This window comes from Streptomyces cucumeris, assembly GCF_024295805.1.
GTDB lineage: Bacteria > Actinomycetota > Actinomycetes > Streptomycetales > Streptomycetaceae > Streptomyces > Streptomyces cucumeris.
Genome location: NZ_JANCLX010000004.1, coordinates 366,883 through 423,159 on the forward strand (window position 1 = coordinate 366,883; position 56,277 = coordinate 423,159).

A 56,277-nucleotide genomic window follows, 5' to 3' on the forward strand; every position below is an offset into this window, starting at 1 on the left:
GTGGTGGGTGGTTGTGGGGGGGGGGGGGGGGGGGGGGCCGGGCCCCCCCCCCCCCCCCCCCCCCCCCAACTCTTGCTCCTGGTCTCAGCCGGAGTGATCATCTCCGCAGTACGCCCTGCAAGGGGGATCGAGCCGAACCGCTCCCGGTCCTTCATGCCAGCAGGGCCTCGCGCAGCTCGTCGTCCCGGAGCAGAGCGAGCACATCCGGGTCCGTCTCGGCGAAAATGTTCTGGGCGTCGCCGGCGTCCACGTGGTGCAAGGCCGCGTAGTAGACGTCAGCGAACGGCTGGTTACGTATGCAGTACACGGCAAACCGCATGTCCTTCTCGTTCCGCTCGCTGCGGGCCCGGTCCCAGGCGCGAAGATGGCCGCTGATCTTCACCCACGCCTCGGCCCTGACCCTCGAACGCTTGCCCTCGTTGAGGCCGCACACCTTGATGGTCCACTCCCCCTTCCTGGATCCCTCGACCGGGCGATAGACGCCGCTGTCGAGCCAGAGGGTGAGGTGGTCGAACGGGTCCTCCCTCGTTGGGTCGACGAGCAGTGAGCCGAGGAGTCCGTCGCTCTCGTGCTGTTCGCCCTTGTAGCGCGAGTTGCAGGGGGAACAGGCGAGGAGCAGGTTGGGCCAGTAGAAGGTCCGCAAGGCACAGAGAGCCTTGGGGACCAAGTGGTCGATGGTGTCCGCGAGGTGATCGCCACAGTACATACAGCAGTCGATCCCGGGAGCCATGCCCTCCAGGGCTCCCCGCACCGGCAGGTACACGTCTCGGCGGAAGGTCTCCCGCTTCCACATGCGGTGAACGTGCTGGCGCCGTTCAGGGACCGGAGTGCCTGCGAGTTCCTCGGTCAGCTTGAGAAGCGCGGTTTCCAGTTCGGAGGGCAGGCGGGGCCGCGTAATCCTGATCACGACCCGCCGGCCTCCCCCCTCCTCGCCCCCAGGTCCAGCTCTTCCAGGCGGGTGGCCTGGGAGCTCGCCAGTTCTCTGCGCAGTTTGCGGAACCGACGTGTCATCTCCTCGTCCGCCTGGCCTGTCGCGACCTCGTACTCCAGATCAGCGAGTTCCTCCCGCATCTCCTCTGCGCGGCGAGAGAATGGAGACTCCAGGCCGAAGAAGTCCGACAGGACCGCATCGTCACCGGTGCCGTAGACGACCCTGCCGTAGAGCTTGTCGTCCACCACCTCGGGCGGGACCTGCTCATTCGGCCCGGGAAGACTGATCAGTCCGCCGGGGTCGGCGGCCTGGCAGATGTAGGGGCTGTGTGTGGTGACGATGAACTGCACGGCAGGGAAGTGGACCTTGAACCACTCCCCGATGCGCTGCTGCCAGGACACATGAAGATGGGCGTCGACTTCGTCGATGAGGACGACCCCCGGGTGAGGCAGATACGGTCGGCCGTCATCCCGGCGCAGCTCCAACGTCCCGTACGCCGCGTACATCTGCCGTACGACGTCCAGAACCAGCGCGGTGACCGTACGCAGGCCATCGCTCATACGCCGTAGTGCGATGAGAGGCCCCTCGCCATCGACGCGTCGCAGCCACAATCCGCGTGAGGTGACTTCCTCAACACGGAAGTCCCCCGGCAACAATCCATGGTTGAGAAGGGCGAGTACCGATTCGAGCAGTCGGTCGACTCCGGCTTCGCCTTCCATCTGGCGCATACGCACAGATACGAGCCACTCGACCGACTCCGTGAGCGCCGACTCTTCCTGGAAGAGAGTGCGCAGGGCCTCGGCTCGATCAGAAGTCTGCGGGTCGCGTTCGCGCATCCCGGTGCCGCTCAGCCTTCTGAAGGGGCCGTAGGCCGCGTGGAACCAGCCAGCAGGAGGCGACGGTGACCACAAGAGGCGCGTGGCCTTCGTATGAGAGACGAAGCGCGCCCGCGTGGGCGGCTCATCGTCCTCAGTGAGCGGCTCCCTGTCCGGGCCCCATTCGACCGCTGTCCTCAGCCTGTCGGATGGCCGGGGAGCGCCGAGATCGACATCCGGATCGGCACGGAGAGTGAGTTCCAGTAGACCGCGCGCCAGCCCGTACGAGAGATGATCCTCGATCTCATTGTCCAGCCGACTGGCCCGCTCGGGCCCTGCCAGCGCCAAGGCGATCGTCCTCAGCAGGGTCGTCTTCCCCGAGCCGTTTCGCCCTGCCAGTACCGTCCAGCCCGCACAGCTTCCATCCGGGCGCGTGAAGTCGAGGTCGCAGGCACGAGCGCCGCGGAACCCACGCACGCCGTCGAGCCGGAGCCTCGTCACATACACCGGACTGCCCTTCGCTGTACCGTCCGGGCCCACGTGGCCCGCCGCAATCTATCGCCCACTGTACGGACGCGCACTGACAGCGACTCGTCGCGGTTCGTGGCCGGATCCGGACGGTCGGCGTCCGTGATGCCGCGCGCGTACCGCACGCGCGTACGCCGGTTGATGTAATGAGTGGGACTGGCAAGCCGAATCGGGACGCGTCCGAAGCACGAAGCAGTGAAGTACGGGGAGGGGTCGTGAACGTTGCCGGCACGCAGGCGGACGACAGGGCCGATAGAGCTCTGCGTGAGGCCGGATGGCGCGTGTGCGCCCCGCATGAGCGTGATCTTAGGCCGGATGCGACGGCTGTCCGGACCATTCACCCGCACGACCCCGGCCTTCGGGTCTATCTCCTCTACGTCGACCAGGACCTGAGCGGCCTCGTCGTGGCCGGAGCGGACAAGGCCGATCCTCGCGACCTGATCGCCGAAGCCGACCGACTCGCCGCCCCGCTCACCGAACAGCACCCCAAGCGCGCCTGGCAGGGACGCTCCTTGCCCTTCCGCTACGGAACCAACGGCCACGTCTGGCGCTTCAGCAACGCCCTCGACGCCGAACGCCTTGATGGCACGCCCGCTCCCGACGCCCCCGAGGGCGGAGCGCGCAGTCGCTACGTTTTCGCCCCGGCCCGCCCGGCCGCCGTCGCCCGCTGGAAGCGTGAGGCCGTGCGCAATCCCGAAGCGCCGACCCTGCGGGCCCGGCTGCGCCGCCTGCCTGGCGTCCTACTCGACCCACAACGGCAGTTGTACGAAGCCCAGCGCCGCTCGATCGAGGGCCTGGAGAAGTCCCTCGCGGCGGATCAGCCACGGGCCTTGATCCAGATGGCGACTGGTTCCGGCAAGACGTACACCGTCGTACAAGCGAGCCACCGGCTCCTTGATCACGCAGACGCCCACCGGATCCTCTTCCTTGTGGATCGCAACAACCTAGGTGACCAGGCACGCGACGAGTATCGCGACTTCATCCCGGCGGGTTCGAAGAAGGCACTGCACGAGGAGTTCCCCCTAAAACACCTCTCGGGCGGGAAGTCGGGCTTGGCCGACTCCGACAAGATCGTGATCACCACAATCCAGAGGCTGTGGTGCAAGCTGTCCGGTCAGCCGCTGCCGGAACCGGGCAGCGAGGGCGAGGAGGGATTCGAGGCGGGTGGCACGGCGGGGCTCACGGCCGGGCATCCCGAAGTCCTATACTCGGCCGACCTCCCGCCCGATTATTTCGACTTCATCGTCATCGACGAGTGTCACCGCTCGATCTACGGGACCTGGCGGCCCGTCCTTGAGTACTTCGACGCGCACATCGTGGGCTTGACCGCGACCCCGATCGGGCCGACGTTCGCCTTCTTCAACGAGAACCTCGTCAGCACGTACTCGTTCGAGGAAGCCGTCGCCGATGAGGTCAACGTCGACTACGACGTCTACAAGATCTCGACACGGATCAGCCGTGAGGGCTCGCTGATCCGGGCGACGACGCCAACGGTCGCCCCCGATGGCACGATCGAGCAGCTGAACACGGTCCTCGCCCACGTGGATCGCGTGACGCGAACACAGCACTGGCGCCAACAGGACGAGGACGACGTGTACGCACCGTCCGACCTCAACACGCGCGTGGAGTCCACCGGCCAGATCCGCACGATCATCAAGACCTTCAAGGACAACCTCTTCACCGAGATCTTCCCGCCGCAGGTGGACCTCGGCACCGGCGAGGTCGTCCACGAGCGGAAAGTCGTGCCCAAGACGCTGATCTTCGCGGCCAGCGACAGACATGCAGACGCGATCGTGGACGAGGTGCTTCGCGCGTGGGACGGCGCCGGAGATGGCTTCTGCAAGAAGATCACCAGTGCGGCGTCCCGCCCGGACAAGGCCATCCGCGACTTCCGCAACAAGCCCGAGATCCGGATCGCCGTCACCGTCGACATGATCGCCACTGGTACCGACATCCCGGCTCTGGAGTGCCTCGTCTTCATGCGGGACATCCGGACCTGGTCGTACTTCGAGCAGATGAAAGGCCGCGGTGCTCGGATCATCAAGCCTGAGGTCCTGAAACGGGTCACCGAGGACGCGCTGTGCAAGGACCGCTTCGTCATCGTCGACACGGTCGGAGTGACCGAGCACGCCATGGTCGACGCGAGACCCCTCGTACGAGACGGGATGGCAGAGACCCCCAGCCTTGAGAGGCTTCTCAAGGAGTGCGAGGACGGACGTCCGCTGTCGGCTGACGACGCCGCCACGCTGGCCGGACGCCTCAGCCGTCTCGGTCAGCGCCTGGACGACGAGCAGCTCGCCCGGATCGAAGGCAGCGCGGGTGGCAGGAAGCTGACCGAGCTGGTGACGGGCCTGGTCCTGGCGACCGACCCCGACAGGCTGGCAGGGGAAGGAGTGAGGGCCGCTGTGAAGGACGCAGTGTCGGGCCTTCCGCAAGCCGACAACCTGGGGAACGCAGAATCGGACCCGGAATCGGCTGAGGACCCGGTCGACGCCATGCTGATCGAGGCGCTGCGTCCCTTCGTGGAGCGGGAGGCGCTGCGCGAGGCGCTGCTGGAGGCCGCCAGAGAGCGTCGCTGGATCAAGATCGACCACCTCAGCCGGGACGGCGGCGTGATCGCTGAGGGGGTGACGGATCTGATGCGCGCCGAGCGCACGGTCCAGGACTGGCGTGCTTACATGGAACAGCAGCGGGACCGCTTCGCCGACCTGCGGATCGCCTTCGAGGAACGGCGCCCGCTGAGCGAGGTCCGGGCCCGGGTTGAGGAGGTCCTCGCCCTAGTCCAGCCGCCGCAGCAGCGCTGGTCCAAGCAACAGCTCTGGAAGGCGTACGTCGACTTCGGCATCGCCCGCGACGGACGGCGCAGGGGCGCGGGGTGGCCCGAATTCCTGTCGGTGTTGCGGTTCGAGCTGGAGCTGGACGGAGACGAGTTCCGGCCCTATAGGGATACGGTGGAGCTCCGCTTCCAGACGTGGCTCGCGCGTCAGGAGACGGCGGGTGTGACGTTCACAAAGGAGCAGCAGGTTTGGCTGCGGCTCGTGGTGGGCGTGGTCTCGACGTCGGCGACGGTGTCGTTGGAGGCGCTGGACCAGCATGCGCTGTGTCGTGACGCAGGCGGATGGAGCGGGTTCAGGGAGGTGTTCGCGGGTTGCGAGCGGATGCCAGACGAGCTGATTGACGAGCTGGATCGGGAATTGGGTGCGTGAGCGTAGACAGCGGCATTGATGAGGGCATGGGAGCGCCGGGACTGCCGGAAGGATGGGCTTGGGCGACCGTCGGTGATCTGCTCGTAGGGTCCGATGCCGGCAAGTCGCTCAAGTGTGATCCTCGACCTGCTGCCCCGGATGAATGGGGCATCGTCAAAGTGAGCGCCATGACCTGGGGCGAGTTCCGCCCCGGCGAGAACAAGGCACTGCTCGACGAGGGGCTCGTCAATCCGGCCTACGAGATTCATGCCGGCGACATCTTGGTGAGCCGCGCGAATACGGTCGAGCACGTAGGAGCGCCGGTACTGGTCGGAGAGGTGAGGCCGCGTCTACTGCTGAGCGACAAGAGCCTGCGCTTCAAGCCCGGTTCCGGAGTCGACCGCGACTGGTTCACGTACTGGTTGCGCGCTCCGGCCGTACGTAAGGCGGTCGCGGCGAAGGCGTCGGGTACCTCGGACTCGATGCGGAACATCTCTCAACCGGACCTCAAGGCGATCGCCATCCCCGTTCCGCCCACGGGCGAGCAACGACGCATGGCTGCGGCCATAGACGACCAGCTCACGCGTCTGGACGCAATCGAGACGCGACTGAAGGTTACGCAGCGGTACCTGGAGAAGCTCCAGGACATCGTCATGACGGCCGCCGCGACGGGTGTCCTGGCCTGGGACGCAGATCCGCAGGACATGTCCGTCGCTGACGATTCCTCTGTCAACGATCGCACGCTGCCGCCGCTCGCCTCGGGGTGGCGCTGGGCCCGGCTTCAGGACATTGCCGAGGTGGTCGGTGGGGTCACCAAGGATTCCAAGAATCAGCACGATCCTGAACTACCGGAGGTGCCGTACCTGCGAGTGGCCAATGCTCAGCGTGCTCGACTGGATCTTTCACAGGTGACCAAGATCCGCGTCCCGCCGAAGGTGCTCGAAAAGCTCCGTCTCCGTGACGGAGACCTACTGATGGCCGAGGGCGGCGACCGGGACAAGCTCGGACGTGGCTGGATCTGGGAGAACCAGATCGACGACTGCATTCACCAGAACCACCTGTTCCGTGCCCGTATCCGGGATGAGGCGACACATCCCAAGCTCCTGGGCTGGTACGTCAATTCAGCAGCGCGCAAATGGTTTGAGGCCCATGGCAAGCAAAGCGTGAACCTGGCCTCCATCAGCATGTCGAAGGTCAAGCTGTTGCCGGTCCCGGTGCCTCCGGCGGACACTCAGGAACAGACGGACTATGTGCAGCTTGGCGAGCGAGTCCTCGCACGCTTCGGCCGTCTGGCTGCCGCGTGTGGGAATGGGCTCGCCCACGTCACCGCCCTCCGCCGCGCCCTCCTCGCCGAAGCCTTCGCTGGCCGTCTCGTCCCTCAAGACCCGGAAGATGAACCCGCCGAGGACCTTCTCAAGCGCATCCGGGCCGAGCGCGAGGCCGCTGAGGCTGATCACAAGGCATCCAGGCGGGCAGCTTCCCAAGCCAAGCGCCGGAGCCGCGTCAAGCCGAAGGCATCCGCCGCGGACGAAGCGCCGCCACCACCCGCCCGCTCCACCACCGCCCCCCTCCCTGAGGGCGAACAGACAACCCTCCCCATGGAGTTCACCGCGTGAAGCTGGATCTGCATGCCCGCCGGCTCGTCGACCGGCTCTGGAACTACTGCAACGTCCTGCGTGACGACGGCGTGTCGAGCCTTGAGTACTTGGAGCAGCTCAGCTTCCTGGTGTTCCTCAAGATGGCCGCCGAGATCGAAGAAGCCGACAGCCACATCGCCCAAGAGGGCAGGCGCCGACATGTGCTGCCCCACGCCAAGGAGTGGCAGGGCCGCGGCTGGCCGGAACTTCTCGACCTCACGGGCAGTGAGCTGGAAGAGGCGTACACGCAGCTACTTGCCGACCTCGGCCAGCGCGGAGAGAACGAGAACACCACCCTCGGCTTGATCTTCCACCGTGCGCGCAATCGTCTCCAGAACCCCGCCAACCTACGCCGCCTCATCGTTGACCTGATCGACAAGGAGGAGTGGCTCAGCGCTAGCAAAGACATCAAGGGCGATGCGTACGAGGCCCTCATCGCCCGCAGCGCCGAGGACACCAAGGCCGGCGCCGGGCAGTACTTCACACCTCGAGTGCTAATCGAGTCCATCGTGCGCTGCATGCGGCCCACCCCGGACGACATCATCACCGACCCGGCCTGCGGCACAGGCGGATTCCTGCTCGCTGCGCACGACTACGTCGTGCGCGAGTACGGCGGCGAAATGTCCACGGAAGACTTCGCCCGCTTCGACGAGGGCGCGATCTGGGGGACCGAACTCGTCTCAGCCACCGCCCGTCTCGCGGCGATGAACCTGCTGCTCCACAACATCGGCCGACCGGACGGCACACCCCTCATCCACGTCGAGGATGCTCTCGCCAGGCCGCCCGCGAAGCGCGCCTCAATGGTCCTGGCCAACCCGCCCTTTGGTAAGAAGTCGTCGATCGTAATCACCAACATCGACGGTTCGGTCAGCCGCGAGGACATGTCGTATCATCGCCGCGACTTCTGGGAGACCACCACCAACAAGCAGTTCAACTTCGTTCAGCACATCGCGAACCTGCTCACCGACAATGGCCGCGCCGCCGTGATCCTCCCGGACAACGTCCTCAACGAGGGTGGCCGAGGTGCGAGCATCCGCCGTGAGCTGCTCAAACGTTACAATCTCCACACCATGCTCCGCCTACCCAAAGGCATCTTCTACGCGGGCAGTGTCAAGGCCAACGTCCTGTTCTTCGACGCTGCCCCGCCCCGTCGCAGCGATGATGAGCCGCCGCGCACTCAGCAGTTGTGGGTGTACGACCTGCGCACCGGCAACCGCCTAACGCTGAAGCAGAATCCGCTGCTCCCCGGGCACCTCGAGGACTTCGAGAAGCGCGCCTTCGGCGTCGGCGAATCCGACCCAGACAGTGCCATTGCCCGCCGCGTACCTGAAGGCCGTCTCCAGGTCTTCGATGGCACCAAACTCGTCGCCACCAGGGATGTCAACCTCGACATCGGCCTGGTCGAACCGGACGACGCGGAGGCCAAATCTCTGACCGAGTTGACACTCGCACTGTCCTCCGAACTTCGCGACGCATTGTCCGAACTGGAAGACTTGGCACAGGACTTGGGCGTGGAGCTGCCGTTGCTCATCCAGGAGCAGTAGTAGGGAAATGGGCCCGGCCAATAGTGGTCAGGGCCCATTCCCTACATGTCCAGCTACGAGTCGTCGCTACTATCCCCGTACTTGCCGGGGTTCTTCGCGCGATCCACAGCCTGTGCACAAGCCTCGATGAACGCTGCGTCAACAGCCTCCTGGTCGGTACCGCGGACCTGAGCCTCGACCTCGCGGCCAGGGCGGCGCGCGGTGTGCCACCGAACTGTTAGGTCCGTGTAGCTCTCGCCCTCGAAATCCCAGGCCGTCGCCGACCACTGCTCAGGCACGCCGACGTTCAGACGCTCACCCCCAGCTACGAAGAGGGCGCGGGCGTGAAACACGACCTTGCATTCGGGCATCCAGTCGCGGATAGCCCGCAGACCGCCAGGCCCGTCCCTCTCCCATTTCTCCCGGTCCCACTCCTCGATCTCTGCGGTCTCGTCCGGGCGATCGGCCTGCCACTGCTCGACCAATGCCTGAGCGCTCTCGCGGCGACGGAAGGGCACGAAACGTTCGCCGAGGTGGGCGACGTACACCGTCGGCTCCGCCGGGCCAAGGCTCTGGCTCGGGCCAGACACCGAACCGCCGAGTGCGGATTGTGGTGTCGTTCCCCATAGCAGGCCGCCGACCTTCGCGGCGGTCTGCTGGAGCACAGGGCTGGTGAGGTGCTGGTACCGGCTGCGCATCCGGGCGGACTTGCCGGGCTCCCAGCCCATGATGCGGTCGACGACCGTATCAGGGACACCAAGGAGGAGTAGGACGGTCGCTGCGGTGTGACGGGCGTCGTGAAGGCGGCCGTCGCGTACGTTCGCCGCCTTCAGCAGGTCCTTCCACCTGTGGTGGTCGGTGTTGGGGTTAAGCGGCTCGCCGGTCGGCGAGGTGAACACGTACCCCTTCTCCACCCACAGGTCGCGTGCGAGTGCCCGCTCGCGTTCCTGCACCTCCTTGTGCCGTCGTAGCAGCTTCAGCAACTCCTCAGGCGCACCGATCGGGCGCTTTCCGGCGCGAGTCTTGGTGTCCTTCGTCTCGCGCCGGAGGCTGATCTTCTGCGGGCAATAGCCCGGCTTACGTCCGCACTTGTCTCCGCAGCCGTGCTTGTAGCGGGGCCGAAGGCGGCCTCGGCGTACGAGTATCACGCCCGCTTCGAAGTCGATGTCCTCCCACTTCAGGCCGAGTGCCTCGCCTTGGCGGAGGCCCAGGGCGAGCGCGATGACCCAGCGGGCGGTGTTGCGGTGCTTATCCGCTTCGAGGAGGAGTCGCTGGACCTCCTCGACCGAGTACGGCTCGACCTCCTCCTCTTCGACCTTGGGAGCCTTGGCGATGGAGGCTGGGTTGGTGGCGAGGTGACGCCGACGAACGGCCTCGTTCAGTGCCGTACGAACAGTGCGGTGCGCCTGGTGGGCGGTGCCGGCTGCACTGCCGTTTGCCTCCATTTTCCGGTAGAAGCGCTCCAAGTGCTCGGGCTCCAGCTTCTCCAGGCGGTGGGTGCCCAGACCAGGGATGAGGTGGTGGTAGACCGCGACGCGGTAGCCGTCGATAGTGTTCTCACCGACGCTGGGTGCGGCAATGTTCTCCGCCCAGTGGGTCAGCCAGGTCTCAACGGTCCAGGTCTGCCCGGCCTTGGGAACACCGGTGGAGTCTCGCCGCTTCTCCAGGTCGCGTACGGCCTTGGTGACCTCGGGGCGGGTCTTGCGACTGATGTGGCGACGGTCGGGGCGACCGTCGTCCTTGACTCCGACGGTTATATAGCCGTGCCAGCGGCCGTCCTTCCCGAAGAAGATCGAGGAAGCGCCGTTGGGCTGGCGGGACGTGCGGGGCTTCTTGGGCTGTGCCATGCGCGCCCGCCTCAGGCCGCGACGTCGAAGTCCGTGGCCCGGTAGCGGCGGGCTAGGAATTCTCCGACCGCCTCGGCGGGTATGCGGCGCAGGCTGCCGATCTTGACGGAAGGTATCTCCCCAGACGAGACGTACTCGTACATCTTCGTCCGCCCGATGCCGAGGCGGCGGGCAGCCTGCTCGACGGTGAGCCCGACGAGAGTGGGGTCGCCGGGTTCGTCACCCTCGGCCATCAAGGTCCGGAGGGCATTCTCGGGGATACCGAGCAGCTGGGCGATCTGGGTGACGGGCAGGGGGAACTCGGGCAAGAGGGCTCCTCACCCCGGTCACGTACGGAGCGCCAACTCCGGCCGGACCGGTCGTGGTGGTGTGGGTGTGGTTGGGCGGTTGCGCAGACGCGCGAAGGTGCCGCATTGGAAGGCCCTGGGTGTTCGCAGCACCGAGGGCCTGGCGGCAGGGATTACTCGTCGATACCGCTGTCGGCGGCCGAGGGATTGACGGCGTCGCCGAGCCAGCGGATCAGCCGGGAACGGGCGCCCTGGTGGCGGTGGAAGTCGCCGTCGGAGGCCGCGTCCAGTTCGTGGGCGAGCAAGTTGCGGACCATGGTCTCCTGGTCCGGGTTGGCCTTGGTGTACTCCCGGAGCTGGTCCTGGACGCGGTCCATGGATTTGCCGAGGGAGCGCCATTCCTTCCACAGCTCGACGTACTCGCCGACCAGGCGCCGGATGATCGGGTTGGCCATCTGGCCTGGCGGGCTGGCCAGCTCGTCGAGGGTCATGTCGAAGATCTTGCAGAAGCCGAGTGCCTCATCGGTGTTGACCCGGCGGCGCGGCTTGCCGCTCTCGATGCGCCAGACCGCGGACTGGCCGATGGGGTGGCCGATCTCGGCCATCTTCTCCGCCAGGGTGACCGTGCTCCATCCGCGCGCTTCGCGCTCCAGTTTCACGCGCTCGGCGATGTTGTCCTCGACCGGGGGTCGCGCGTTCGTAGAGCGCGCATCGTCGTCGCCCTTGCCCTCGGCCATGTTCACCTCCTCGTCGTGCGGGCCTGGCCGTACAGCTGCGGCCCAGGGTGAACCAGTAGAGCGCATTTGGAAGACGAATGCAAGTAGATGTTTCCCGAATGCCTAGGGTAGACTTATGGCGTCCGGCGGCGAACGCGGCTGGACAAGCAGAAACCCCCGGTGCTGCGAACACCGGGGGCGAAGCAGAAAACCTCGCAACCGCCCAACCATGACGATCTGGACCGGTGGCCGGAGTTGGCGCTCCATGTGGCCTGCCGGGAGAGGAGTCCTATGGCCCAGAGTACGGGCCTGCCACACCAATTTCCATCCCGCCAGCCCTCGGACGAGGGCCCTGGAGGCGGTCTCCGTGGCCCGGGCGAACCCCTGTATGCCCTGGCTGCCGAGCAGGCAGTGCTTGGCGCATGCATGCACCGCAGCGAGGCCGTGGACGTGGCCCGGGGCGTCCTGGACGCCACCGACTTCTACCGGCCCGCGCACGAGACGGTCTGGCGCACGCTCCTCGCGCTACGGGGCGAGGATCTGCCCACCGACCCCATCGTGCTGAGCGAGCGCCTCGACGCCGCCGGTGACCTGAGCCGCGTAGGCGGCGCGGCCTACCTGCACCAACTCGCCAGCGCCTCGCCCTCGGTCGGCGACGCCGAGCATCACGCTCACATCGTGCGCCGCCAGGCCGACCGGCGACGCCTGCACTCCATGAGTCTCCGGCTGCAGCAGCAGACCGAAGAACCAGGCGCCGATCCGGATGTGGTCCGCAGCACTTTCGAGGCGGACCTGCGCACCGAGCGCGAACGGGCTCTGGCCTCCGGCAGCGGGCGCCTCTCCCGCTACCTCGTCGACGGCTGGGACTTCGTCACCAAGACCGGCGCGGACACCGACCCCCTGTGGGGGACGCGCGACCAGACCGCCTGGTCGTCCGGCGAATGCCTGATGATCGTCGGCGCCCCCGGCGTCGGCAAGACGACGCTCGCCCACCAGGTCGTCCTTGCCCGCCTCGGCATGCAGGACACAGTCCTCGACCTGCCGGTCGCCGAGAGCGAGCGCGTGTTGTACCTGGCGATGGACCGGCCGAAGCAGATCGCCCGCGCGATGGCCCGCCGCGTCGGCCTCCGTGACGAGCAGCGGCTCCGCGAGCGGCTCTCCGTCTGGCAGGGCCCGCTGCCCGCCACCCTCGACAAGGAGCCGGACCTGCTGGCCGACCTGGCCGCAGCGCACGGCGCCGACACGATCGTGATCGACAGCCTCAAGGACGCCGTCAGCACGCTCGTCGACGACGCCCTCGCAGTGGCGTACCACAACGCCCGCATGCGTGCTCTGCGCAACGGCGTCGAGGTCATGGAGCTACACCACCAGCGCAAGGCCACGGCCGACGCCCCGCGCGGCCAGCGTCCCGCCCTGGACAGGGTCTACGGCTCCACCTGGCTCACCTCCGGTGCCGGAAGCGTGCTGTTCGTCGAAGGCAAGGCAGGTGACCCCGCCGTCACAATCCACCACCTCAAGACCGTGACCGGCGAGATCGGTCCGCTCAACGTCGTTCACGACCACCAGCACGGCACCACAACGGTCGAGCCGACCCTCGACCCAACGGTCCTCCTGCGGAGCGCACCCAACGGGCTGACCACCCGCGACCTGGCAACACGCCTCTCCGGCGACGCCAACCCCGAACGCGCCGACGTCGAGAAGGCCCGCCGCCACCTCGAACGCCTGGTCGCCACCAACCTCGCCGTCAAAGCCGACGGTATGGCCGGTGGAACGGGAGGCGGGCAGCAGGCCCGCTACTACGCATCCGCCCGCCACATCGGCGTCGTCGGCTGACACCACGCCCGCAGCCCCGGAAGCGATCACGCGACCGTACACGCGCCCCTGACGCGCGCACGCCCCGGAAAGCCGCCCACGGCGTCCACGCTCACCGCAAAACCGCAGGTAGAGCGACCACGCGAGCGTCCACGCCGTACACGCGACCGAGCGATCACGCGCGGGGCCCCCTTTAGAAGGGGCCCCGCGTGTACGCCCCCTCCGTGAACGCCGCCCCTCAAGCTCACCGCGCCACCCTGGAGAGACCTGACTTGCCCTCCCCCCGCCCGATAGCCCTCGCCGCCGTACGCGGCAGCCGCTCCATCCGCGTCGGCATCGTCCTGCTCGCCGCCTTCGGCTTCGCGCTCTCCTACGACGCCCTGCGCCAGATGGCCGTCGCAGGCCACGTCCGCGGGCCGCTCACCTACCTCTTCCCGCTCGTGATCGACGGCTTCATCGCCATCGGCATCGTCGCCCTGCTCATCCTGCGAGGCGCACCTCTTCACTCCCGCCTCTACGTGTGGACGCTCATCGGTGCAGCCACCGGCACCAGCATCGCGGCCAACGTCGTCCACGCCATCGGCCTCAACGAAGGAACCCGCCTCCACCTCAACAACACCACCGCCGGCGCCCTGTCCGCCATCGCCCCACTCGCCCTCGCCGGCGCCGTCCACCTCTACCTCGTCATGAACCGCCACCTCGCCGACGACGACGCCGTGGCGGAAGCGAGGCCCGCCACGGAGCCCGCAGTGTCCGCCAAGCCAGAGGGAGACCGTCAGATCTGCCAAGAGCTGGCGAGCGACGCCAACACCGTGGCGCCCGCCAAGACGAGCAGCCCACCGCCGACGCCCGAGGCGAAGTCCGACGCCATCAAGATCCCCTCCGCCAAGAAGGCGTCCAAATCCCGCCAACGCACCGTCCCCGAAGAGAAACTACTGGCCACGGCACGCGCCATCGGTGCCGAGAACGGCCAAGTCCCTCGCACCGCCTTGGAGAAGGCAGTCAGGGCCAAGGGCTACACCGTGAGCAAAGACGACGCCAAGAAGGCGGCCGACGCAGTCAGGGAAGAACTGACCGCCACCAAGAGCAGCGTCGTCACGTGAGCGCCATGGCGGAAAAGCAGGCGTTGGCAGTTCGCGTCCGCCACCACCTGGCACAGCCAGCTGAACCACGCCACCCACGAGGACATCAACGCCGAGCTCCGCCACTCGAGACCTCGCCTGCCCGACTCCGGCTCCGCGCCACGGCTGCAGCCGTGTCCCACACGACTCCATGGAGACCACCAATGCACGACGAGCACCACATGCACCTCACCCACCGTGATGCGTCAATCGACACCCCAGCCCCAGACGGAGCAAGTTATCCGCCGCGACACTCTTCCCCGTCGGGGAAGGCAGCCGGGCCAGAACCCGCCCCAGGAGTGGCGGGGGCGGACCAGCACCGGGGGGTGCTGGCCTGTGGGGCAACGACCGAGGGCGGATCGCAGCCGGAGGAGAAGCCGTCACCGCGCAAGCGCCGCGATGCGAAGAAGACCTCGCGCAAACGCTCGCCCAAGCCGCCTTCGCACAAGCGCGATTACGTGTGCAGCGTCCGCCTGAACGTCGACGAGAAGACCCTGCTCTCCGCTGCCGCCAGCACGACCCGTACGAGCCTGCCGGCCTTCCTCGCCCGCAGCGGGCTCGCCTCCGCACACGATCTCGACAACACCGCCGCCGCCATCGCAGGCCACCGCGAGCTGGTCGCCGAACTGTTCGCCGCCCGCCGACACCTCGGACAGGTCGGCAACAACCTCAACCAGATCGCCCGCGCCCTCAACTCCGGCGGTCAGCCAGCAGAGATGGACGCGGTGATCGCGGCGGTCCAGCGCGCCGTGACCCGCGTACAGGCAGCCACCGACCGGCTGCTGGACCAGCACTGACCTGGCTTACATACGACGCCACCCCGCGCCCACCACTCCCACCAATCACCTCGGACACAGCATGATCCCCCGGATACAGAAGCGCGGCCAGCGCACCATCGGGCTCCTGTACTACCTGTACGGGCCCGGGAAGCACGAGGAGCACATCGACCCGCATCTGGTCGCCTCCTGGGACCACAACGCTCCCGACCCCGGCCGGGACCGGTCTGCCACCCTTCGGCAGCTCCAGCAGCTTCTGGACCAGCCCGTCGAGAACATCGACCAATCGCAGCGGCCGAAGAAGCACGTGTGGCACCTGTCCGTCCGCAACAGTGCCGAGGACCGGATCCTGGCGGACGAGGAGTGGGGCGAGGTGGCCCGTCGGATGGTCGCCGCTGCCGGTATCGACGACCCCGAGCAAGGTGCTGGGTGCCGGTGGGTGGCCGTCCGGCACGCCGACGATCACATCCACATCGTCGCCACCCTCGTCCGCGAAGACGGCTACAAGCCCGAACTCAACCACGACGCTGCCCGCGTCCAAGCCCAGGCCCGCGCCCTCGAAGTGGAGTTGGGCCTGCGCCGCCTCAGCAAGGGCGATGGCACTGCCGCCCAGCGTTCGACCAACGCCGAGCGCCACAAGGCCCAACGCCAAGGCCGAGAGCGCACCGCGCGGGAAGAACTTCGGGAGACCGTGCGCCGCGCGGCGGCTGGCACAGCCAGCGAGGAGGAGTTCTTCGAGCGGCTGGCCGCCGCCGGTCTGCTGATCCGCAAGCGCCTCGCCCCCTCCGGGGACCTGCTCGGCTACAAGGTCGCCCTGCCCGATGACCGCAACAAGGACGACGAGCCGGTGTTCTACCCTGGCGCGCGCCTCGCGCCGGACCTGTCCCTGCCCCGGATCCGGGAACGCTGGTCCGGCGACACCCACGACCAGGACACCCCGCAAGATGCCCCCGTCCGTACGGCGCCGAGCACACCGGCCGCCGCCCGCCGGCGAACAGCAGCGGCGGCGTGGCAAGCGATGCTCCTCATCGAGCACGGCAACGACAAAGTGTCCGCCGCGTACATCGCGGCAGCCAGCGAGGTCCTGGACGCGCTCGCGGCCACCTCCGCCGCTCACACCCGACGCGAACTGCGCGACGCCGCCATCGCGTTCGAGCGCGCCTCCCGCTCCCATATCCGGGCCGAGCGCGGCCACGACCGGGCACTGCGACAGGCCGCCCGCGACCTCGTCCACAGCGGAACCGCCCTGGGCCGCGGAGAGGACGGCGCGACCACCGCGATGGCGATCGACATGATGTTCTTCCTCATCACCGCCGCCACCCACTGGCACGCGAAGAAGGGACACACCCAGCAGGCTGCCGCCGCCCGCCAGACCGCCGAACACCTGCGGACCGCCTACCAGGCCGCCGCGGCCCAGCCCCTCGGCGTCCTCTACCAGCGAGGCCGACGCCTGAGCCGCCCTCTCCTCCAGCGCCAGACGGCACTGCTACGCGAAGCCGTGCCTGAGCTGGCGGAGCAGGTCCTCGCCGAGCCCGGCTGGTACGCACTCGCCGCCACCCTCACCGACGCCGAGAACGCCGGCCACGACCCCACATCTCTCCTGACCGACGCTGCCCGGCATCGGGAACTCGCCACGGCGGAGTCCGTAAGCGACGTGCTGGTGTGGCGTCTGCGCCGAACCGCCGACCTACCGGCCGCCACCAGCCCCACGACGGCGGAAGCCCACACGGCCCAGCACGCGGCCCACGGTACGTGGCAGCAGGCACAGGGCCGATCTGCAGCTCGCCGCGGCCGGTCGTAGCTGCGGACCTTGTGCGCGACGAGCCCGGCTTCCTCGTTCGAGGAGGCCGGGCTCGTTGCGCCAGGTGAGAGTGCAGCGGGTCGTCAACCGGCTGGGGCTCGCAGCAGCCGGTCCTGAGTGCTCTCGGGCAGCACTCGACGCAGGACCGGTGCGGTGGAGCTGAGGGAGTCGGCGAACGCAGCGACGAGGTCGTACGGCACGCTGGCGCCGAACGACGCCGCCCACAGATAGCCCGCGCCGAACACCGGCTCGGCCCACGCCTGCCACCCGGCCAGTACTGCCTCGTCAGCCTCGGCCACGAGAGCGAGCGGGTCGGCATCCTGAATGAGAGGCGGCACCTCACCAAGGCGGACGTGGGAAGCGAAGGTCGGATCCACCGCCCTCATCCCGGGCTGGTCCACGTCGCGCAGCCAACCATGCGCCGCAACAGCGTCGACGACCAGCTCTGGGCCGCCAAGCGGTACGGCAGGCTGATCGCGCGCGTCGAGCGCGACGAGAAAGTCAGCGAGGACCTCGCCGGGGACATCGCGGGTGAAGTAGGCCGACCACTCCGCGAGCGGGCTGCTCGTGTCCGCACGAGCGGAGACCTGCCAGGCGATCGGCAAACTCCCCAGGTGGAAGGGCTCATCCGGCAGGACCCACTGGGCCCAGCGGAGAGTGTCGGGACTGATGTGAAGGACGGTGCTGCGCAGAACCTGACGGTCCTCCGGCACCTCGTCCAACTCCTGCCGTCCACGGACGATCGTCAAGCTGGTCCACCCTAGGTCAGCGAGCACGTCCGCGACGGCATCGTAGAGACGTCCGTCGTCACCTGCCAGGTACCGGGGACCGACCCAGTACGCGGACGGGGCGCTGGTCGAGGTGGATGGGTCGAACGGGAAGTCGGGATGCAGGAGCGCCTCCAGGGGGCTGGTGGGGAATCACGGGCCGCCCGGTTGGTCCGTAGCGTGGGCGACGTGCGCTAGGTGGGGCGGCATCGGGAAAGCGGCATCTCATGCCGCACTGGCATGCCCGGGTGCAGGCGGACAACGTCGAAGGGGTCGGCGACGGAAATCTCCGTGCGCCGCAGTCACAGTCCTTGCACGAGGCAAGGCGGGGCGGGATCACGGGTGTAAGGCCGCCGGTGGGCGGAGAGCAGTCTCCAGGTGAGGGCCCGCCGACTCGCAGCCTCGGCGTCACGCCTGCCGAGAGGTCTCCAGCACGCAGGCCACAGCGGCGGCGACGACATCGGCCGGTGTCTCGGTGTCGAAGGAAATCCGGTAACCGCGCACCTCGGCCGTACCGGTAACGGCGATCTTCCACCCCTCGCGATCGGTGCCAGGGCGCCCGGCCGGGAACCATCCAAGGTAGAAGCGGCCGTCCTTCGAGTTGACGTGTACGTCCGCACGGTCGTCCACGACCAGGCTGAAATCGTCGGCGGAGAACTGATCCATCACGAGCATGGGCTCACTCGGGCCTATCAGCCACTCACGCAACCGCAGAGCCTCGATGGTGGTGGAGAATCCGGGACTCCGGGGTGCCGCAGCCACAGGCAATCACCTCTTTGACCTGGGGATTTACGAGAAGGTCGTCCACGTTGACATGTCTTGCACGCGTTGGCCAGTCATTCGTGGCCCCTTGGCGTCTGCCCCCAGCGAACTGTCCTTGGACAGCGAAGTTAGTCGCCTGCTGCGCGCTGAACTGCGGCGACTAACTTGATTGTCAAGGAGGCAGCTCCAGACCACCTGTTGACCCCGTCGAGCGACTCCTAGTTGCTGCGGGTGCAACGAGTTGCATCCGCCACCTGAGCCTGAGGAGTAGTCGGCGGCAGTGCCCGCCATTGCCGCCGACTACCGCTCCGGGTTGGGGTTAGGCTGATGCCGATCCATGGCTGTGGTGAACGCGTCTCTTGCTGCCGCGGAAGAGGAACCCTCCCTGCCACGCACGCGGTCGATGTCGAGCCACTGAACCTGGGCTTCTGGCCGGTGAGCTGGCGGATCTGACAGGTAGGCATTCATGCGTGGCCAATCCCGTCGTGCCTCGTCCAGGTTCTCGTACCAGGCAACGCCGCGTGCGTTGCAGGGCATGCAGAGCAGTCCTCGAACGCACTTAGCGCATCCTGAGCAACAGGCGTGATCGTGGTCGATCTGCCAGTACGAGGGCCCTTCGATGGCGGCATCTCCGGGGCCCTCTCCGCAGATTGCACACGCGTCACCCTGTGCGCGGAGGATGGCGTTCACCCGCCAGATTGTCAGTCCGTACTTCTTGGCCTGCCGCTCGGCGGCGGCGCACAAGTAGCAGCGCAATCCAGCGGCGAAGCCCTCCTCCGGGTAGACCGGCCCTCTACAGAGGCGGCACTCATCCTCCATGCCAGGCCAAATGTCAGGCCACCCGTAGTCTTCCCAGCCCGGAGTGCGTCGCCTCTTCATGCGCGGAATCTAACCCGACGGACTGACATGCCCGCCCAGCCGGTACGGCCATACAACACCCCCAGCGTGCTCACCCCGCATGACTAGGTTCGCTGTCAAACGACTCGACTGGATGACAAGGGACACGAACCCAGACGTGGCGACGCGGCTGTCGGTGGCGTCCGCTGCGGGACTGGTCGACGACGGCCATACGCGGCAGGGAGGTTTGGTCACCGCAGGTCTACACTGCCGATCATGACGCGGAGTCCTGTCGATCTGGCGATCTTCGATTGTGATGGCGTGCTGGTGGACAGCGAGCGGATATGCGTCAAAGTGGACGCGATAATCACGGCTGACCTGGGATGCGCGTTCACCGAGGAAGAGATCATCGAGAAGTTCGTCGGCTCCTCCACCGAGGTCTACACAGCCGCCATAGAGGAACGACTTGGCCAGCGCCTAGAGAAGAACTGGCTGCAGCAATACGAGCATCTCTACCAAGCGGCCCTCGAAGCTGACCTGACCGCTGTCGATGGCGTCGCAGAAGCCCTGAATAGCCTTGTCATGCCCGTCTGCGTCGCATCGAACACTGGTCACGCCAGTCTCAGGAGAAACCTGGACATCGTCGGCCTGAGAGCCCACTTCGAGGGGCGCATCTTCAGCGCAGCCGATGTCGCCCGAGGCAAGCCTGCCCCCGACCTCTTCCTGCACGCTGCGCGATCCATGGGCGTAGAACCCGGGCGGTGCGTGGTAATCGAGGACAGCGCGTACGGAGTTCAGGCAGCCCGTGCCGCCGGTATGCGGACTTTCGGCTACTGCGGCGGTCTCACGCCAGCCTCACGGCTGGAAGGGCCAGGCACCACCCTGTTCGACGATATGCGCGACCTGCCCAAGCTGCTGGCCGCCACTACCCACTGAACTTCCGCAGCGTCCCTACCACTTGGCTCCGTGAGCCGGAGGCTCTCCCCCGGCTCACGGCTGAGCTTCCGCTCCCGGTCTGCGTCAGGCTCCGGTGACCTCGATGGCTGCCAGATTCTTCTTGCCCCTGCGCAGCATCAGCCAGCGTCCGTGAAGGAGCTCGTCGGCCGTGACCACAGCATCCTCGGCGGTCACCTTGACGTTGTTCACGTAGGCGCCGCCCTCCTTCACGGTGCGGCGGGCTGCTGACTTGCTCGGCACCAGGCCGACCTCAGCGAACAGGTCGGTGACCTGGCCGAGCTCGCTCACCTTGGCGTTCGGGAGTTCGGAGACCGCGGCGGCCAGCGTCGCCGCGTCGAGTTCGGCGAGCTCGCCCTGCCCGAACAGCGCCTTTGACGCTGCGATCACGGAGGCGCACTGGTCGGCGCCGTGCACCAGCGTGGTCAGCTCCTCGGCGAGCGCACGCTGCGCGGTACGGGCTTGCGGCCGCTCCTCGGTCACCTTTTCGAGCTCCTCCAGCTCGTCGCGGGACTTGAAGGAGAGGATGCGCATGTACCGCGAGATGTCCTGGTCATCCGTGTTCAGCCAGAACTGGTAGAACGCGTATGGCGTGGTCATCTCCGGGTCGAGCCAGAGCGTGCCCGTCTCCGTCTTGCCGAACTTGGTGCCGTCCGCCTTCGTCATCAGTGGCGTCGCGAGCGCGTGCACCTCGGCGTGCGGCTCCAGGCGGTGGATCAGATCCAGACCGGCCGTGAGGTTGCCCCACTGGTCGCTGCCGCCCGTCTGGAGGGCGCAGCCATACCGCCGGTACAGCTCCAGGAAGTCCATACCCTGAAGCAGTTGGTAGCTGAACTCCGTGAAGCTGATGCCCTCGTCGGACGCCAGGCGCCGGGCGACCGAGTCCTTGGTGAGCATCTTGTTCACGCGGAAGTGCTTGCCGACGTCCCGCAGGAACTCGATCACGGACAGGCCGCCGGTCCAGTCCAGGTTGTTGACCATGGTCGCCGCGTTGTCGCCCTCAAAGGTGAGGAACGGCTCGATCTGTGCACGCAACCGGGTCACCCACTCGGCGATGACCTCCGGGTCGTTCAGGGTGCGCTCGGCGGTCGGCCGAGGGTCGCCGATGTGGCCGGTCGCGCCGCCCACGAGCGCCAGCGGTCGGTGCCCGGCCTGCTGGAGTCGCCGCATGGTGAGCACCTGCACCAGGTGGCCGACGTGCAGGCTGGCCGCGGTGGGGTCGAAGCCGCAATAGAAGGTGACAGGGCCGTCCGCGAGAGCCTTGCGCAATGCGTCCTCGTCAGTGGCATGGGCGATCAGCCCGCGCCACGTGAGCTCGTCGACGATGGCCGTCACGGTCCCGTGTCTCCTTGAGTCGCGCGTACAGTGCGGCGGCCAGTCTAGTCGTCCAGTACGAGCTTCTGCGTTTGTGCTGGTCAGCAACAGCTTCTGGGGCAGAACAGTCAAGATCACCCCCACATCGGGGTGTCCTGAGTCACACAGCCCCGAACCATGCGTCGAGCAGGCGGTCGGCGACAGCTTCGCTGTGATCACGGTAGTCACGCACGAGCGCTCTCCCGTTGGTCACGAATCGGGCCCGGAGCGCCGGATCATGATCAAGTGCGTCGATCGCCTGCCCAAGATCTCGCGCGGCCCGCTTGACGTCACTCCCGGAAACCACGGGATACAGCACATTGCCATCGAGCTCGTAGTCGGCGATTGGTGGCGGGTCGACGAACATCGCGGCTTTCCCGAGTTCGGGCAGGCTGCCTATCCGGTGAGCCACGACGGGCACGCCTGACTCCATCGCTTCCAGCGTGACCCGGGCGAGACCTTCTGGACCCAGGGACGGCACCAGCAGAATCCTGGTGCGGTTGTAGATCGTGGTGGGATCCGGGGCGAAGGGGGCCACTTGGACGTTCGATGAGGGCGGCACATACGCCGGGGCATCGGGCCAGGTCTCCACGACCAGGTAATCGTCGCCGGGGCGCCGTCGAACGAGTGCGTCCCAGACACACCGGCCCTTGATCGGATGGTGATTGATCAAGGTCAGGAACCGCCCCTCTGTCCCCGAAGGCGCAGGGTCGGCTCGTCGCTCGGGTAGGAGGTTGGGGAGAACCTGCGCCGGCACACCGGTTTGGCCATGGAAAGCATCGGCGATGGTCTGGCTGACCGCGTACACGCTGGTCTGCCTCATCAGGTCGTAGTAGCTCCCCACCTCTTCGTCGGGGTGGTCACTGCTTGTGGGGTAGAGCTGGTCAGTCACCAGCATCGCTACCTGCCGACCGCTCGCAAGGCTTTCATCCAGCACGGCGTGATGCGCTTCATTGAGGCGAACCGCACACGAGTTGAGCAGGATTACGTCGGGATCCAGGTCGTTCAAAATATCTTGAAGAGCTTGCCGGTACGCGCTGGCCGCCCCCGGAGCACCGATGAAGGCTTCGTGGACAGTGCAACCCTGGACTGTTCGGGCTCTGCGTCCGATTCCGGGGTCCGTGCTTTGAGCGATACAGGCGAGGCTGGCCGGGTGCCCTCGGGCTACGACGCGTTTCAGTAGCTCGCGAACTTGCAGGAACAGGCCATTGGTGAAGCCCTCGCGGGTGAAGTCGTCGATACTCACAAAGAGGACACCGGTCATGACGTTACTCCTTGTGGGCCGCGGCGACGGCAAAGGCATCGAGCAAGCTCCAGAGCCGGGTGGCGATCTGACTGCCGACGGAGGGCGGGCCGGCGACGCTGAGAGGACTGGGGGCGAGCATTTTGAGGCATGCGATCGCGGAGTACAGTTCGAATACACGACGCCGACTCGGGCCAACGCACAGCGGCGCTGCAACCTGCTCAATGCAGTCGGCTTCCGGTCCACGGGCAAGAAGACCGGCGCGCGCGACTCCGAGCGGGTACAGGGCGTCACCGAATCCGACCTCGTCCAGGTCGACGATTGCCGTGACCTTCCCGCCTTCCACCAACACATTCTGGTGAGTGGCATCGATCAGATAGGGCAGCGGGTCGATCCCATCGAATTCGGGACCTAGCTCGCGGATGATCCTGCGGATTTGTTCAATGGCCGGGGCCTGTCGTTGCAGGGGCGCGAGCTGATCAACTGCACCGGTGAAGTACTCCCACAGCACGTCCGACCAGTGCGGATGACAACGAAGGTCGCCGTAACTGGCGATACCGCCGTACCCAGGGCCGGGTGGGAGCCCGCACGTGCGTTGTTGGATATCGAGCAGGTCGTCGGCGACACTGCGCTTCTCGGCCTCCGTAAGGTCGGCGTAGACGTTACAGAGATCAGTTCCTGGGGCTTGCTCAAGGAACATGATCGGCCAGGGCAGTACGGTCCCGCTCAGGTCCATGTGCAGTACGCGGGGAACGGGCACTCCCACCGTTGCGAGCTGGCGCCGCCAATACGCGAATCCGGCGAAGCACTCGGCACGGTCGTGGCGTGTGATCCGCGCGATCACGCGCCCACCGGACGCCAACTGCACCGTGAACACGAAGTGACTGCGGCCCATCGGGATTCGGTTCGCGGTTACGGCCTCTTGGTTCAGGCATCGACTGGCCGCCCGCAGGACTGCTTGCTCTGTCGGAGGCTTCATGGCAGGAGCACCTCTGCTGCCGCGAGCGGGATGACATTGAGGCTGGCGTAGCCTCGAAAGAATGACCAGGTCGTCTCGAAGTCGTCGGTACTGACGATCAGGCCAGGCACACCGAGGCAACCCGCGAGGTGGCCCAGGCCGCTGTCGCACCCCACGAAGAGACGGCATGACAGCAGGTGGGCGACCATTTCGGGGAGGTCGGCCCGGACGTAGGTCAGGTCCTCGCCGAGGTACGTCTGGGTGTCGGGGCCACCGAGAATCCGCACTTCACCGTGTGCTGAGACCTGATTCAGGAGCCGCCGGGCTGATTGTCGCGATGGCGCGGTGCTAGAACGCGCATCGAGCTGGCAATACACCACATTCTCTTGGCCACGAGGCGTCGGTGCCTGGCGGAGAGGCAGTGGCTGTACTCGGTGGCGGGCCCGCCCTCCAAAGGCGTCGGTGACGGCGTGGTTGAACCGGTCAAGCCAAGGGATGCTCCATGAGGATCGGGCGAAGATCGCGTCGCCGTTGATCGACTCGCTGGGTGAAGGGGCATAGCTCACCCGCTCGCACGCGAACACCTCCGCCACTTCGGCAAGGGCCGACGAACCAGTCACGGCAATCGACGCCACGGCGTTGTCGCGGCAGTAGTGCTCCAGGCCGGTCACGATGCCCAGCGCGTCGCCGAGGCGGTTATGGCGGGCAAACCGCATCACGGTTCCGTCGGTGAGCGTTGACAGCGGCGTGTCCTCGCGCGACACGGCTTTCGCTGCGTCGACGAGTTGGTCGCCCAAGCAGCGCAACCCTCGTTGGCCGCAGCGCCAAGTCCGGGGAACCGCAGCAATATCCACTGCGGGCTGCTGGTGGGCATCGACAAATCGCACCTCGTCGAAGCCGAACTCCTCGATGAGATCACGCATCGCCGGCGGCCCGCTCACCTCGACTTGGGTCAGTCCATGTGTCCGGGCGTAGGAGGCCAGGCCAGCGGCCAACTCGACGCAGTCACGGACGGGAAGGTCGGCGGCCGCGAAGCGTGTCGGGAGCTCTTCTCGGCCGCACAGCGACGGTCGGTTCATCGAGCCTCCTCGTACGCCTCTGCATGCATGTACGTAGCGTCGAACTGTCGCTTGCCCCTCAGCAGGCGCACGACCAGCTCTCTGGCGTGAGCATCGGAGAAATACGGGTTGAGGGAGTACACCCGTAGAGCGACGACCGGCTCGCCGGCGGGTGTGTAGAACGCCGCGGAGGTCTTGCTCACCGCGATCTGTTCAGCGTCCGGCACCCGCTGAGTCGACAGCCACGCGAACAGGTCAGAGGTGTACTGGTTTATCCGGCGAACGGAGCTGGTGTCGTCGAAGTCCTCCTCGGTGGTGGCGGGATCATCCGGCGGGTAACAGCGCACGAACACGTCCGGGCCGTACGAATGTCTGTTGATGACTGTCGCGTCGCGACCTGCCAAGGCATTGATGTGGCGCCGGAGCGCTTCGGCTGTTTCAAGCGCGTGGCCGAGCAGTTGCCGCATCCCCTGCTTACCCAGAGCCTGCAAGCCAACCCAGGTGGCGACCATGTTCGCTGCCGACCTGGAAGTCTCCAGCGTGAAGGTCCCGGGGTTGTAGGCGTCCTTGTCGTGGAACAACGGGGTCATTTCTCCGCCGTCGCGACGCAGCCGCGAGAAGTCCCGGCTGTCTCGCATGACGATCATGCTCGACGTATAGGGCGCGAAACCGGTCTTGTGGAAGTCCGTTCCGAACGAGTCGGCGTGCCGCACCGTCTTCAGACGCTCCACGAGACGTGACAGCTTGGCCACCACAGGGGGGCTGAAGCCGAGGGGATTCTGATGAAGGTCGTAGTCGATGAAGCAGAGGTATGCCCACCCGATGACCGTGTCTGCATGCACATGGGGGGTGTAATCCAACCCGTATTCGGCGGCCAGACGATCCCGCATCGCAGCGATCTCGCCGAAATCGTCGAAGGCCATGTTGGAAGTCGTTCCGCCTGCGCCGATGATGCACGCAAGCCGGTGGCCGCGTGCCAGCACGTCGCGGCAGGCCGATTCCATCGAGTCCAGGTCCGTGGTCTGGTCGGGTAGCGACGCAGCGGATATGTAGTTTCGGGTGCCGATCCCAAGCCACGCGCACGCGGATTTCTGCGAGTAGTGCGCCGGCCAGGACCCGACGACGGCCATCCCGGGCTCAATCCCACGCTCGGCGTGGTCGGGCTGTGCCTTGGAAATGCCGACGTTGATGGCGTACAGGTTGGTCGCCGTGCCTCCGAACGTGAACAGGCCGCCTGCCCGCTCTGGGTCGTACCCCGCCAGCCGCGCCAGCGCCTGGGCGGAAGACAACTCGGCGGAAAGGGTCTCCGCGGCGTCCTCCCCGGTGACGCCGTTCGGCATGAACAACGAGACCGCGCACAGCACTGCCAGGTTGACGAACGACGGTGGCGGAACGATGTTCTTGGCGAACATCTGGTGATGCACTTTGACCGACCCAGCGAGCCACCAGCGCAATTGGCTGAGAGCCGTCTCCGCCGTGACGGGGCTCTCCGGCAGGCGTCCGTCGCCCACAGGGGAACGCCCCTCCTCCTGGCCGGTGCGCGGATACACGGGCCCCTCGCCCTGGTGGCTCAGCGTCTCATCGAGGGCGCGGCGAAGGAGGTCGACAAGCGCATCGGCATTGGTCCCGTCGGGGTGCAGGAACAGACCGCTGCGCCAGCGCTCAAACTCATCTCCGGCGCCGTAGGAATCAGTCGTCATCGCAGATCGATCCCGGCACTTCGGAGGAGCAACGTGACCGTGCTCATCGCACGGACTTTCCGTAGAGCTTCATGCGCTCGGGGCGGGGCGTGCGCCGTCGACCGGCCACGAGATCCCCGCAAGCAACCGCGATGGACCACACCAGATCGTCGTACTGACAACGCAGAATCCCGACTCGCTCTGCCGCGGCGGCGTCACCCCCGACCAGTCGCTCCGTATGGACGATCCGAAGCTTCTGCACCGAGAGCCGGTCAAGCGCCGAGCCGATCGACTCCGTGATGGGAGGCACGTCCTCGTCCGCGCTCCACGCCGCATCCAAGATCCGGTCGATCTGCTCGATGAGTGCATGGCGAAGACCGTTGAGCTCGTCGATCTCCCGCTTGATGGCCGGAATCTCCCCGTCCCCAGCTTGCCGTACCCGGTCCTCGGCATCCCACTGGCGGCTGTTGACCGCATGCAGCTGGTCCAGAACCTGCAACAAGTCCGGCCGATAAGGAGATGGGATCCCGGCGAGAGCGTCCTCGCACCATTCACCTTGCCCACCTGCTACGTCGGGGCAGGATGTACTCGTCGTCATCGGAGCGTGCGGGCCTACCTCCGGCTCACCCGTGTCTGTACCCAGCCGTGCACGGGTCTTGGTCATGGGTGGTGATCCCCCTTCGGTCTCTCGTTAGGACGGTCTCTGCCGACCGTCGTTGAAGACAACCTTGAGCACGACCGGAGGGTGCCCTAGAGGGACGCGTTACTCCACGATGACTACTCCATGTTGCGCCTGGCTCAACGACCAGAGTGGTCGCCTGGCATCCATCCAGGTCCGCCCCTGCCCCTAAGTTGATCTCGTGGCACGCTAACAGCTCAGGGAGAACAGACGATCATGGGCCATCTCGCACCAGTTTCTCCGCCTGCTGAGGCGATGCCACCACTCCTCATCGCCGACCTCCCGTCCGACCCGCGATGCCTGGACAGCCTCAGCCCCGGGGCAGCAATCGGCACCTCCTCGACGGTGCCCAGCATCCGGCGCCTCTGCCCGCGCACAAGGCTGGCCATCCAGGTCGATGGAACCAGACGGCACAGTGCGGCGCTGGTCTGCTGAAGCAGCAGTGCACCGCTCATCGCAGCGCAGACATGCCTCGGTACCCAACCGGAATGCCGACCGGGTACGGACATTCGACAGCCATGGACGATGTCAAGGACTCAGCGGCCGTCGGTATGCGAGATGTTTTGTGCGAGTTGGCCCACGACGCTAAATATCCATTGCCCGAAGCTGGTTGGAGCGATCAGGACGCCGAAGACCAGAACGATGACCACGGTCATCTTCTCGTCGAACCGGCTCCGAGCGTGTGTGCGTCGACGCAGTCGCATAACGATGATCACCGCTAGCAGAACCGCGACGTTGATGGTCAAAATCATCCGGCCAGTCCTCCCCTCAACACCTGGCATTCCGCCTCTCTGCATGGCTCGAACCGGGTACTTCTCAACGGCCCCATCCGCAGTGATTGGCGACAGAGCACTTGTCCAGTGGCTGGTTTCATGGCGCTCTCGCGGCGTTACGCTGGCCGCCAGGACCCTCCCCTCGCACCCAGCGCCCCACTCGGCAGTTTCAGGACAGGGTTGTTGGACGACGTGGGGGCGGGATGCGGTCCAGCAGCTCCCACAAGGGCCGGTAGCTAGCAGCCCACTCGCCGAGCTTGCGGCGATCGACGAGATGTATCCGGTGCTCCTTTCCCCAAGGGATGGCCTTGGAGCTGAAGCGGCCATTGGTGAGGACGAGGGCAACATCCGCTCCATGGATCTGCCGCGCGGTGCCGTTGACCTGCTGTAGGACGCCGACGCCAACGGCAGAGCCACGATCTCCGTCCCGGCGGTGCTTGCACTGGATGGCCCACACACGCCCGGCGGGATCGACGGCCCGCACATCACAGGCGTTGTCGCCGGCGCCGCCCATCCGCTCGGCCTCGCAGCCGTCCCGCCGCATCAGGTCCCGTATCGCGAACTCGAACGCGCGGTGATCCAGCGCGTCCAATTCAGCGATCCGTATCCGCAGGGCACGGGCGCGCACACGTTCCCACTCGGCCCGCTGCCGTACCTGATGCAGCCAGAAGCCGCCGCCGACCGCAGCGACCACGACCGCGAGGAGGATGATCCACCAGTGCGCGAGCAGCCACTGCACGACGGTGACCACCACGACGATCGCCACAGCCCCGGTGGCCAGCAGAGCAACCTGCTCATCCTGCTTCTTGGTGCGGCGCACCGGCCTACGTCGGCCGGTACGCCGCGCCGGGCGTCGGCGGCTCATCGGGCCGTACCCGGGCGCGCCCATATCGGGACAGCGACCCGAACGTGAGCCTCCACCTTTACCCCCATGAAGTAAGTCCTCCTGTCCAGAGCCGTTGACGATCCCCGCGCAGGCAATGAGAGCACGCAGCTCTGACAACGTGTGGAGGTTTGATTACTTTAAGTGATCGATTTTCGGCCAGCGTCGACCGTGGTCCGATGTATCTGAACGGCGATGACCAGGGTTTTCCGGTGCTTGCTCGACCAACTTCGGCCGTTTCGTCGAACGAGTCGGATCTCCGGAGCCCTATCGACGAACTCCGTCCCTTCTGCCGACCCCCTGGCGATCCGAGCTGGAGTTGCGCGGGTGCGCAGGGTTGAGGAACCAAGCACGCGCCGAGGCGAGCCACCAGGTTCCGCAGAAGGCGAGGACGACGCCGACCGCGATGGGTGCGTAGTTGAAGGTCTCCGCGGTGACGGGCGAAGTCTGCGGCAGCATGAACAGCACGGTGATCACCAGCACCCACACGATGGCGATGGTGCCGACGGTCGTGGACCACGAGCCGAGGTGCCAGGGGCCGCGCTCGAAACGGTCGCCTTGCCGGATCCGGAGGAAGGTGGGGATCACGTAGGCGATGTAGAGGCCGATGGTCGCGATGGAGGTCACTGCCGCGTACGCGGTGGTGTTCCACAGGTAGGGCAGACCGAGTGCGAAGGCGCCGCCGGTGGCGAGCCAGACGGCGTTGGTGGGCGTTCGCGTCGCGGGGTTGAGCTTGTGCCACGTGCTGGAGAAGGGCAGGGCGCCATCACGTGAGAAGGCATAGATCATGCGGGAGTTGGCGGTCACCGACGCCATGCCGCAGAAGAGCTGCGCAACGATGATCACGAGCAGAAGCCATTTACCGACCGCCGCGCCGAGGGCGTTCATAAGGATCTCCGCCGGCGGCACTCCAGTCCCCGACGCGAGTGCGCCGGCGTAGGACTGGATGGCGTAGGTGAAGCCGAAGAGGAGGACGAACCCGGCCGCGAGGGAGACGAGGATCGAACGGACGATGCCCTTGGGCCCGGCGGTGGATGCGTCGATGGTCTCCTCGGTCATGTGGGCGGAGGCGTCGTAGCCGGTGAAGGTGTACTGCGCCATCAGCAGACCGATCAGCACCACGTAGCCGCTGGACGAAAAGCCGGTGTTGTTGACGAACTCACCGAACACGAACCCTGTCGACTGGTGGTGGTCGGGGACGAGCACCAGGGCGCCGCAGATGACGATGACACCGAGGATATGCCACCAGATGGAGACTTCGTTGAGGAGGGCGACGATGCGCACGCCGAAGGTGTTCAGGACACCGTGGAGGGCGAGGATGGCTCCGAACAGCGTGATGGTGTGGCCCGGCGTGGCGGCGTAGCCGAATTGGAGATCGAGCAGTGCGTTGAGGAAGTTGGCGGCGCCGAAGTCGATGCCGGCGGTGACCGCTATCTGGCCGAGTGTGTTGAACCAGCCGGTGAACCACGCCCAGGCTGCTGCGGAGCGCTTGGGGGCCATACGGTGCGCCCAGAAGTACAGGCCGGCGCTGGTCGGATACGAGGAGCAGACCTCGGCCATCGACAGGCCGACGAACAGCGTCATCAGGCCGACGAACAGCCAGCCCCACATGATCACCGCCGGGCCGCCGGTGTTCATGCCATACCCGTAGAGGGTCATGCAGCCGGACAGGATGGAGATGATCGTGAAGCTGACGCCGAAGTTGGCCCGACCGGACATCGAGCGGGAGAGCGTCTGCTGATAGCCGAGTTGTTTCAGGCGCTCCTCGTCGGAGATGCGGGAGACGTCAAGAGGCATGGAGATTCCGCCCTTTCGTGGATCGCGCGTGGGGTCGAGTGCTCAGTGGTGCCGGCGCCGCCGCGGGCTGTAGGCCCAGGCGCGGTGCCGCAGAAACAGTTGGTCGGCTTGGCCGCAGTAGGCCCATGGAACCTGGGTGGCGTAAGGGCCGATCGCGTCGAAGACCTCAGCCGCCTCGGTGTGGCGGTTGGCGAATGACAGTGCGTGCGCGAGGTAGTTGGCGTCATCGGCGAAGCAGGCGTGCTGGCGCGGCGCGCGGTATCGCCACCAACGGTCCAGCACGCGATCGATCTGCGGGCAGTCGATCCAGGGGTGGATCGTCAGCCCGTACGCCGTCTGGTCCTGCTCTTGACGCGATCGGTGCGCTTCGGCAACCACGACCAAGGGCAGGACCGCGATCGGCAGCCCCTTCGGGGCTATGGACGCCTGCTCCTCGGCCCACCACATCGCCTCCCCCGCCCGGCCGTGGTGCCGAAGGAAGAGGTAGGTGGCCACCTCGTGGTGCGCCTCGCGGTTCCAGGGGTCGCGCTGCTTGATCTCCGCCCAAATCCGGTGCAGCGTCGCCCGGTCCGGCGCGTGGGTCCGCAGCAATGCGAGCATCACCACCAGGGGCGCCACATCGTGCGGCCATACCTTCAATGTCAGGCGGCAGGTGGCCCACGCCTCTTCCATCAATGACCGGCCGGCGCGATGCCCAGCGATCATCGCTCGGAGGGCCTGCACATTTGCCAGGAGGGCCAGCGCGTGTGGCGAGCGAGGCTCCGCCTTCGCCCACGTGTCGGCGAACCTCAGCCGAGCCCCTGCTTCCGCGAGTACTTGGAGGCGGAAGACTCGACGGTCCCAGTCGGCACCGGTAGAGGCCAGCAACTCCTGCGGACCCTCCCAGCGCCCCATGGAGGCGTCTTCCAGGGCCCGCCGCAACGCCTCGTCATTTCTCGTCGGGTGCATGTCAAGGACGGCTCGGCCGCCGGTCGTAGTCATCGTGTTCACTCCGGTGGCCTCCTGCCTGGCAAGCAGGCAGGAGGGGCCTGGTTGTCAGACGGTCCGAATCTCGGTACCGAGCGCCACCGAAATGGCACGTTGGTGGACGAGACCCGTGCGAACGAGCCGGGCCTCCGGCATAAAGCAATCGACGATGGTCATGTGGTTCGCCGCCGGGCACACTCCACCGTCGACGATGACACTGACCTCCAGGCCGGAAGCGGCGATGAAGGCATGGACCTGCTCAATGGTGACGGCCGGACCGGGGTCGTTCGGGCCTGCGTCCCCGGAGATGTTCGCTGTGGTGGCCGCGAGGGGTACTTTCACCCGCGCGGCGAGGTCCCCGAGGATGCCGGGATCGACCGTGACCAGGGCCGGTGATCCGACTGCCGCGTGCCGGGCCGCGTCGTCCGGGCTCTTCCACGGCAGCAGCAGCGCGAGATCGCCAGGCCAGAAGGCCGCCGCGAGTCGACTTGCCTCCGGACTGAAGGTGAAGACGCCTTCGCAGGAGGCAGCAGAAGGGGCGACGTAGGCGAGGGGCTTGCCACTCGGGCGGCGCTTGCCCGTGATGATGCTGTCGCACGCCCGGGCGTTGCTGGCATCCGCGCAGACCATGTACCAGCGCTGGGTCGGGACGACGACGAGTTCTCCACCCTCGATCGCCTGAGCGGCGGCGTCGAGGTCTTGGGTTCCGATAATGCGCATGAGCTACTCCTTGTCGGCTGCGATCTGAGGGACGAAGGTCAGCGGCGGGTAGTCGAGCCACGGGTCGCGCAGTGCTTCGAGGCGGCGGCCCTTGTGGTCCGGGTGGGAGACGCGGAAGTAGGCCATCACCCTGGGGGACGGGGTGAGGTTCCGTCCCACCGAGTGCGGGACAAGGTGATGCATGAGCAGGACGTCGCCAGGCGCACCGAGCAACGGCACACCCTGCTCGTGATCGACCTCCGGCGGTACCTGCTCCGTCATACCGAGCGACCACTCGCTGCGGAACCAGTCCGCCATGGTTCGGTGGCCGCCCGGTTGGTAGCGCAGCGCGCCGTCTTGTGCGCTGGTGACGTCCGAGAGGACGACGCCGACGAGGAGCGAGAAGGTACGTAGTTCTCGCGGATCGAGATGCGGGCAGGAGACCCCGTCCACGTGCATCGGCTTCTCCGGCTGCACGCCAGGGAACTCCGATTCCGGCACCCGGATTTGGATCTGGGCGGTCGTGATGGGAGCGGTGTCGCCGAGGAGGTCGCCAGCTAGGTCGGCGGCATCCGTACCTCCATACAGGGCGAGGATGTCGGGGTGACTGCCCAACTCGGGCGCGAACGTTCGCTGGCTGTACGCGGGTACGTCATCAGCCTTCAGGCGGTCGCGGTACCAGGTATCGACCAGTGGTGCGGCGCGCCGGACCAGTTCGGGGGCGATCAGCCCGCGGCGTATGACCGCGCCGTCCCGTTTGAACGTGTGCTTCTCCTCAGGTGTGAGGGGCATGGCGTCTCCGTGAGGTCTCCGGCGTCCCTGGGGACGAGGCCGTGGCGATGCGGTCCAAGGCGTGCGTACTTGCGTCGAGTGCCGCTGCGAGGAGCTTCTGGCCGAGTTCTGTGGTTGCTTTGCGCGGGTCTCCGCCGATGACGCCGTGAGTGGCAAGGGTGGGGTTGTCGGAGGTCCATGGCCAGGTGATGCCGCGGTCGAGTACGAGGCGGCTGATCGCCTGGCGCTGGCCGGGGTCGGGGAGTGCCTCGCTCGGCAGGAGGTCCAGTCGGACCGAGTCAGGGTCGAGGGCGAGCATGAGGGCGGTCTCAAGGATCCCGGCATGCACCTCGGGGAGTTCGCTGTCGATCGGGACGCGACCGGCAGCGAGGGTGGCGGGATGGAGGCCCCAGGCGGTGATGCCGTGGTTGTGGCGGAGCTGCTGGACGAGCACCTCCAGCACGCCACGGTTGCCGCCGTGGCCATTGACGAGGAGCACGCAACGAGCCGACGTGGTGCGGACGTACTCCTCCACGAGTGCGCCGACCACCGCGGCGTACAGGCGAACGTCCAGGGTGACGGTCCCCGGCGTGCGTGCGTGTTCGGGCGAGAGTCCGTAGGGGACGGCCGGCCCAACCCAGAGGTCGTGCCGGTCCGCCACCTGTGCAGCCAGACTGTGGGCGAATCGCTCAGCGATGACGGTGTCGGTGTCCAACGGCAGGTGCGGACCGTGCTGCTCGACGGAACCGAGCGGCAGGCAGAGGACAGACCGCTCACTCAGCTCGACTGCCGCGAGCGGTGCGGTGAGCGCGGCGAACGCCCGTCTGGGGTGGTCGAGCGTCACCTCCTGCTCCGCCGCCCGAAGCGGATCAGGAACTCGTTCTCCTCCGGGAAGGTGTCGTCCTCGCTGAAGTCGGCGAGCCGCTCCATGACCGCGGTCTCGAATGCCTGTAGCCGGTCGCCGAAGAGGTGGGGGGCGGCGAAGGAGGTGGAGTACAGATAGCCGAGGATGCTCTCCCTGGTCCACGTGCGATGGACAGGGATCCGGGCCTCTTCGACCTGGTCGAAGAGTGATTCCTCCATGATCTCGCTGTACGGGCGGTTGTGGTGCTGGAAGGTACCGGAGCCGGCCCGGCGCTCCTCGCCGAGGAAGGTCTTGATGACGTCCCGGACGGCTTCCTTCCAAGGGCTCGTAGTGGTCCAGAAGCTGCTGTCGCCGAAGATGGCGACGACGCCGTCGGGGGCGACCTGGTCATCCAGTCGAGCCAGTACGGCGGCCTGGTCGAGCCAGTGGAACGCGCGACAGATCGTGACCAGGTCGGCTTTCCAACCGAGGGGCGGCACGAAGTCCTCGGCGGTGCTCTCGACGAGCGAGAGGCGTGAGCCTTCGGGGATCTTCGGGCGCAGCGCCGACTCTGCCGCGGTGAGCATGTCGGCATCGTTGTCGATGGCGATGATGTCGTCGAACCGGTCCAGCAGCGCCTCGGCGACCAGCCCGGTGCCGGTGCCGACGTCCAGCAGGCGGCGCGGGCCTTCGGTGCGGATCGGGACGGCCTGGTGCAGGACCACGGCGACGTCTTCGGGGATGCCGGGGCGGAACTGGCGGTAGTAGCTGGCGGTTCCGGTGAACAGGCTCATGTGGCGCTCCGTGCTGCGAGGTGCTGGATGTGGGTGGCGGCTGCCGCAAGGTCATCGGCGACGAGCACACCGTGGTCAACGAGCAGGGACTCGTCGGGGACCTGTCTTCCGCGCGAGATCCACACAGCGCTCGCCCCTGCTTCGGTGGCACCCACGATGTCGCACGCCCAGTCGTCTCCGATGTGGATCAGGCCACCGGGGTCTGTAGCGAAGTGGTCGGTGACGGCGTGGAAAGCGCGAGGGTCGGGCTTGGTGTGGCCGATGCGACAGGACGGGAAGAAGTCGCTCACCCACGGGGAGAGAAGTGTGCGCAGTCCGTCGGTGTCAGCGTCGACGCAGGATACGTTGGAGAGGGTGGCCACGGTCGCTACGGCGCTGATCCGGCGCAGGGCCTCAGTGACACCGGGGTAGAGGTTGAACGGGGCCGGCGGCACGTCTCGCGGGAACGTCTCCGTCGGCACCTGGACGGCTTCGCAGACCTCGCTCACCAGAGCGTCGGTCAGGGTCGGGTGGGTGTGAAGACTGGACCGCAGGATCGCCCGGGTGCGCGCGGGAGGCAGCGGAGAGGCTTCGACCAGCCGCATCGTCAGGCCGGGACCGTCGGCCATACCCAGCGTCCCTCCGACGTCCACGGAGACCAGGAGTCCGGGTCGTGACGTCACTGGTTCCTCCCCGAAGTGGCAGGCAGCGTGGAGACGACGGCTCCGATGCGGGCCTTCCGGATGTCCCCGGTGGTGGCCTCGGAGAGGAACGTCAGGACGTACCGCAGCTCCGCTTCGTCAAGGCCATTGAGGGATCGTCCCTCCCGGCCGGCGGCGGCGTTGAGGTCCGGTGGGACGCTGCGCGGGCGCAATCCGTGCGGCAGGTGGAGTCGGCCGTGCCAGTGCTCGCCGTCGCCCGGTGCAGGGAAGCTGTCCGTGGGGCGCAGGACAGTGACGTCGTCCAGGGTCAGGATGCGGACGCGGACGGACGTGTCCGCGATGTCGAGGCTCCCGGTGAGAAAGGTGTCGTGACCGTCGAGACGTTGCGACAGGCGGAGCATGGGCCCTTCCGGGCTGTGGGTGACCGTGCCCTCGACGGGGACGTTCAGCAGAGCGTTGGGCATGCTGTGCTCCTTGGCGTGGCGCCGAGACCAGTGGTGTCCGGCAGGCGGATATGGCCGTCTTCGGGGCGGATCGGCATCTCATAGAGGCGTTGTCGTCCGGGCTCCCACCTGAGCCGGTACTCGACAGCCCGGGCGACGGTGGGAAAGGCAGCGGCGAGGTGGAGGCCGGGCAGGAGTGAGCGACCATGCGGGTAGACGGGGATGCCCTGGGCCTGGGCGATCGGGATGATCTGGGCCGCCCGGGTCAGACCGCCGCACCCGACGACATCGAGGGTCAGGGCGCTGGGACGGATGTACTGGATCAGTCCGGTGGGGTCCTCGTCGCAATGCGCACGTTCACCGACTGCCAGCGGCACCGAGGTCGCCGCAAGGAATTCGTAGGCGTCTGCGGCGTGATGCGGGAGCGGGTCCTCCAGCCACCGCAGAGAAGAGGGATCGACGGCCTGTGCGAAGGCCAGTGCCACGGACGGCGTCCAGGTGCCCACCGCGTCGACGGCGAGGGGAGCCCCGAGAGCCTGGGAGTAGCGCTCGACTGCCTGGGCCATGCGCAGTGCGGCTTGCTCGGAGGGGGCTGCCGGGTCGCGGCGTAGTCCCCACTTGGTGAAGCTCCAGCCGTCGGCCGCGACACCGCTCAGCGCGTCCGGGCTGTCGATGCGGCTGAGGTCCAAGGTCAGCCACGAGGCATACGCGGGAACGAACTTCCGAGGAGCCACGGTGGTGAGGAGTTCGGCAACAGTGCGCTCCGCGAGCTGACCGTGAAGGTCCCAGACGGCGCAGTCGACGGTCCCGACCGCCCAAGAAGCCACCTCGGATGGACACCTGCGAGCCGCCGCACGCAGCTGCTCCAGCAGAACGACGTGGTCGGTGACCGCCGCGTCCTTCACTTCGGGCGCCAGAACGTCGCTCACGTAGCGCCCGACGCCCTCCCCGACCGGTCCGTACCATCCAACCGCTGTGGTGGACCGAACCCCGACGAAAAAAGTGTCATCTCCGGGTGTCACGGGCCGCCTCGCCTGAACGACGTGCAGGCCCTCGATGGTCCAAGAGCTCATCGGACCACCTCACGGCAGGCCAGGAGACGGCCTGCGGCCCGCTCGACGCCCGCCACATCCATCCCCATCGTGCGGGCGAGGTCGTGCTGTGGCATGGGACCGCCCGGCTCCTGCCAGCCAATGACGTCGGTGGGACGGCGGAGGCGCCCGGCCAGCAGGCCCCAGACAGCGGCGGGGTGGCCAAGGGTGAGGACAAGAACAGCGGCTTTGGTCCCCAGGTAGTCCTCGATCTCGCGATCGGCCAGCCCTCGTGGCCACACATGCGGGGGTCCGAGCACCGTCAGGTCATGCAGATTGACGACCCGGACCCGGCACCCGTGGCGCACTCGGACGCGCTCGGCGGCCTGCGTGGCCACGGCAGCGGGGATGTCCCCAGCCGCCACGATCACCAGGTCGGGCTCGTCTTCGTCGCTGAGGTGCGGCCACACCGCGAGACCACGGCTCTGCTCCTCGGCGAGCGTTTCCATCGGGTGGGCGGTGCGGCTGTGCTTACCGGCGATGACCAGGTTGACGCGGTCCACCGAGTCGAGCGCCCCGTCGAGGGCCGCTGCGGTTCGTGCCGGGTCGGCAGGCGTCAGCACGCGCACGCCGGGGGCCGCCAAGCCCAGCAGAGCGGTGGCGAGGGACGGGTCACCGTGTGTGTAGACGTTGTTCCAGCCATAGGAAGTCAGCAGCAGATTGAGGCTGGGCAGGCCCCGTGCACCGTCGAGGCGTCGTTGCTTGATGTGTCCCACCAAACCGCTGGCGAGCAAAGGAGCGAAGCTCTCGTACGACACGAGCAGCCCACGGCGTCCGCTGGCGGTCCAGCCGGCGAGCCGTTCCAGCAGTACCTCCTCCGCCAACAGCTCGTGAACCCACCGCTCACCGGCGAGCTCGCCGAGGCGGTTGGAATCCAGTTCGTCTGGGCTGACCAGCAGGACATCGCCTCGCGCGGCGTGCTCTCGTACGACCTGGCTGACCGCGCTCGTGAAAGAGACACCGCGGTCCTCCTTTGGGCCAGCGGAGACGCCCTGCCGCGTGGAAGGCGCCGGAGGAAGGGAGCACCAGCGGACCTGCATGACGGCTTCCGCGAGGGGACCTTGCCCGCGTCCCTCCTCGTCAAAGAGCTGGGAGGGCTGGTAGGAAGCGAGCCAGTCAGCGAGGAGCGACAGGTGCTCGGGATCAGTACGCGGGCCGGTGAGGGGTGTCTTGTGCAGGGCCGGCGTGCCGAGGAGAGTCTGGTCTCCGAGGGCGGATGGGCCAGTCCACCCCTTGAGGCACCGCAGGACGACCGCTGTGGCCCTGTCTTCGAGGACGGATTCCATCGCGTCCCAGAGCGCGGCATGGAAGTCGGCGTGCTCGTCAAGTGATCCAGTACTGACCCGAACGACCTTGGTACCCCACCCCAGACCGGCGAAGTACGCATGGAGTTCGCTGTCGTCCAACCCCCCGAGCAGGGATGGCCCACCCATGCGGAAACCGTTCACGTGCACCACAGGGAGTACGGCAGCTCGGCCCGGCGCTCTGTGCGCGAACCAGGAGGCCGAGGTCGTCGGCGTCTCGCACTCTCCATCGCCGATCACCGGAACCACGACCCGGCCGGGGGCGTCCAGCGCGGCCCCCTGGGCGAACGGGAGGCAACCGCCAAGACGGCCGCCGAGAAACGCGCCCGCTGGCAGCGCCGGTGTGACTTCGGCGCCCAGGCCATCGGTGTCAGGGAACGACCGGGACAGGTGTCGCAGTCCGTCGGCGTCCGGCGCGAAGTCGGGGCGTAGCTTGCCGAGGTCGCCCGTCACCCAGGCTGCGGACAACTGCACGACGCCGGCGTGACCGGCTCCGAGCAGCGGCACCAGGTCCGCGTCCCGTTCGAGGGTCCCAGCGGCAAGACCGATGTGGGACAGTGCCCAGGCGGTGCCAGGAACGGTTCCCCAGTGGCCCGAAGGGTGTTCCTTCACGTGAGCTGCGGCCAGCGGTTGCTGGAGCATGACGTTGTCCCGCAGATGGAGTTGACACACCGAGGCGTAGCAGATGGCCCTCCACAGGGCATCGGCCAGAGAAGCGTCGTCCACCATCACGCGCCGACCAGGGTCTCGCCGGCGAAGGTGAAGTACCACAGCGGGCGGTAACACTCCCACGCCGCCGGACGCAGCCCCGTCGGTTTCAAGATCTGCTCTATCTCCATGCGGGCGTGCAGGTAGTACTCCAGCTCCTGCGCCCCGGAGGCGCGGAGGCCGGCCATGATGCGGTTGTGGGCCTGGTAGACCTGGAAGTTGGGAAACTCGGTCACGTAGGGCGCGAGGGCTTCGACACCATTGCGCAGGGCGTCGAAGTCGTCCAGTCCCACGATGTACGTGAACGAACTGCCGTGGCCCGCGGCCACCGCTCGCCGCAGTACCTCGGGCATCCAGGTGGACGTCAGAACCGCCTTGCTGGCCTTCAGCAGGAGATCACGGCGGGTGAAGCACTCCGCGGTGAGCCGGAGCACGAAGGGCCCGACGTCGGCGAGCTCCTCGAACGCCTGCTGAGAGCGCAGCACCGAGGTGAGGAAGCCGAGGCGGGCTTCCACGCCGTACTCGACAAGCACCGAGCGCAAAGCACGCAGGTGGTCGACGGCTGCGGGTTCCCGCTCAAAGCACCCCGTTGAGACGGTGACCTCACGAACTTCCGTAAGGTCCCGCCTCGGGTGCTGCTCTCCCAGTACGGCGAGGAGTTCCCGGAGGTCCCGTTCCTCCGACAGTCGGGGGTCTGCTGCCGCCTCCAGTGTGTTGGGGCAGAAAGCGCACCCGACGCAGCGGCTGCGGGCGTTCGGGTTGAGCGTCAAGGCCGTGCCGTTGTCGCGGAAGTAGCCGCCGACTGCCTCGTCGGCATCGACGCGCTCAACGGTGCCGACCGGGACACCCCCCAGCAGCAACCGCCCGTCCTCCACCAACCGGAACGGCGATTCCGTGGCGTTCAGCGGGACGATGAGCTGCCAGGGCACCGACCGCGCGCTGTCCAGCCGAACCTGAAGTCGCGCCCGGTGGCGCGGCGCTTCCCCGTTGATTCCATGGAGATTGACCGCGATGAGCAGGGCGTCTTCGACCGGCACTCGGTACTGCTGCGCGAGTCGCTCCACTTCCGCGAGCGAGGACGTCGCGCCCACCTGTCCACCGAGTAGTGCTGTCACGCGCGTGCTCCATCCATGAGGTCGGAGTGGGATGGCGCGTCGACGGAGCGCGGGGGCAACTCCGCCGACGGCACGCAAGAGACTGCCGTTGCGCGCCAGGACGACGAACCACGCGCAGGGATTTTTGGCGGACGTCCCGGGACGTTTTCAGCGGACGGCGTGTTCCAGCGACCGTAGATGGTGCATCAGGGCAGCGACGTCGGTGAGGTCGGCAAGCACCATGTCGGCTCCTGCTTGACGCAGTTCATCCTCGCTGTGTACGCCGGAGGCCACCGCGACGATGTGCGCGCCGGAGTGCAGAGCAGCTTCGACGTCACGCGGGGTGTCCCCAATGAGGACGGTGGGTGCGTCCAACGGAATGCCATGAGCCGTATGGACCCGCTTCCGAGCGACGTCGACCAGGTCGGTCCGATCCGCCGCGTCCGCTCCGTAGGCCCCGGATTCCATGTCGAGCAGCCCATCCAGTCCGAAGGCCCTGAGTTTGACCCGGGCGTTTGCCTGGATGTTGCCGGTCAGGACTGAGGAGACCATGCCGGGCTCCGCAGCCACGGCTGTGAGGGCCTCTCGGGCACCTGGCAGATCACGGCCGCGACGGGTAAGGTCCGCTTCCCGCGCGGCGCCGGCGGCCTCCAATGCTGGAAGGATCCGCTCCCATGCCGGGGGCTCCAGCCCGTGATCCCGGAACATCCCACCAAGGATCAGCCGGTCGGTCCGGCCTTCGGTGCGAGCCGGGTGGGCCGCGGCACGGCCCGCCGCGTCTTTGAAAGCGGCAGCATAGATCTCCTTGCTGACGCCGGAGTTCTCGATGAGGGTGTGGTCGATATCCCACAGCACGATCAGCGGCACCGGGCCAGGGTAGGCACACGCGCACTTCCAGCCACAACCACGTGCCTCCCGCCCAACACACTTGCGGTTCGCCACCGCACTCAGGTTGGCTTTGCGGAGTGAATGAGCGACTGCGTTCCGCGCTCGTCCAACGGGGCCTGACAGTTGAGGAAATGGCCAGCGCCTGCTCCGTGGACCCCAAGACCGCCAGCAGGTGGGTCAGTGGCAGAGTGCCCCACCGGCGGCACCGCTGGACGGTGGCCAACCTGCTGAGCGTCGACGAGGCATACCTCTGGCCGGAGAACGAGCAGGGGACCCAGCGGCTGGGCTCAGACCGCTCGGAACTCGTCGACACCCACCCCAACCGAGCCAGCGTCCCGCGCGACCTGTGGCTGTCCCTCCTCCTCGGAGCGATGAAGCAGATCGACGTGCTCGTCTTCTCGGGCACCTTCTTCGCTCAGACGAACCCGCACATCGCGCGGATGCTCCAGGAACGAGCACAGGCAGGCGTGCGCGTTCGGCTCTGCTTCGGCGATCCGACCGGGGAAGCGGTCCGCATCCGGGGCCGTGAGGAGGGCATCGGAGACACGCTCGCGGCCAAGATCAGGGCATCCCTCACGTACTACCGTGACCTCGTCGGCTACCCGGGCTGTGAGGTGCGCCTTCACGACACCACGCTGTACAACTCGATCTTCCGATACGACGACCACCTCATGGTCAACCCCCACATCTGGGGCCAGCCGGCCAGCGCCAACCCGATTCTCCAGCTCCGCCAGACAGATGGCGGGGAGTGGTTCCAGCGGTACGGCGACAGCTTCGAGGCCGTCTGGACGACCGCGCGCCTTTGGACACCCGACCAGTAGGAGTAGCAACCACCGTGGGCAGGACCGAGTACTACCACGACCCCAAGGCCCCCAAGGCCAACACCCTCATCCCCGCCAGCAACATGCTCGTGGTCGACGACCAAGGCGCCATCCTCCTCCAGCGACGCCGCGACACCGGCCAGTGGGCCCTGCCCGGCGGCGCCCAGGACATCGGCGAGAGCCCGGCACAGTGTGCGGTCCGCGAGTGCCAGGAAGAGACCGGAATCGTCGCGGAGGTCACCGGCTTCCTGGGCGTTTACTCGAACCCGGCGCACATCGTCGCGTACACCGACGGCGAGATCCGGCAGCAGTTCGAGGTCGTGTACATCGGCCGCCCGGTCAGCGGCGAGCCCACGATCAATGATGAAGCCGACGGCGTGCGGTGGGTTAACCCGGACGACCTGCACTCCCTCGACATCCACCCGAGCATGCACGAGCAGATCGGCCACTACCTGGCCGGGACGTACCCCTACCTCGGGTGAACGCTCACCCTCGCAGTTCGACGCCGGCCTCGGCCGCAGCCGCCCGCACCCGATCCACGCTCGCGTGGATGTGCGGTGTGGCCCGGCGAATGAATCGCCCCACCACGCTGTCCTCGCCATAGCGGCCCAAGATCTCGCTCAACCGCTCTGCCGACGTCGTCCGACGGCCGTCCGGCGTCGTGGTCATATCGCAGTACACGAGTGCGTCCACGAGCAGCGGATCATCCAGCAGGGGGAATTCGTCCGCCAGCTCGTCCCGAAGACCGCGCTCCTCGGCCTCCAGTAGCGCGTAGGTGTGGTTCGCCACCAGCCGGACGACCCGTTCGTCAGCCGTATGCGTATCCCGGAGGTACCGGGCTCCGTCCAGGGGATGGAATCCGGTGTGGACGAGCGGGGGCGCATAGCCGATGTCGTGCAGCACCGCGGCGGATTCCAGAACCTCGGCGTCGGCACCGACCAGGGGCGCGATCATCCGGGCACAAGCGGCAACGCCCTGTGTGTGCGCCCATCTGCGCGGAAGGCTGTAGCGCAGCAGCTCGCCCGCCAGTTCATACGCCCAGTTGCCGTTGTTCGTCGCCACGCGGGGAGGATACGACAAAAGCTGGGCGCCCCCGTGATCAGCCCGAGCGCCTCCTCCCACATCGGCCGAGGCGGCTCACTCGGTGTCGCCGATCCTGAGCACGGGAACGCCTTCGGCTACGCGATGAACAACATCATCGGAGGCCCCAACGATGTGCGAGCGACGTTGCTGGTTGACGCTGTGCAGATGTCGCTGGCGTAGCTGAACACGGGCACCGTCAGTTCTCCACACGCAAGACTGGGCCGTGGACGGCAGCCCAACGAGGTTGGTCGGCAACGACGCAGCGTCCTGTGCATAGCCTCGGCACCGGCTGCTGGGTTCCCTGCAGGATCGCCCCAGGGCCGTGGCCATTAGAAGCACTACCTGCGCAACTAGACAAACCGCTCATCCGAACCGGTCACCGCCGTGCGGAATCTGGTCAGACTCGCCCAAGACGGCTCCAACGAGGGGCTCAGATCTACTTCGAACTTCGACCTGTGTGCCGTCGCTCTCACACTGGGCCCGCAATCAATGATCCGGAGGTGGCCCGTGGGCAAAATGACGGAGGAGCAGCGGCAGCAGCGAGCCCGAGCCAGGGCCCGCAGCGCAGCACTGGAAGCAGAGGAGGACGACCGGCGCCGGGAGGAAAAGAATGAGGAGTGGAAACGTGAAGGCACGTACCTGAGCCGCGAGGAGTTCGAAGCGGGCCATCCTTGCCGCGGGTGCGGCGAGCCGATCCTCGACGGCCGTGGCAACCAACCGCCGCTACTGCGGATGACGCCCGAAGAGCAGGCCGAGCACGACGCGGAAGAGGCCCGATACAAGGAGCGTCACGGCGAGTGCCGCGCCGTACGCTGGACGATGAGCGGATCGCGCACGCAGCACTGCGGCCATTGCTGCCCGCCCCCTCCCATAAGCGAGAAGCAGAGGGAAGTGATCGCTGAGCTACTCTCCCACAAGACCGACAAGCGGGAACTGGACGACTGGGACCTCATACTCACTTGCGACCACACCGTCCGTAGGACCCAACACCGTGATCACCAGCACTACTCGATACCCGTAGCACGGTGCCCGGCCTGCGGGCAGCGGCGGGGCGTAGTCGAGGCCGTACACATCGGCCCCACGGAAGATCCCAAGGGCGAGGTCCGGCGGGAACGCTTGGACGCCGAACTTCGGAAAGCCAAGGCGAAACTGGAGCGACAGCGCAAGGCCGCGGCGAAGACGGAACAGCAAGTCGACGAACTCGCCGGGAAACTCGGAGGAACCGAAAACCACTCCGATAGTTGATTAGCGTACTGTCTCGGCGGCAGGCTGCATATGTATGCGTCGGCAACAGGTCTACCGGTCCCTCCCCCGCCAGCTCAGAGGCACCTGACCCCACGCAGACGTTCCGCATACCCGCATCGACACATCCACATGCACGGGGCCAAGCCCGGTCCCCTCCACGGCTCGACGCGGCATGGAGATGATTCCTAGGCGTTGCCGCTACAGGCCCACGTCACCGATCATTTCGCTCATGCCAGACCCAAACACGCGCACGCCCAACTCCGGTACCGGGCTTCCGGGAGCGAGCTACAGCCGCCGAAACCATCGTGCCCTTACCAGCGACCAGCCCGGCCGCAGCCGCTGGTTCGCCATCGACGAGGCTGGCAATGATGGAGATCAGCTCTATGGGCGTGAGCACCGCTACTTCGTCCTCGGTGGCATCGCCATCGATGACGCAGAGGCCGCTGAAATCCTCCAAGACATCCGCACCCGAGCTCGGGTGCAGGCACCGGAGATTAAATTCCAACGGTCCTTCAGCAAGCTGGGCGACGCCTGGAAGCGCGACATACTCGCGGAACTCCTGTCGCCGTCCGGCGCCCTAGCTGGCCGAACCATGCTCTATGTCGTTGACAAGCGGTACATGATCGCTACGAAATTGGTCGACCTGCTCATCGAGGAGCGCTACCACGCCCTCGGCATCGATGTCGTAAGCAACGGGATCGTCCGTAAAATCGCGATTGACCTCGCCACCTGGGGACCGAAAGCTGTGGGCGCCGACCACTTCGATGTGCTGCTAGCCACTACCGCGATGTTCTTCTCCAAGAAAAATCGCCGCGGCGACAAAATCAGCGCCGACGAACTCTACCGTATCTACCGTGAGGCGGCATCCTACTCTCGCCGCAAGAAGAACCCGGCTGTACGCCATCTCGCCGACGTCTTCGAATTCCTGGCGAAACGCACCCGCGTCTATGCCGAGGAATTCGCCGCGGAGCGCAGCCAAGCCGCCGCAGGCGTCCCCAGCGCAGTTGCGGGCCTGGACGATGACGCGATGGACCCGATCATCCCCGCCCTCGCCGCGTTGGTGAGCTCCGCATCCGCACGCTTTGGGCGCCTCGACATCCTGGCAGACGAGCAGCGACTCCTCACGGACGAGAAGTTCGACGTCCTCGACAAGGCGATCGCCGCCATGATCACTACGTGGCACCAGCGCGACGGGCACGCCCTGCGCGGTGAGCTGGTGCGCGGCCAATCCGCCAGCCACCCGTCGCTGCAACTGGCTGACCTCGTCAGCGGGGCCGGCCTGGCATCTACCCGTCACAGCGATACCGACCCCGAATCCCAAGAGGACCTGGATCTGGCAGTGCGACAAATATTCCTGCCCGACAGTCTCCTCATCCCCTAGATTCCCGGTGCGCCACAATCTGGTGGCCCCATGCCGTACCAGTACATACCCTGACAGGATGGAAAACAGATCGGCAGATTCAAGTGACACGTCCAGCACGGCGCACGGCATCGGCGGATACGCTTCTGCGCAGGATCTGCCGTCGGTTCGCCAGCTACATCAGCAGTTGCGGCAGACTCGGGCGCTTCGGTTCCTGATCCCCCGTGATCAGCGCCCGGACCTTGCGGTCGTCGAGCGCCGACTACAACACCTGTGCGAAACCGTGGATGCGTTCTACCAGGTACTGGGGCCCAGGAATTGGATCTTCCACGAGAACCTCCCCGTCGACGCCATCGCCGAGCTGCTCACATCCGAGGGGGGTCCCGAGGCTGCGGAAGAGGCGTTCATCGCCCTGTACACCGACCAGGACGCGCTCGCTTCCCGCCTGCAAGTGATCAACAAACTGCCAGCCCTACGCAAGCGGCGGCATCTAATCCTCAAAGCTCACGAGGACTACGCCGCCGGCCGCTACTACGCCTGCATTCACCTGCTGATCAGCGTCATGGACGGTTTCGTCAACGAATTCGAGACCGTACGCAGGGGCCTGCACGCGCGGCAAGCCGAGGACCTTCATGCATGGGACAGCGTCGTCGGACACCACATGGGCCTGGCCAACGCGCACAAGACGTTCATCAAAGGGAAAAGCGCCACCAACGAGGACCCCGTCTACGAGCTGTACCGCAACGGCATCGTCCACGGCAGCCTCCTCAATTACGACAACGTCGTAGTGGCGACCAAAGCCTGGAACCGTCTGTTCGCGGTAGTCGACTGGGCCAACGCCACACTCAAGGAGAAAACCCCGCCGCCATCCCGGCCGACCATGAGGCAGCTATGGCACTCACTGTCCGAACTTAGTAGGCACCAAAAGGCCAATGACGCCTGGAAGCCACACCGCGTCAGCTCAGACGACGCGAGCTTCAGCCAGGAGGCCCCTGCCTTGGCCACCGAGCAGTTCCTGACGGCCTGGACACAGTGCAACTACGGGCGGATGGCCCAATGGATCTCACAACCCATCCGCGACAAGCACGGCGCTGCCATGCCCCGCGAGGTGAGGATGCTGTACAAGGACCGACCACTATCAGCCTTCGCGGTCTTGACCGTCGACCACATCGCGCCGGCCTCCTGCCTCGTCGAGGTCGAGGTCCACCTGGCCGATCAGCCTGACGGTCAGGCAGTCCCGGCAACCTTTCGGTGGCTCTATGAAGACCCGCAAGGAGACCCTGTCTCGTCGCTGCTGCCGGGCCAGTGGCGGCTGTACTGCTGGGAGCCCGACCGGTTCATCCCTTATCCCGACCTCAAGGGATGGTTGAAGCCGGACCCCAACGCGCCGGACGCGAAACCCGATCTGCGTGAGCGGCCGCAGGGGGGCCTGGCCTGAAGTACGCGAAATGCAGGGCCTGCGGGCACCGATCTCAGCGCCTCATCATCAACCCAATGTCCGCGTGAACTACGAGTCAGTCCAGGTGGTACGTCATGGCGTCGTCTCCGCAGTGGACGTCGCTGACGCCATTGACTGCGCCTACCGACTGCGCCAGAACCTCTCCGACCGCGATGTCGAGTTGTGCACCACCGCCCAGGCCATCTGATCTGACGGCAGCAAGATCAGGCGGGCGCCTCACAACAATTCGCGGCGGTATGTCATGAGGATGAGCCTGCCGCACCTCTTCAGAGATGTACGGCCCATGCCCCGAAAGCGCGGGAAGCGGGAGCCGCTGATCGAAGGAGGTTGTCCGGTGGAGGTTGCCGGCACGTTGATGTCCATCGCTGTTCTTCTGGCCCCGAGCGTGAAGGACTGGGTGGACAGTGTTACCTACCGCAATCGGGCCCAGGGCAGGGCGGCCTTGGTCCGAGCGCGGCGCGGGGAGGAAAGCGAGCAGCACGGTGAGGGGCCGGGCAAGAGGCAGGGGAGGGGCCGTGGCTGAGCAGGCACAGGATGCGGTGTCGGCCTTGGACACCGTGTACCGGGATCACCATGCGGAGATGACCGGGCTCGCCCGTCGACTGCTGGCCGAGGAAGGAGTCCCCGACTCCGTCGTCGGCGCTGAGGACGTCGTGCAGACGGCGTTCGCCAAGGTCCTTCGCGCCCCTGAGAGCGTCCGCGAGCCCCGCGCATATCTGTACGCGGTGATCCGCAACGACGTAAGGGCTGCAGGGCGTGACAACCGTGTGCAAGGGAAGTCGGCCGCAGCGGGTGGTGCACAAGGACAGGTGAGTAGGGAAGTCCACGTCGCCGATTTCAGCGGACTGGTCGCCAACCGCATGGCTGTGTACAAGGCATTGCACGACCTTCCGCCGCAGCAACGCACTGCAGTGTGGGCGACCAAAGCGATGGACTATACGCAGGCCGAAACGGCCGAGTTCATGGGCAAGAGACCTGGCACCATCGCCACCCATGTGCTGCGGGCCGTGGTGGCACTCCGCGCCAATCTCGTCGCGTTCCTTGTCGCGATTGCCACGGTGCTGGTGCTCGGCGGCGGGCGAGCCCTTAAAGAAGTGTCAGCTGCGGGCAGTGAGAGGGAAAGGGATCCGCAAGCGTTCTCGGCCGATGGGGTGGTGTACCTGGCGGGCGCCTTACTCCTTGCCACTGGCCTTACCATCTGGGCATTTTGGGCATGGCGCAAGCGTCGACGGGGATTCGATGAGACCGGAACGTTCGCGCGACAATCAGTGACGAGGCGCCTTCAGCAAGAGCTTGGTCAGTGGTGGTGGAGGCTGGGCTCGGAACGGGACATACGACGGCAAGGTCGAGGTCCCGATGACACATACGGGTACGCGCGAACCCGCGTGTACCTGCCGGACGAATAAGCCGAACCTGCTGTTGAGCCATTCAGCTCGCCGAGGTCTCCTCGTACACTCCCTCAGGAGTGGCATGGCGCACAAGACCCGCGTCATCCCGCAACCAGGCCCGGCCGCCCCCACGGGTGAGCACACGCTTGCGTACAGGCCATGGCAAGTAGGCTACCCAGCTTGCGGACGCCCATCCGTTGGCCCAGCGCGACGCCGAAGAAAGCCCTGAGCAGGTAGTTCTGGTCTCATTCGCCCCCGTCCGGCGCCGTCCAAGAGCGCCACCATCACTCCCTCGACCCCAGGTCAGAACACCCCCGTCCCCCGCCGGACCCCCAGACGAAGAACTGGAAGGCGTGTTGGGGGCAACCCCTCACGAGTTCGAATCTCGTATCCTCCGCCAGTGCCTTCACCGGGCACGATGTCGGAGGGCCCCACCGCTCGCGGTGGGGCCCTTCGGCGTTCGTGGTTGCAGTTACCATGATCGGCGCACCGTCCGCACGAGATCATGTTGCGGAGCCGGCTGCCAGCGAGGCCGCGCAGCCCCAGTCACAGAGGAGAGACGGTGTCCGCTGACAAAGTCATCCTGCACGGCCCGATCGGGGAGTTCGCCCGCCAGCTGAGCCCGTCAGACGATCTGCACGCCGAAGAGATGTATGCGGCAACCATCTCGGTGTGGTCAACAGCAATCGCGCCCACCGTGAAGGTTCGCTCGTACCTACCGGGGGTGCGTCCGACGCTGGTGTGGACTGCGTTTGTCGGAGACCGCTGGAATCCGTCGGAAGGGATGGCGCAAACCGTGGTACGTGCACTGCGCGTGCGGGACTCCTTCACATCGCTGCAGGGGCGCCACCCAGTCAACAGCGTGGCCCACCTCTTCAGCGCGGTGGAATCAGCACGCCGCTATCCCTCCCTGCACACCTCCGCGCCGCGGAGCACGTTGCTTGAAGGTTCTCCGTTCCGAAGGACTCCGGCCGGCAAGCAGCGACTCCAGAGTGAGCTCAACCACGCGTTGCGTCAGGCGTGGGACGGCAGCAACTTCTTGTGGGTTGGCGCGAAGAAGCAGACCCCTGCCCAGCGGGAGCTGGACCGAATACCGCCCATGGTGGGAGTCCTCTGGGGAATCTCGGATGTGGGATGGAAGCAGCGCCCGTACGCACCAGGGGATGACGCCTTCTACTCCCGCTTCCTCCCGTTCAAGCTCCGCGGTCTCCCCCGCGACGGTCGCCTTGCCCAGACCGGCCCCGCTCCCGAGCTGGTCGACGCGTATGCATGGGCGATCGGAAGCCAACGGGAAGTGAAGTTGGGGCGAGCCGCAGCAGAGAAGTGGGACAAGGTCAGAGCTCTTGAGGACTCGACACTGCTAGACAGCCCGGCCCCAAGGGACGCCGCCTTCACGATCCGGGTGGGGGAGCACACCCTTCGGGTGGCAGCGGCACTCGCCGCCGCAGAGATGTCACCCGTCATCGAGCCGGACATGATCGACGCAGCGTGGTCCCTGGTGTGGCGCTCCATTCGCGATGTCGCCGACCTCGCCCATACGGACAGCACTCTGCTTGAGGATCCCCTTGCCAAGACCAGCGTGGCCGTGCCGACCGACGTGGGCTCGGCCGACGTTCGCGTAGAGCCTTCGTGGCACGCGGAGAGCGCCGCCCCGGGCTTCCCCGATATACCTGTCCCGCGGAGAACTGCAGTAGTACAGGCCCCAGACCGAGATTCCCGGGTCACACGCCAGGTCAAAGCGTTGTACAACAACACCTGCCAGTTCTGCGGAACAATGATCGAACTGCCGGCGCCGCTCTTCTCCTACAGCCAAGCTGCGCACATACAGGCGCTTGGAGCGCCCCACAACGGTCCCGACCGAGTCGAAAACGTGCTCTGCCTCTGTCCGAATTGTCACGTCCGCTTCGACATGGGTGCCCGCTTCCTCACTGATGCACTCCGCATCGTCGACGCGGCCACAGGCAATGATCTCGGCCCTCTGACGGTTCATGTTCAGCACCGAATCCGCCTTGAGTACGTCCGGCAGCACCGCTCCCGCTGGGCTGACAAGTAGCGATCATCGCGCACCGAGCTATGTCGCTTAGGGCAAAGACGTGACTGCTGCCGACCAGCGCCAGCCCAGCCGTCAGAGTCTCTGGCGGCCGTTGAGGACCGTGCGGCACACGCTGCAATACATCGCCGCGTACCGCCCGTACCTGCGCATCAGCTGGCTGCACCCGGCGCATGGCCCCAGCTCCCACGTCGGGCATCTCAGCGCGGCGGAGGCGGCGGCCCGCTCGACTGGGGTGATCCGCATCGGATCATGAGAGCCCTGTACGGGCATGCGGGGCAGGGTGAAGCCGCCAGTCGGCTGGCCTAAGTCGCGAATGGGCCGGGCGTCGCTGACGAACCAGCCTTCTTCTCCTGCCCGGCAAGTGCGGTCGATCTCCTGCTCGGCGAAGGTGATCACATCGTCGTCCTCTTCGGCCGAGGCTGGGGGAAGAGGCGTCCGTTCACCGACGATCTCCTCCCACAGCGTGCGATCGTCCAGCGATACCCACATGTGCCGACCGGCCCGGCCGTTGCCGCGGCTGGGCACGTAGACCGGGACGCTCTCCCCCGTGGCGCTCTGCAAGACCAGGTCTTCGATGTGGACTGGCCTCTTCTCAGGCACGCACAGCGCGGGCACGAACCAGTCGGCGTGAATCGCGCCACAGTGACCGGCGCCCTCACTGACGAGGCAGTGGCGGTCGCTGCTCGGTACGCACTTCCAGACCTGAAGGTGACGGTACCCGCCACGGATCACCATCTCTTTGCCATCCGCGATGTCCTTCCACGGCATGTCGTCGACGCGTGCCCACGGCGCTCGGTCGATCAGGGAGGCTGCCCGGTCCTTCGCCACCCAGAGGGGTGTGATGCCGTGCTCCACAGCGTTGGCCGAGCGGCGGTGCACGCTGCTGGGGCTGAGGTGGTGGTACTGGATCTCCCAGCCGATCCGTAGGCCGCTGGGCCCGGCGACGACCGCGTCGGTGACGCTCCGCCGGTTGGCTACGGGAACCTCGGCCTCGGAATCCAGCCCGTACCGCATGGCGGTTTCGACGACCCGTTCCTTCGTGGCCTTGTGCTGTGCACTCTCCGCCGGGGTCGGCTTGTGTGTGACCGGCAGGTGAGAGGCAACCAGGGGCCTTCGGCCACCCACCCTGCCTCGACGGATGAACATCCACGGAGACTTCCCGCCTGTCTCCGACTGGCACTCCCGCCCCTCGTGGTGTGCCAAGCACTCGAGCAGTTGCGGATCTCGGTCGGTGACGCGCGCGGTGATCTCGCCGAGCAGCTCCGGACGGCCCGGATGCCCGAGATCGGGTAACGACAGATTGATCTCTATGCCATATCCGGTGTGCCACACCCCATTCGCCATTCCTCCACGATAGGAACGGCTACTGACACTCAACAGGGCGCACACCAGGGGAATATGGCGGGGCGAGCCCTTTGACACGGCCCTGCAGCGGTATCAATAGACGGGCAAACGATCGCTGACCACTGTCTCGGGAGCACAGGGGTGGGGTAACAAGTGACTGATCAGTCGGTATTCGTCCTGGGGAACGATCTGCAAGCTCTGGAGCCGGCCGCATTCGAGACCGAGGCGGAGTTCCAGGAGCTCCTCGCGCGCCACCCGCGGGTGCTGGATTTCGGCTCTCTGGCCGATGGCCGGCCGTTGCGGCTGGTGCTGGTAGCGCGAGAGATGGGTGTTTCGACGAGTGTGGAGAGCAGTCCGGCCTACTGGCTGGACCATCTCTTCGTCGACGCCGACGGGGTGCCGACGCTGGTGGAGGTCAAGCGGGCAAGCGACACCCGGATCCGGCGCGAGGTGGTGGGCCAGATGTTGGACTACGCGGCGAACGGAGCACGTTACTGGCCCGCAGCGCTGCTTCAGCGCTCCTTCGAGGAGACCTGTGTCGCAGACGGCCGACTGCTGGAGGAGGCGTACGGGGAATTGCTCGGCGACCGCTCCCGGGAGGAGTTCTGGACGACGGTCGAAGAGCGACTGGCCACAGGGCAGATGCGGCTACTGTTCGTCGCGGACCGGATCCCGCTGGAGCTGAGGGCGATCGTCGAGTTCCTGAACCGGCAGATGTGGCAGACCGACGTGTACGCGGTCGAGCTGACTCAGTACCGAGGCGAAGGTGACCTCCGCGTCCTCGTCCCGCGCGTCCACGGGGAGGTCGCCACGGCAGCGAAGTTCCCGTCCGGCCGCCGCACCACGCAGCGAACCACGCGGGACGACATGGACGCGGTGATAAGGACTCGCCTCGCCCCGGAAACGAGGCGTATCGCGACCTCACTACTCGATCACGCGGCTGCCAGGGGACGGCCGGAGGGCGGTACGGCCAAGTACCCGAGCATGTCCGTCTACTACCCAGTCGCTGGCCGCCAGGTGCCGCTCTGGACGCTGTCCCTGTACGACAGCCCCGCCAAGGAGGAGCTCGCCTTCAGCTTCGGATCGATCACCCATCACCTCGACCTCGACGCGACGGCGGCGTTCGCGGAGTCTCTGCCGGCCGTTCCCGAGCTGCAGAAGAAGCTGGAGGTGCAGCGGGAGAAGGGATACAAGGGCTGGCCGTCGGTCCCTCTGACCGCCCTGGCAGCCGAACCCGGTGCTGTGGAAGGGATCCTGGCTGCCATCCAGCAGCTCATGGAGAGCCGGGGATCGTCCGACAGTGTTGGTTGAGCCGGGATTCAGCCCGGTGGCCACCGCTCTGGTTGCAGTTTTGGTTGCATTCACCCCCGTCCGGAGCCGTCCGCCGCCTGTCCAGCGAACCGCTCCGTCGCAGTTCAGAACGCCCCCGGCCTTCGCCGGACGCCCAGACGAACATTTGGAAAGCGTGTTGGGGGCAACCCCTCACGAGTTCGAATCTCGTATCCTCCGCCAGTGCCTCACCGGGCACGATGTCGAAGGGCCCCACCGCTCGCGGTGGGGCCCTTCGACGTGTCGTGGTCTCATTCTTGGTCTCATTGGGCCCCGGAGGGGCCCCACGGCGTCTCGCCGACCTGGTCCGCGGCCCTACGGAGTATGGGCCCGGTCACATGCATGTAGCGCGCCCGCACCGCGCGGCGTCGCTCGGCTCCCGACCCGTGATCGCGTCCACGATCACATCCGGGAAGCCGGGCAGGAGCAGGGCCGCGCCCGCGGCGTGATGTGCATCACGAAGTCGCCCGTCGCGCACACCCGCATCCCGGAGAAGCCTCTTCCACACGTGATAGTCGGTGTTCGGGCTCAGCGGGCCACCAGTCGGCAAGGCGAAGACGTAGCCCTTGTCCTCCCAGTCCGCCCCGGCGTCCGCGCGCTCGCGGTCCTGCTCTTCCTTGTGCTTACGGAGAAGTCTGATCAGCGGGTCGGGAAGGCCGACCGTACGGCGGCCGGAGCGCGACTTCGTGTTCTTGTGCTCGCGCCTCAACAACTCGCGCTGTGGGCAGCAACCCGGCTTCCTGCCGCACGGGGTGTCGCCGCAGCCGTGGCGGTACTTCGGCCGGAGCCGGTTTCGCCGGACACAGAGATACCCAGCGTCGAGGTCTACGTCCTCCCACTGAAGACCCAGCGCTTCTCCCTGCCGGAGGCCGAGCGCCAGGGCCAGGACCCAGCGTGCGCTGTTGCGGAGTCTGGACGCCTCCAGGAGCAGGCTCCGCACCTCCTCGACGGTGTACGGCTCGACCTCTCCCTCTTCGAGCCGAGGGGCACGGGCAAGTGGGCGAAGGACAGCGCGGCAGCGATGACCGCTTGCACCAGCACCGCGTCAACGCGGCCCAAGTAGGTGCGCATGTCTACGCCCCCTCGCGGGTGTGACTGGCGGGGGGGGGATGGCGCGTGGGCCGAGTACGGCCAGCAGTTCGGCGCGCTCTGCTTCGGTAGCGGCATCCCGGTAGAGGCGGTGTGCGTCGGCCAAGGCAGTTGCGTAGTCGCCAGCTCGTACGGCGGTCTCGATCTGGCGAATCGCCTGCCGCGTCTGGGTGTGCACAAGGGACCTCCTTTCAGGCATGGCGGGGGTAGGGACATGGCGTGGATGCGGTCGCGCCGACCGTGGGATGAGCTGGGCTACTTGCTGGCCGGGACCGGTGACGTCAGAGCGCTCACCGGAACGGCCGGCGCATCGGGCCGGAACGGTTCCAGCGCGGGCAGGTCCGGAACGAGGTGCGCGGTATCCCGGCAGACTCCGGCAGCGTTGCCGAGCGACAGATACGGGGTGCGGATGCGGGACCAGCCGCCGGAGGTGTCCCCGGCGACCGCGAGGCCGGGCCGTTCGGGAGCGATGGCGCAGGCCGCGCCGACCGCTTCGGGGGCGATGTCGCCCAGCGCCATCTTGGCGGAGGCTTCGTCGTTCACGCGGTGGCAGACGCGGCCGGTCAGCTGAGCCCGGAGCATCGTCGCGCCCTTGCCCAGTTCCGCGCCGAACCGCTGTCCGCAGACCTCCAGGCAGATGCCTGCCGCGCGGCCGAGTTGGGCGAGCCGGATGAGCTGGGTGACCATCTCGTCCCGCCGTTCCTCATCTTTCCGCGTGGCGACGAGGAACAGCTCGGCCACCTCGTCGACGAGCAGCACCACCGGCACCGGTCGTTCGTCTTCCGGCAGGCCCCAGATGTCCGAGGTGATCTCCTCGTCCGGTGTGCTGGGCGCGATGCCCTGCCGGGCCTTGATCAAGTCGTATCGGTCCTCCATCAGTTCAACGAGAACGGGCAGCAGGTCAGCCGCCTGTACGGGGTCGGTGGCCAGCGCCGACAGCCGGGAAGCGAACGGCGCCAGCTCCACTCCCCGCTCGCAGTCGATCCCGACCAGCACGACCGACTGCCGGGCCAGCCCGGCTATCAGGTGCCGCAGGAACATCGACTTCCCCGACAGCGTCGCTCCCAAAGTGAGCTGGTGCGGAACGGTCCGGTAGTCGCGTACGAACGGTGTCGCGTCCTCCTTCAGCGCCACCGGCACTTTGAGGAAGCCGTCACCGGTCTTGCGTGGCATCCGTACCTTCCTGAGTACGTCGAAGCCGATCAGCCGCAGTTCGACGACACCGGGCTTCACCACCTCCACATACACGCCGTGAACTCCCCAAGCGTGTCGCAGCCGTTCGGCCGAGGCCGCCACGTCCGCCGGTTCCTGCCCCGGTGCCAGCCGCAGCCGGACACGCAGGCCGGTCGAGGTCGGGCGGATGAGCCCGCGCCGGGGCGGGACGGGGTGAACTTCCCGGTGGGTGAGCGCGTGTGTCGCCCAGGCCCGCAGCCGGGACGGCGGGACGGTCAGCCCGCAGGCATCCATGACGGATCCGTACGAGCCCAGCAGCTTCACCGTGGAAACCGGCAGACCGACCGTGGACCAGAACGCGGCCGGATGCCGGGCCCGGAAGTAGGCCGCCCCGCCGACCGGCAGATGGCGGCCACCTTCGCCATCTTGATCAGGCTAGGAGGACCTGGGCGTCTGCCTCTCCGCCGGTGGCCCCTCGGGGAGCCGGGTGCGGTCGGCCGGTGCTCATCGCTGGTTCCTCTGCCTTCCTGGCCCCCCGCGACCCGGCTCAGCGTTCAGTACTGCTCGGTCTCCATAAAACCCGTACTCGCGTTATCGTCCGCCCCGAAGGCGTCCGCGGCGGCGGTCGGGTCGAATCCGGGCGGGCTGTCCTTGAGCGCCAGGCCCATACCGGCCAGCTTCGCCTTGACCTCGTCGATCGACTTGGCACCGAAGTTGCGGATGTCCAGCAGGTCCGCCTCGGAACGGGACAGGAGCTCACCCACCGAGTGGACGCCCTCACGCTTGAGGCAGTTGTACGAGCGGACCGTGAGCTCGAGCTCCTCGATCGGCAGCGCCATGTCGGCGGCCAGGGCGGCGTCCGTCGGGGACGGGCCCATGTCGATGCCCTCGGCGTCCACGTTCAGCTCGCGGGCCAGGCCGAACAGCTCGACCAGGGTCTTACCGGCCGACGCCATGGCATCGCGCGG

Annotated in this window: 48 protein-coding genes and 2 pseudogenes; 17 read left to right on the forward strand and 33 right to left on the reverse strand. The window is 66.8% G+C overall.

Translation table 11 applies throughout. The features are described from left to right. Positions 1-151 precede the first annotated feature (151 nt). Positions 152-793: an HNH endonuclease gene (locus tag NMK44_RS08610; protein WP_254740058.1), complete on the reverse strand. Its 642-nt coding sequence runs from the start codon at positions 791-793 to the stop codon at positions 152-154. A 110-nt stretch (positions 794-903) separates the two neighbouring features. Next, the gene (locus NMK44_RS42415; RefSeq protein ID WP_254740060.1) at positions 904-2,253 is read right to left on the reverse strand and encodes an AAA family ATPase; all 1,350 of its coding nucleotides are present in this window, start codon (positions 2,251-2,253) and stop codon (positions 904-906) included. Between the two features lie 236 nt (positions 2,254-2,489). Between NMK44_RS42415 and NMK44_RS08620 the strand changes: the two genes are divergently transcribed. From NMK44_RS08620 to NMK44_RS08630, 3 genes are read left to right on the forward strand one after another with little or no spacing between them, the layout of a single operon-like run. Then, positions 2,490-5,480: a DEAD/DEAH box helicase family protein gene (locus NMK44_RS08620; protein ID WP_254740062.1), complete on the forward strand. Its 2,991-nt coding sequence runs from the start codon at positions 2,490-2,492 to the stop codon at positions 5,478-5,480. Then, a complete protein-coding gene (locus NMK44_RS08625; RefSeq protein ID WP_254740064.1) occupies positions 5,477-7,075 on the forward strand; it encodes a restriction endonuclease subunit S in 1,599 nt (532 codons plus the stop codon). Before NMK44_RS08620 ends, NMK44_RS08625 begins: the two co-directional genes overlap by 4 nt. Continuing rightward, positions 7,072-8,640: a class I SAM-dependent DNA methyltransferase gene (locus tag NMK44_RS08630; protein WP_254740066.1), complete on the forward strand. Its 1,569-nt coding sequence runs from the start codon at positions 7,072-7,074 to the stop codon at positions 8,638-8,640. Before NMK44_RS08625 ends, NMK44_RS08630 begins: the two co-directional genes overlap by 4 nt. 599 nt (positions 8,641-9,239) lie before the next feature. Here the strand turns inward: NMK44_RS08630 and NMK44_RS08635 are convergent. The 3 genes and pseudogenes from NMK44_RS08635 to NMK44_RS08645 form a co-directional block, all read right to left on the reverse strand. After that, positions 9,240-10,466: pseudogene (locus NMK44_RS08635) on the reverse strand (tyrosine-type recombinase/integrase); the annotation flags it as partial. A gap of 11 nt (positions 10,467-10,477) precedes the next feature. After that, positions 10,478-10,774 (reverse strand): helix-turn-helix domain-containing protein, encoded by a 297-nt coding sequence (locus tag NMK44_RS08640; RefSeq protein WP_254740070.1) that lies wholly within the window; start codon positions 10,772-10,774, stop codon positions 10,478-10,480. 152 nt (positions 10,775-10,926) lie between these two features. Next, positions 10,927-11,490: a helix-turn-helix domain-containing protein gene (locus tag NMK44_RS08645; RefSeq protein ID WP_254740072.1), complete on the reverse strand. Its 564-nt coding sequence runs from the start codon at positions 11,488-11,490 to the stop codon at positions 10,927-10,929. 270 nt (positions 11,491-11,760) lie between these two features. Here NMK44_RS08645 and NMK44_RS08650 point away from each other — a divergent pair, with 270 nt between their 5' ends. From NMK44_RS08650 to NMK44_RS08665, 4 genes are all read left to right on the forward strand, one after another. Beyond that, a complete protein-coding gene (locus NMK44_RS08650) occupies positions 11,761-13,302 on the forward strand; it encodes a DnaB-like helicase N-terminal domain-containing protein (protein ID WP_254740074.1) in 1,542 nt (513 codons plus the stop codon). A 251-nt stretch (positions 13,303-13,553) separates the two neighbouring features. Beyond that, the gene (locus tag NMK44_RS08655; protein WP_254740076.1) at positions 13,554-14,384 is read left to right on the forward strand and encodes a DUF2637 domain-containing protein; all 831 of its coding nucleotides are present in this window, start codon (positions 13,554-13,556) and stop codon (positions 14,382-14,384) included. 317 nt (positions 14,385-14,701) lie between these two features. Beyond that, positions 14,702-15,199 (forward strand): MobC family plasmid mobilization relaxosome protein, encoded by a 498-nt coding sequence (locus NMK44_RS08660; RefSeq protein WP_254740078.1) that lies wholly within the window; start codon positions 14,702-14,704, stop codon positions 15,197-15,199. Between the two features lie 61 nt (positions 15,200-15,260). Next, complete coding sequence (locus NMK44_RS08665; RefSeq protein WP_254740080.1) at positions 15,261-16,979, forward strand: relaxase/mobilization nuclease domain-containing protein; 1,719 nt, start codon at positions 15,261-15,263, stop codon at positions 16,977-16,979. Between the two features lie 83 nt (positions 16,980-17,062). On the opposite strand, the gene NMK44_RS08670 is transcribed toward NMK44_RS08665, so the two are convergent. The 3 genes from NMK44_RS08670 to NMK44_RS42665 all read right to left on the reverse strand — a co-directional run bounded on the left by NMK44_RS08670 (position 17,063) and on the right by NMK44_RS42665 (position 19,387). Beyond that, positions 17,063-17,884 (reverse strand): SPDY domain-containing protein, encoded by an 822-nt coding sequence (locus NMK44_RS08670; protein WP_254740166.1) that lies wholly within the window; start codon positions 17,882-17,884, stop codon positions 17,063-17,065. Positions 17,885-18,154: 270 nt separating this feature from the next. Then, on the reverse strand, positions 18,155-18,508 hold the full coding sequence (locus tag NMK44_RS08675) for an SPDY domain-containing protein (RefSeq protein WP_254740082.1): 354 nt from the start codon (positions 18,506-18,508) through the stop codon (positions 18,155-18,157). Positions 18,509-18,808: 300 nt separating this feature from the next. Then, the gene (locus tag NMK44_RS42665) at positions 18,809-19,387 is read right to left on the reverse strand and encodes an endonuclease domain-containing protein (protein ID WP_374215250.1); all 579 of its coding nucleotides are present in this window, start codon (positions 19,385-19,387) and stop codon (positions 18,809-18,811) included. A 234-nt stretch (positions 19,388-19,621) separates the two neighbouring features. Here NMK44_RS42665 and NMK44_RS08680 point away from each other — a divergent pair, with 234 nt between their 5' ends. Further along, a complete protein-coding gene (locus tag NMK44_RS08680; protein ID WP_254740084.1) occupies positions 19,622-20,281 on the forward strand; it encodes an HAD family hydrolase in 660 nt (219 codons plus the stop codon). Between the two features lie 84 nt (positions 20,282-20,365). Here NMK44_RS08680 and tyrS read toward each other — a convergent pair whose 3' ends face one another. The 20 genes from tyrS to NMK44_RS08780 form a co-directional block, all read right to left on the reverse strand. Beyond that, a complete protein-coding gene (gene tyrS / locus NMK44_RS08685; protein ID WP_254740086.1) occupies positions 20,366-21,634 on the reverse strand; it encodes a tyrosine--tRNA ligase in 1,269 nt (422 codons plus the stop codon). A gap of 139 nt (positions 21,635-21,773) precedes the next feature. Beyond that, a complete protein-coding gene (locus tag NMK44_RS08690; RefSeq protein WP_254740088.1) occupies positions 21,774-22,916 on the reverse strand; it encodes a glycosyltransferase family 4 protein in 1,143 nt (380 codons plus the stop codon). Positions 22,917-22,920: 4 nt separating this feature from the next. Further along, positions 22,921-23,874, reverse strand: a complete 954-nt coding sequence (locus NMK44_RS08695) for an aminoglycoside phosphotransferase family protein (protein ID WP_254740090.1) — start codon at positions 23,872-23,874, stop codon at positions 22,921-22,923. Further along, on the reverse strand, positions 23,871-24,932 hold the full coding sequence (locus NMK44_RS08700; protein WP_254740092.1) for a glycosyltransferase family protein: 1,062 nt from the start codon (positions 24,930-24,932) through the stop codon (positions 23,871-23,873). The genes NMK44_RS08695 and NMK44_RS08700 overlap by 4 nt, the downstream gene beginning before the upstream one ends. Further along, complete coding sequence (locus NMK44_RS08705; RefSeq protein WP_254740094.1) at positions 24,929-26,611, reverse strand: pyridoxal phosphate-dependent decarboxylase family protein; 1,683 nt, start codon at positions 26,609-26,611, stop codon at positions 24,929-24,931. Before NMK44_RS08705 ends, NMK44_RS08700 begins: the two co-directional genes overlap by 4 nt. A gap of 43 nt (positions 26,612-26,654) precedes the next feature. Then, positions 26,655-27,092: a DUF4254 domain-containing protein gene (locus NMK44_RS08710; RefSeq protein ID WP_254740096.1), complete on the reverse strand. Its 438-nt coding sequence runs from the start codon at positions 27,090-27,092 to the stop codon at positions 26,655-26,657. A gap of 713 nt (positions 27,093-27,805) precedes the next feature. Beyond that, positions 27,806-28,021: a hypothetical protein gene (locus NMK44_RS08715; protein WP_254740098.1), complete on the reverse strand. Its 216-nt coding sequence runs from the start codon at positions 28,019-28,021 to the stop codon at positions 27,806-27,808. Positions 28,022-28,211: 190 nt separating this feature from the next. Next, positions 28,212-28,862: a restriction endonuclease gene (locus NMK44_RS08720; protein ID WP_428849358.1), complete on the reverse strand. Its 651-nt coding sequence runs from the start codon at positions 28,860-28,862 to the stop codon at positions 28,212-28,214. 330 nt (positions 28,863-29,192) lie between these two features. Next, positions 29,193-30,722, reverse strand: a complete 1,530-nt coding sequence (locus NMK44_RS08725; protein ID WP_254740102.1) for an amino acid permease — start codon at positions 30,720-30,722, stop codon at positions 29,193-29,195. A 42-nt stretch (positions 30,723-30,764) separates the two neighbouring features. After that, positions 30,765-31,703 (reverse strand): tetratricopeptide repeat protein, encoded by a 939-nt coding sequence (locus NMK44_RS08730; protein ID WP_254740168.1) that lies wholly within the window; start codon positions 31,701-31,703, stop codon positions 30,765-30,767. Positions 31,704-31,757: 54 nt separating this feature from the next. Beyond that, positions 31,758-32,408 carry an L-threonylcarbamoyladenylate synthase gene (locus NMK44_RS08735; RefSeq protein WP_254740104.1) on the reverse strand — a complete coding sequence of 217 codons (651 nt, stop codon included), beginning with the start codon at positions 32,406-32,408 and terminating at the stop codon, positions 31,758-31,760. A 3-nt stretch (positions 32,409-32,411) separates the two neighbouring features. Further along, on the reverse strand, positions 32,412-33,179 hold the full coding sequence (locus NMK44_RS08740; protein WP_254740106.1) for a phytanoyl-CoA dioxygenase family protein: 768 nt from the start codon (positions 33,177-33,179) through the stop codon (positions 32,412-32,414). Next, entirely contained in the window at positions 33,163-34,002 is an 840-nt protein-coding gene (locus NMK44_RS08745) for a creatininase family protein (RefSeq protein WP_254740108.1), read from the reverse strand. Before NMK44_RS08745 ends, NMK44_RS08740 begins: the two co-directional genes overlap by 17 nt. After that, complete coding sequence (locus NMK44_RS08750) at positions 33,999-34,796, reverse strand: class I SAM-dependent methyltransferase (protein ID WP_254740110.1); 798 nt, start codon at positions 34,794-34,796, stop codon at positions 33,999-34,001. The genes NMK44_RS08745 and NMK44_RS08750 overlap by 4 nt, the downstream gene beginning before the upstream one ends. Then, the gene (locus NMK44_RS08755) at positions 34,793-35,458 is read right to left on the reverse strand and encodes an HAD family hydrolase (protein WP_254740112.1); all 666 of its coding nucleotides are present in this window, start codon (positions 35,456-35,458) and stop codon (positions 34,793-34,795) included. The genes NMK44_RS08750 and NMK44_RS08755 overlap by 4 nt, the downstream gene beginning before the upstream one ends. Then, a complete protein-coding gene (locus NMK44_RS08760; protein WP_254740114.1) occupies positions 35,455-35,901 on the reverse strand; it encodes a hypothetical protein in 447 nt (148 codons plus the stop codon). The genes NMK44_RS08755 and NMK44_RS08760 overlap by 4 nt, the downstream gene beginning before the upstream one ends. Continuing rightward, the gene (locus NMK44_RS08765; RefSeq protein ID WP_254740116.1) at positions 35,883-36,809 is read right to left on the reverse strand and encodes an enolase C-terminal domain-like protein; all 927 of its coding nucleotides are present in this window, start codon (positions 36,807-36,809) and stop codon (positions 35,883-35,885) included. The genes NMK44_RS08760 and NMK44_RS08765 overlap by 19 nt, the downstream gene beginning before the upstream one ends. Positions 36,810-36,949: 140 nt before the next feature. Then, complete coding sequence (locus NMK44_RS08770) at positions 36,950-39,004, reverse strand: phosphoketolase family protein (protein WP_254740170.1); 2,055 nt, start codon at positions 39,002-39,004, stop codon at positions 36,950-36,952. Continuing rightward, positions 39,004-40,098 (reverse strand): radical SAM family protein, encoded by a 1,095-nt coding sequence (locus tag NMK44_RS08775; RefSeq protein ID WP_254740118.1) that lies wholly within the window; start codon positions 40,096-40,098, stop codon positions 39,004-39,006. The genes NMK44_RS08770 and NMK44_RS08775 overlap by 1 nt, the downstream gene beginning before the upstream one ends. Before the next feature lie 147 nt (positions 40,099-40,245). Then, positions 40,246-40,944, reverse strand: coding sequence for an HAD family hydrolase (locus NMK44_RS08780; protein WP_254740120.1), 699 nt, complete (start codon positions 40,942-40,944; stop codon positions 40,246-40,248). 152 nt (positions 40,945-41,096) lie between these two features. Between NMK44_RS08780 and NMK44_RS08785 the strand changes: the two genes are divergently transcribed. Next, positions 41,097-41,786 (forward strand): DUF5919 domain-containing protein, encoded by a 690-nt coding sequence (locus tag NMK44_RS08785; RefSeq protein ID WP_254740122.1) that lies wholly within the window; start codon positions 41,097-41,099, stop codon positions 41,784-41,786. Positions 41,787-41,800: 14 nt separating this feature from the next. Beyond that, entirely contained in the window at positions 41,801-42,268 is a 468-nt protein-coding gene (locus NMK44_RS08790) for an NUDIX hydrolase (RefSeq protein ID WP_254740124.1), read from the forward strand. Positions 42,269-42,272: 4 nt separating this feature from the next. On the opposite strand, the gene NMK44_RS08795 is transcribed toward NMK44_RS08790, so the two are convergent. Next, entirely contained in the window at positions 42,273-42,848 is a 576-nt protein-coding gene (locus NMK44_RS08795; RefSeq protein ID WP_254740126.1) for an HD domain-containing protein, read from the reverse strand. 537 nt (positions 42,849-43,385) lie between these two features. Between NMK44_RS08795 and NMK44_RS08805 the strand changes: the two genes are divergently transcribed. From NMK44_RS08805 to NMK44_RS08830, 6 genes are all read left to right on the forward strand, one after another. Beyond that, positions 43,386-44,114, forward strand: coding sequence for a hypothetical protein (locus NMK44_RS08805; RefSeq protein ID WP_254740128.1), 729 nt, complete (start codon positions 43,386-43,388; stop codon positions 44,112-44,114). 229 nt (positions 44,115-44,343) lie between these two features. Beyond that, positions 44,344-45,495: a DUF3800 domain-containing protein gene (locus NMK44_RS08810; RefSeq protein WP_254740130.1), complete on the forward strand. Its 1,152-nt coding sequence runs from the start codon at positions 44,344-44,346 to the stop codon at positions 45,493-45,495. Between the two features lie 58 nt (positions 45,496-45,553). After that, positions 45,554-46,912 carry a hypothetical protein gene (locus NMK44_RS08815; RefSeq protein ID WP_254740132.1) on the forward strand — a complete coding sequence of 453 codons (1,359 nt, stop codon included), beginning with the start codon at positions 45,554-45,556 and terminating at the stop codon, positions 46,910-46,912. A 64-nt stretch (positions 46,913-46,976) separates the two neighbouring features. Next, a complete protein-coding gene (locus NMK44_RS08820; protein WP_254740134.1) occupies positions 46,977-47,120 on the forward strand; it encodes a hypothetical protein in 144 nt (47 codons plus the stop codon). A gap of 328 nt (positions 47,121-47,448) precedes the next feature. Then, positions 47,449-48,339 (forward strand): RNA polymerase sigma factor, encoded by an 891-nt coding sequence (locus NMK44_RS08825; protein WP_254740136.1) that lies wholly within the window; start codon positions 47,449-47,451, stop codon positions 48,337-48,339. Positions 48,340-48,883: 544 nt separating this feature from the next. After that, the gene (locus NMK44_RS08830) at positions 48,884-50,374 is read left to right on the forward strand and encodes an HNH endonuclease (protein ID WP_254740138.1); all 1,491 of its coding nucleotides are present in this window, start codon (positions 48,884-48,886) and stop codon (positions 50,372-50,374) included. Between the two features lie 72 nt (positions 50,375-50,446). On the opposite strand, the gene NMK44_RS08835 is transcribed toward NMK44_RS08830, so the two are convergent. Next, a complete protein-coding gene (locus NMK44_RS08835; RefSeq protein WP_254740140.1) occupies positions 50,447-51,718 on the reverse strand; it encodes a competence protein CoiA family protein in 1,272 nt (423 codons plus the stop codon). A 153-nt stretch (positions 51,719-51,871) separates the two neighbouring features. Between NMK44_RS08835 and NMK44_RS08840 the strand changes: the two genes are divergently transcribed. Further along, positions 51,872-53,029 (forward strand): hypothetical protein, encoded by a 1,158-nt coding sequence (locus tag NMK44_RS08840; RefSeq protein ID WP_254740142.1) that lies wholly within the window; start codon positions 51,872-51,874, stop codon positions 53,027-53,029. A gap of 281 nt (positions 53,030-53,310) precedes the next feature. Here NMK44_RS08840 and NMK44_RS08845 read toward each other — a convergent pair. The 3 genes and pseudogenes from NMK44_RS08845 to NMK44_RS08855 all read right to left on the reverse strand — a co-directional run. Beyond that, positions 53,311-54,044 (reverse strand): annotated as a pseudogene (locus NMK44_RS08845) (tyrosine-type recombinase/integrase); the annotation flags it as partial. A 347-nt stretch (positions 54,045-54,391) separates the two neighbouring features. Continuing rightward, entirely contained in the window at positions 54,392-55,714 is a 1,323-nt protein-coding gene (locus tag NMK44_RS08850; RefSeq protein WP_489660289.1) for an FtsK/SpoIIIE domain-containing protein, read from the reverse strand. Between the two features lie 149 nt (positions 55,715-55,863). Further along, positions 55,864-56,277 (reverse strand): DNA-directed RNA polymerase subunit alpha C-terminal domain-containing protein (locus NMK44_RS08855; protein WP_302887929.1); only part of this gene is annotated, 414 nt, incomplete at its 5' end.

What these genes read in the sequence shown, in the direction of transcription:
- NMK44_RS08610 (WP_254740058.1), bottom strand. Translation starts at nt 793, where the DNA reads ATGTGGAAGCGGGAGACCTTCCGCCGAGACGTGTACCTGCCGGTGCGG.
- NMK44_RS08645 (WP_254740072.1), bottom strand. Translation starts at nt 11,490, where the DNA reads ATGGCCGAGGGCAAGGGCGACGACGATGCGCGCTCTACGAACGCGCGA.
- NMK44_RS08650 (WP_254740074.1), top strand. Translation starts at nt 11,761, where the DNA reads ATGGCCCAGAGTACGGGCCTGCCACACCAATTTCCATCCCGCCAGCCC.
- NMK44_RS08665 (WP_254740080.1), top strand. Translation starts at nt 15,261, where the DNA reads ATGATCCCCCGGATACAGAAGCGCGGCCAGCGCACCATCGGGCTCCTG.
- NMK44_RS42665 (WP_374215250.1), bottom strand. Translation starts at nt 19,387, where the DNA reads ATGAAGAGGCGACGCACTCCGGGCTGGGAAGACTACGGGTGGCCTGAC.
- NMK44_RS08680 (WP_254740084.1), top strand. Translation starts at nt 19,622, where the DNA reads ATGACGCGGAGTCCTGTCGATCTGGCGATCTTCGATTGTGATGGCGTG.
- NMK44_RS08690 (WP_254740088.1), bottom strand. Translation starts at nt 22,916, where the DNA reads ATGACCGGTGTCCTCTTTGTGAGTATCGACGACTTCACCCGCGAGGGC.
- NMK44_RS08695 (WP_254740090.1), bottom strand. Translation starts at nt 23,874, where the DNA reads ATGAAGCCTCCGACAGAGCAAGCAGTCCTGCGGGCGGCCAGTCGATGC.
- NMK44_RS08700 (WP_254740092.1), bottom strand. Translation starts at nt 24,932, where the DNA reads ATGAACCGACCGTCGCTGTGCGGCCGAGAAGAGCTCCCGACACGCTTC.
- NMK44_RS08705 (WP_254740094.1), bottom strand. Translation starts at nt 26,611, where the DNA reads ATGACGACTGATTCCTACGGCGCCGGAGATGAGTTTGAGCGCTGGCGC.
- NMK44_RS08715 (WP_254740098.1), bottom strand. Translation starts at nt 28,021, where the DNA reads ATGATTTTGACCATCAACGTCGCGGTTCTGCTAGCGGTGATCATCGTT.
- NMK44_RS08725 (WP_254740102.1), bottom strand. Translation starts at nt 30,722, where the DNA reads ATGCCTCTTGACGTCTCCCGCATCTCCGACGAGGAGCGCCTGAAACAA.
- NMK44_RS08730 (WP_254740168.1), bottom strand. Translation starts at nt 31,703, where the DNA reads ATGACTACGACCGGCGGCCGAGCCGTCCTTGACATGCACCCGACGAGA.
- NMK44_RS08735 (WP_254740104.1), bottom strand. Translation starts at nt 32,408, where the DNA reads ATGCGCATTATCGGAACCCAAGACCTCGACGCCGCCGCTCAGGCGATC.
- NMK44_RS08740 (WP_254740106.1), bottom strand. Translation starts at nt 33,179, where the DNA reads ATGCCCCTCACACCTGAGGAGAAGCACACGTTCAAACGGGACGGCGCG.
- NMK44_RS08750 (WP_254740110.1), bottom strand. Translation starts at nt 34,796, where the DNA reads ATGAGCCTGTTCACCGGAACCGCCAGCTACTACCGCCAGTTCCGCCCC.
- NMK44_RS08760 (WP_254740114.1), bottom strand. Translation starts at nt 35,901, where the DNA reads ATGCCCAACGCTCTGCTGAACGTCCCCGTCGAGGGCACGGTCACCCAC.
- NMK44_RS08770 (WP_254740170.1), bottom strand. Translation starts at nt 39,004, where the DNA reads ATGGTGGACGACGCTTCTCTGGCCGATGCCCTGTGGAGGGCCATCTGC.
- NMK44_RS08785 (WP_254740122.1), top strand. Translation starts at nt 41,097, where the DNA reads ATGGCCAGCGCCTGCTCCGTGGACCCCAAGACCGCCAGCAGGTGGGTC.
- NMK44_RS08805 (WP_254740128.1), top strand. Translation starts at nt 43,386, where the DNA reads ATGACGGAGGAGCAGCGGCAGCAGCGAGCCCGAGCCAGGGCCCGCAGC.
- NMK44_RS08810 (WP_254740130.1), top strand. Translation starts at nt 44,344, where the DNA reads ATGCCAGACCCAAACACGCGCACGCCCAACTCCGGTACCGGGCTTCCG.
- NMK44_RS08815 (WP_254740132.1), top strand. Translation starts at nt 45,554, where the DNA reads ATGGAAAACAGATCGGCAGATTCAAGTGACACGTCCAGCACGGCGCAC.
- NMK44_RS08835 (WP_254740140.1), bottom strand. Translation starts at nt 51,718, where the DNA reads ATGGCGAATGGGGTGTGGCACACCGGATATGGCATAGAGATCAATCTG.